This window comes from Pseudomonas sp. NCCP-436 (assembly GCF_019656335.1).
Classification (GTDB): domain Bacteria; phylum Pseudomonadota; class Gammaproteobacteria; order Pseudomonadales; family Pseudomonadaceae; genus Aquipseudomonas.
The window spans coordinates 54,580-103,913 of the sequence record NZ_BPLZ01000013.1; the positions used below are offsets into that span (position 1 = coordinate 54,580).

Sequence of the window (49,334 nt, forward strand, 5' to 3'; positions counted from 1 at the left end):
TTCGCTCTGCCAGCTGAGCTTGCAGGGCGGAAACTGCCGACCTTTGTGCAGCAGGCCCTTTTTCACCCGCTCAAGCATGGCGGGTGGCAGTTCTCCGCGTACTTCCATCAGATATTCCTGCTCCAGGCGAGTGGCGTCTTCACGTAGCTTGCGCTGGGTGCGCCAGTCCTGACTTAGGATCAGCAGACCACTGGCACCCTGTTGCAGAGGCAGGCTTTCCTGCTGGCGCTGGAAGTGACTGTAGAGGATGCGTCGGGTGTGCGGATCCTCACTCCAGTGGCTGTCGGGGCCAAGACTGCGCCGTGTTTCGCCGGCTACTGCATGGAGCAGCAGGGTGACCGGCTCCTGCGGTTCGAGTCTGGCATTTGGGTCGAGTTCGATAGATTCGTCACGGACCTTGTACTGCGGCGCTTCGATCACCTGACCAGCGACCCGCACCCAGCCGCCGGTGATGTACAGCTCGGCCTCGCGACGAGAGCAGCCGAATAGTTCGATCACGCGTTTGGACAGACGGACAGGCTCGCTCATAAGAACGCTCGCAGCAAAAGAGGCATTGTAGCGCCGTGTCGGTGGCGACTGGCAAAGAAAAAGCCCCGCACGGGGCGGGGCTTGAACGGGTATCGGTGGCTCAGGCCAGTTCGCCCCACAGGTCGTATTCGTCGGCATCGACGATGCGCACGCGTACCTTGTCGCCCGGCTTGACTGCAGTGGAGTCGATAAACACGCTGCCGTCGATTTCCGGAGCGTCGGCCCAGGAGCGGGCCACCGCGCCTTCACTGTCCACCTCGTCGACCAGTACTTCCAGTACCTGGCCGATCTTGCGCTGCAGACGGGCGGCGCTGATGGCCTGCTGGTGAGCCATGAAACGCTCCCAGCGTTCTTGCCTGATCTCGTCTGGCACCGGCTCCAGGCCCAGGTCATTGGCAGGTGCACCTTCTACCGGCGAGTACTGGAAGCAGCCGACGCGGTCGAGCTGGGCTTCGGTCAGCCAGTCGAGCAGGTACTGGAAGTCTTCTTCGGTTTCGCCCGGGAAGCCGACGATAAAGGTCGAGCGGATGGTCAGTTCGGGGCAGATCTCGCGCCATTTCTTGATGCGCGCCAGAGTCTTGTCCTCGAAGGCCGGGCGTTTCATGGCCTTGAGAACCCTCGGGCTGGCGTGCTGGAAGGGGATGTCCAGGTAGGGCAGCAGTTTGCCGGCGGCCATCAGCGGAATCACGTCATCCACGTTCGGATACGGATAGACGTAATGCAGGCGCACCCACACGCCCATGCTCGACAACGCTTCGCACAGTTCCAGCATGCGGGTTTTAACTGGCTGGCCGTTCCAGAAATCCAGCTTGTACTTCAGATCCACGCCATAGGCGCTGGTATCCTGGCTGATTACCAGCAGTTCCTTGACGCCGGCCTTGACCAGGCGCTCGGCTTCGGAGAGTACGTCGCCCACCGGACGGCTGACCAGTTTGCCGCGCATTGACGGGATGATGCAGAAGGAGCAGCTGTGGTTGCAGCCTTCGGAAATCTTCAGATACGCATAGTGACGGGGGGTCAGTTTGATGCCTTGTGGAGGCACCAGGTCGATCAGGGGGTTGTGCTCGACCTTTGGCGGAATCACCTCGTGTACGGCGCTGACTACCTGCTCATACTGCTGTGGGCCGGTTACCGCCAATACGCTGGGATGCACGTCACGGATGCTGTCTTCGGCCACGCCCATGCAGCCGGTAACGATGACTTTGCCGTTTTCCGCAATGGCTTCACCGATGGCGTCCAGTGACTCGGCCTTGGCGCTATCGATAAAGCCGCAGGTGTTGACCACTACCACGTCGGCGTCGTGATAGGTCGGCACAATTTCGTAACCCTCCATGCGCAGTTGAGTGAGGATGCGCTCGGAGTCGACTGTGGCTTTCGGGCAGCCCAAGGAAATAAACCCGACGCTTGGGGCCTTTTTGGTTTCAGTAGTAGTCATCGCTGATCACGGGGCGGGAGCAAAATAAGCGCACGATTATACAGGCATCTGCGTGCCGCTTCGACGTTTGCCATGGCCTTCGGTCTACAGCTCGATGATCTGTGCCGGGCCGATTACAAGTGGGCGCAGCAGGATGTGGTAGGTGTCGATATCAAACCCTGCCGGTGGGCGTTTTTTCGCTTGTTTTGCTTCGGTCAAGGTCGGATAGGTGCCCAGGTAGTGCCATTGGTCCAGCACGTGGTAATCGGCAAGCTCGCCGAACTGTTCAAATAGCGCCACGGGGCCGGTGTACGGCCAGCCATGCACCGTCCATTGGGCCAGTGCCTGTTGCGTGCGTTGACGGTGCGACTCAAGAGATTCCAGGCCGCAGCAGGCGCCGGCGCACTTGCCGATTTGCTGGCGAAAGCAGCGCTGGCTGTGAGGTGTTTCCAGTCCAAGTACGCTTAGGCATAGGCGATGTTCGTCGGCCAGTTTCTGGATGGCAGCGAGTCCCGCGCGGCGGCTGCGAAACAGGCCATAGAGCGTGCCGTCTGATGGTGCTCCAGTGGTATCGACCCACTCCAGCTGGTTGCCGGCGAGATGCAGCGAGCACAAGCGTTTGGCGCGGCGCAGACGCTTGTTGGTCAGCGGCTGCAGGGTTTTGATCAGTTGAGATTCAAGCTGCAGCGCGCCAATTTCCCCAGCGGTGAGGCGACAGTCGATGCGCCGGGTTTGTTGCAGCAGTCTGGCCTCATCCTCTGTGCGCAGATGCGCGAGCAGGCGGGCGCGGATATTGACGCTTTTGCCGATGTAAAGCGGCCATTGCTCGTTTTCGCCGTAAAACAGGTAAACGCCGGGTGAGCGAGGGGCCGCGGCCACCTGCTCGCGTAGATGCTCGGGGTATTGATAAAGCGCCTTGGGCCGGACGGGGCGGAGGATAGCCATAACCGCTATATGGCGGTTGGCGGTCGGCTTTACGAGCGCCGTTGGTCGAGTCATGCCCAAGGGCGCCTGACAGCGCCCTGACCAAAGTGCCTTTGTCTCAGTTGCGCTACGGCAGCATGCGTGTGAGTGTGTTGTCGCGTGCGACGTGGTGATGGTACAGGGCGGCCAGCGCATGCAGACCGATCAGCCAATAGCCCGCGGTGCCGGCCAACTCGTGCAACTCTTTGATCTGCCCGGCCAGTTGTTTATCCGGGGCGATTAGGGCAGGCAGTTCAAGGCCAAAGAACGGTATGGGCTTGCCTACAGCGCTAAGGATCAGCCAGCCGGCCAGAGGGGTGCCGATCATCAGGGCGTAGAGTGCCAGGTGCATAAGTTTGGCTAGGAGATTTTGCCAGGTTGGTGGTGCCGGTTCGATGGCGGGGGCAGGCTTCACTATACGAACCAGCAGGCGCAGCCAGGCCAGTGCGAAAACAGTCAGTCCCAGCATGAAGTGCCATTGCTTGAGCAACTCGCGGGTATCACTACCCTTGGGAAAGTTGCCCTTGAGTTCGATGCAGGCATAGACAGCTGCAATCAGGAGCAGCATCAGCCAGTGCAGGCTGATGGACAGGCTTGCATAGCGCGTTGAGGTGGGAATGTGATTCATACGGGCTTCCTCGGTGGTGCCCCGCATCTGCGGCGGGTATTTCAGCATAGGCGTGGCCGGCTTAAACAAAGCTGAGGAAGATCAATGCCCAGAAACAAAAAAAGGCCACTCGATTGAGTGACCTTTTCGTAAAGCTGGTTGCGGGAGCAGGATTTGAACCTACGACCTTCGGGTTATGAGCCCGACGAGCTACCAGACTGCTCCATCCCGCGTCTGAGGGCGTGGATTCTACGCTGAAATTAAATGTTGTCAATCAAATTGTTGGATTTGATCTAAAACTTTAATTGTCCGGAAACGAAAAAGGCCACTCAATCGAGTGGCCTCTTCGTAAAACTGGTTGCGGGAGCAGGATTTGAACCTACGACCTTCGGGTTATGAGCCCGACGAGCTACCAGACTGCTCCATCCCGCGTCTGTGGGCGGAATTCTACAGTCAGATAAGTGATTGTCAACCGTTGTTTGAAAGAAAAGTGTTTTCAACTCAGATGCTTAGAGGTAAACAAGTGTTAGACTGAAGCGCTCCAGGCCAGGCAGGGCAAGGCTTCCGAGGATGTTGTGCGCAAGATAATTCATGTCGACTGTGACTGCTTTTACGCCGCCATCGAGATGCGTGACGACCCGAGCCTGGCCAGCCGTCCGTTGGCCGTTGGCGGTTCGGCCGATCGCCGCGGAGTGATTGCTACCTGTAACTATGAGGCGCGCGCCTATGGCGTACGTTCGGCAATGTCCTCGCGGCATGCGCTGAAACTGTGTCCGAATTTGCTGATCGTCAAACCACGTTTCGAGGTGTACCGCAGTGTGTCGCGGGAAATCCACAGCATTTTCCGCCAGTTCACGGATCTGATCGAGCCGCTGTCGCTGGACGAGGCCTATCTGGATGTCAGCGAATCGCCCCATTTTTCCGGCAGCGCCACGCGCATTGCTCAGGAAATTCGCCGCCGTGTGGCACAAGAGCTGCACATCACCGTATCAGCAGGAGTTGCGCCCAATAAATTCCTGGCCAAGATCGCCAGTGACTGGCGCAAGCCTGACGGGCTGTTCATTATCACACCGGATCAGGTCGATGATTTCGTTGCCGAGTTACCGGTGAGTAAGTTGCATGGGGTGGGCAAGGTCACCGCCGACAAGCTGACGCGCCTGGGCATTCGCACTTGCCGGGATTTGCGTGAGTACAACAAGCTGGCGCTGATCCGCGATTTCGGCAGCTTCGGCGAGCGGCTGTGGCAACTGGCTCACGGCATCGACGAGCGCAGGATTCAGGTGGAGACTCGACGCCAGTCACTGAGCGTTGAACATACTTACGAACAGGATCTGCCGGATCTTTCCAGTTGTCTGGAAAAGCTGCCGAAGCTGCTGGAAGAGATGAGCGGGCGCCTGCAGCGGCTGGACGCCAGCTATCGGCCGGACAAGCCCTTCGTCAAGGTGAAGTTTCACGACTTTACCCAGACTACCCTAGAGCAGGCTGGTGCCAGTCGCGATCTGGAAAGTTACCGATTGCTGCTGAGCACCGCCTTTGCACGTGGCAACAAGCCTGTGCGCTTACTGGGCGTCGGGGTGCGCCTACAGGATCTGCGGGCTACCCGAGAACAGTTGCGCTTGTTTGACTGAACCGGTGCAGGCTCAATCGGCCCACAGTCGAATCGGTTTGCCGCTGACCGGCCACAGTTGCAACTGGCCGATGGAGTTGAAGTCCCAGCGCTCGACTTTCTCCAGAGCCGCCAGGAAACGCTGTTCCTGCTCCATGAGTGCGGGAGCGCACATCCGGCGGGTGCTGCCAGGGGATTCAAAGCGCAGACGTTCGCCGTCGAGCTGGTAGCTGGCGAACCAATGGTTGCAGCCGGCATTGCCGTGGGCTCGACCGTCGGCGGCGAAGGTGATGCTCAGGTGGCTACGGTCAATCAGCGGGCGTTCGCCGATCCACTCGACACGATAGGCGTGTTCCGTCTGCAGTTGCGGTGCAGTGCCGGCACAGCCGGTCAGGGCGCTGGCAAGCAGGACTAAGGGCAGGTTACGGGACATGTTCAGGCCTCCTGGCAGTGATCGCAGAGATGGTGGCCGGCGTCCTTGCGCCAGCCAAGTTCGGCAATGCGGGCTTCGGCGGCCGGCTCGTGTGCAGTGTTGCCCAGGCTCGCGTCGACGGCAAATTCGAAATCCAGTTGGCGTCCGCAGTCGTCGCAGTGCACCTGCCAGTTGTGGATGGCCAGCTCGCGGAACTGCGGCCCCTTGCAGACGGCCAGCCACTGACCCGGTGGATTGATCAGGTGGCGTACCTTTTCCACCAGCAGGCGCATGTGCAGGTCGCGACTGCCCTTGAGGGTGACTAGTAGGGTGTCGCCACTCTGGATGGAGCCGCCATTGCCCGTAACCTGATAGCGCCCGGGAGCCAGGGCCCTGCATTCGGTGAGGGTGTGTTGGGGGTTGAGCAGGGTGTAGCGAAAATCGTGTTCGGCCATGTGTCCTCCGGATACGCCGGCATGCTAGCACGCTGCAGGTGCTCTGCGCTGAGCCGGCAGAGCGTTTCAGGCATTGCGGGCAGTGGCCTCGAGCAGGCGTTCAATGGCCGCGTCCAGCTCATCAAGGGCCCGCAGGGCCTCCGGATCTTCCTGTTTAAGCAGGGTTTCACTGCGCTGGCAGGCTGCACGCAACTGCGGTACACCGCAGTAGCGAGTCGCACCGTGCAGGCGGTGTACACGCTCGATCAGAGTCGTACGCTCGCCGGTGTCGCGGGCCTGGCGGATGGCCTGACGGTCGCCGGGTAGACCGTCCAGCAGCATGCTCAGCATGTCCTTGGCCAGATCAGCCTTGCCGGCGGCCAGTCGCAGACCTTCTTCCGGATCCAGGATCTGTGACTGCGGAGGAGGCGTTGCTGAAGCGCTCAGTCCGTGGGCAGGCTGCTGGCGCAGGTTCAGGCCCGTCCATTTGAGGATGACTTGAGCCAACTGACGTTCGCTGATTGGTTTGGTCAGGTAATCGTCCATGCCGCTCTGCAGCAAAGCACGTTTTTCGTTGGCCAGCGCGTGAGCGGTCAGGGCGATGATGGGGGTGGCGCTGCGGGCCTGCTCGTCTTCCCACTGACGGATCGCCTCAGTGGCCTCGCGGCCGTCCATGCCGGGCATTTGCACATCCATGAATATCAGGTCGAAATTGTCCTGATGGATCGCTTCGAGCGCCGCGTAGCCACTATCGACAGCCTTGACCTGGGCTCCCATGTCGTCGAGCAGGGTCTGCACCAGCAGCAGGTTGGCCGGATTGTCGTCGACACAAAGGATCTTTGGCCTGTGTATATCGCCAAGAGTGGGCGTCTCGACAAGGTTGCGTGGTGGGCAGACCAGGTCGACCAGCGCTTTGTGCAGCTTGCGTGTACAAGGGGGTTTCGCCAGCAGTTGAGTGTGGGCATCGGGCAGTGATTCGTGGAACAGTCCAAGCTCAGTGGTGGGGCAGAGCACCAGGGCCTTGCAGCCCAGGCGATCCAGCTCCCAGGTGTGTTGTCCAAGTGCCTCTGGCGTCAGTTGGGTGGCGTTTATGCCGAGTACGGCCAGGCTCAGGGCCTGCTCGGTGTTCTGCTGGCGGGCAACGCCCTCAAGCAGTTGCTCCGGCTCGGCAAAGGCCTGTACCTGCAGGCCGCAGTCCTCCAGTTGGTGGGTCAGCGCCTGGCGGGCCAGTTCGTGCTTTTCCAGAACGGCGACGCGGCGTCCCTGCAGCAGTGTGCGGGGTAGATCCTCAGCATCATCGCGGGCCTTGGGAAGGGTCAGACTGATCCAGAACTCGGAGCCTTCACCTGGAGTGCTTTCAACGCCAATCTCGCCGCCCATCTGCTCGATCAGACGTTTGGAAATCACCAGACCAAGGCCGGTACCGCCGGCCTGTCGGCTGAGAGAGTTATCCACCTGACTGAAGGTCTGGAACAGCGCGCGCAGATCTTCGTCGGACAGGCCGATGCCGGTGTCCTCCACGCTGATGCGCAGTTGTGCGCTGTCGGCGGTTTCGTCCTCGACCATTGCGCGCATGACGATGGTGCCTTCGCGAGTGAACTTGATGGCGTTGCTCACCAGGTTGGTCAGTACCTGCTTCAGGCGCTGTGGGTCGCCGCGCAGGGCTAGCGGTGTGTCGCGGTAGACCAGGCTGATCAGCTCCAGTTGCTTTTCGTGGGCGGTTGGCGCAAGGATGGTGAGGGTGTCCTGCAGCAGGTCACGCAGGTTGAAGGGAATCGATTCGAGTACAAGCTTGCCGGCTTCGATCTTGGAAAAGTCCAGTACCTCATTGATGATTCCGAGCAGGCTGTCGGCGGATTTTTCGATAGTGGCCAGATAGTCGCGCTGGCGCGGGCTGAGCTCGCTCTTCTGCAGCAGGTTGGTGAAGCCGAGAATGCCGTTGAGCGGGGTGCGGATCTCGTGGCTCATGTTGGCCAGGAACTCGGACTTGATGCGGCTGGCCTCCAGTGCCTCCTTGCGTGCGAAGTCCAGTTCGATGTTCTGGATTTCGATGGTTTCGAGATTCTGGCGGACGTCTTCGGTGGCCTGCTCGATGCTGTGCTGCAGCTCCTCCTGGGCGTTTTGCAGGGCTTCGGCCATACGGTTGATACCAGCGGCCAGTTCATCCAGTTCATGGCTGCCCAGTGATGGCAGGCGGGTCTCCAGGTGTCCGTCCTTGAGCTGGCTGACACTGGCCTTGATCTTGTCCAGGGGGGCGTTGATGCTGCGGCTCATACGCAGGGCCAGCAGGGCGGTGACGATCAGCCCGCCAGCGATCAGCAGCAAGCTGGTAAACAGGCTGCGGTATCCGCTCAGCAGGGTTCCCTGATGCGAAAGTTCCAGTTCGATCCAGCCGAGCGGATTGTCGTCGCCGGATTGCGGAGTGCTCTCCTCGAACATCAGGTGCAGGTTGTGCACGGGTAGCAGAAAACGCGTTGCGTCCTGGCCGCTATGGCGGCTGAGACCGGTCTGGCTGGCAGGTGCGGGGTTGTGCATGCGTGGTCCGGCGTAGGCAAGTGGCCGCTGTTGCTGGTCGAGAAAGCTCACCGCGCGTACATCCGGGTGTTCCAGAGCCTGCCGAGCAATGCGTTCGAGTACCTGGCGATCCGCTTGCAAAAGGGCTGGTGCTGACAGTGGTGCGAGGTGTTCAACCAGCAACTCGCCGCGCTGCAATAGCTGCGTTTGTAGCTCGGAAAGTTGCAGACAGGTGAAATAGCTGCCCAGCACCAGGGCCAGCAAGCTGGTGGGCAGCAGGCTCAGCAATAGCACGCGGCCCTTGATGCCAAGGCTCTTGAACACGCAGTTTCTCCTCAAGGCGATGCAGCGAATGCCCCTATCCGTGCAGGGCGTTAGCGCAGTTTAGCGTTTTGAGGGTGCGGAATCTGTAGGTGAGAGCCTTCGAGTTAATCGTTAGAATTGTTCTCATTCTGGTTTTTGAGTTAAGCACCATGACGCCCCGTGTTTCCACTCAGCCCCGCATCCTCGCCGTAGAGGATGATCCCCTATTGGCCAGCCATTTACAGGCTCACTTGAACAGCTGCGGTTTTGACGTGACCCTCAGTCAGGATGGCAGTGAGGGCCTGCAGCTGGCCGAGAGTGAAAATTTTGACCTGATTCTGATGGATATCCTGCTGCCCGGAATCAGCGGTCTTGAGGCCTTGCAGCGCCTGCGGCGACAGCGCAGTGTGCCAGTGCTGCTGATGTCGGCGCTGGGAGACGAGCAGAACCGTATCGCCGGTTTCAGCGGTGGGGCCGATGACTACCTACCCAAGCCCTTCAGCCTGAATGAACTGAGTGTGCGGGTGGAAGCGATTCTGCGACGTGTTGCTTACGAGCGTCGGGCTCATCAGCCCAGTGGCAACAGTGACTTGCGCTTTGACGAGGGACGTAACGACGTGGCCTTTGCCGGGCAATGGCTGGGACTGACCCCGAGTGAATTCCGTGTACTGGAATTGCTCTGGCGACATCAGGATGAGGCGCTGAGCAAGCCGTTTCTCTATCAACAGGCCTTGCGCCGTGCCTATGCGCCGCACGATCGTAGCCTGGACATGCACGTCAGCCATATCCGCCGCAAGCTGCAGGCCGTCGGTTACGAGGCGATGCGGGTCGACACGGTCTGGGGCAAGGGCTACATCATGGCTCAGGCTGGCGCATGAGTCTGCCAAGCCGGCATTCGCTGCTCTGGCCTCTGTCCGGCGCTATGGCGCTGTTCTGCCTGCTGCTGGTGAGTCTGCATGTGGACATGGGGCGCCTGCTGACCGATGCGACCTCCTATTTGCCGGAGTCGACCCGCAAGTTGCTGCGTGATTACGCCCGCGAGGCTGAAACAGCATGGCAGGAGAACGGTGCAATTGGGGTGGATGCCTTCCTGCGGCAACTGCAGGAGCGGGAGCAGGTCTGGGCGGTAGTAGTAGATGAGCATAAGCAGTCGCTTTCAACGCGATCGTTGACGGCTGGGGAGGTTGCTCGGCTGGACTTTCTGCGCAAGCTGGAATTTCCGGTAGGGCGGCGTGGCAGTACGCCCACCTTTTATGTGCCTTTCGAGGATGGTCCTCGGCGCCTGGTCATGGAGTTGCCCGAGCGCCTGGATCCACGGCGTTACAACGAATTCTGGGAGATACTGCTGCAGTTTGTGCTGCCTGCGGTGCTGGCGATTGTCGTTGCATTTTTGCTGTACCGCTTGCTGATTGTGCCGCTGGCCCAGCTCAGACGCCAAGCGGCTGCGTTGAGTGCCGGTGATCTGTCCGTGCGTCTGGGAACGACAGTGACCAGGCGCAAGGATGAATTGGGGCATTTGGCTCGCACTTTCAATAACATGGCCGAGCGTTTGGAGGGCACGGTGGGCTTTCAGCGGCAGTTGCTGCGTGATCTTTCCCATGAGTTGCGCACGCCATTGGGTCGTCTGCGAGTGGCAGGCGAGGGAGAGCAGGATGCCGATGCCTTGCGTCAGCGCCTGGTCCGCGAAGTGGAAGAGATGGAAAAGCTGGTGGCCGATGCCCTGGAGCTGGTCTGGCTTGATACGGAACGGCCCAGTCTTCCCTTGGAAGAGGTGGACATTGTCCGGCTTTGGGATGTACTGCGTGAAAACGCCGGATTCGAAACCGGCTGGACGCTTGAACGCATGCCTTGTGAGCTGCCGCCAGACTGCCGGGTGTTGGGGCATCTCAATGGTCTGGCCCGTGCGCTGGAGAACATCCTGCGCAATGCCATTCGGCACTCGCCGGAAGGCGGTATCGTGCGTCTGTCCGGGCGTTATGAGGACGGATATTGGCTGCTTTGCATTGATGACCAGGGGCCAGGTGTTGCCGAGCAGGAGCTGGAGCGGATCTTCCTGCCCTTTACCCGGCTTAGCGCTGCCCGTCCCGGTGGTGATGGCTTTGGCCTGGGACTGGCGATCGCACGCAGCATGATTAGCCTGCAGGGGGGGGCGCTCTGGGCTGAAGCCCTGAAACCGGGGCTACGGCTGCAGATGCGGCTGAAAAGTGTATAGGTTGTAAATGAAATTTCCTCTCATTGGCGTTTTGCTTATATTGCGCCAGCATTTTGTCGGGCCTGTTGCAGGCTGAAGGTTTGCCAACGCTTCTTCCGATGAATTGCTCCTTTCACTGAGCACTTGGCTTCGGGATGGTCTTGCGCAGTTCTCAGCGCATGCTGAGGGCGGACTCACCGCTAAAGGCTGGCCGAGCGCAATCAATCGAACCTGTGCATGCAAACTGGAGATGCTGATGAGAGTGCTAAGAATCTGGCTCGGTCGAATGGCGCTTCTGGGCGCTGCCTGGCTGGGCGCATCCCTGGCCTATGCGGCCTTCCCCCTTGAGGTGCAGCAGGGTAACAACCGGTTGACCTTCACCGAAACGCCCAAGCGTGTGGCAGTGCTCGATCTGGGAGTGCTGGATACGCTCGATGCGCTGGGTGTTGAGGTGGTCGGCATGCCGCAAATTACCGGCCCGCATTACCTGAAACAGGCCTATAGGGGGCGTGAAGGTGTGGTAGTCGGCACTCTGTTCGAGCCCGACTATGCCGCGCTTGAGGCGCTACAGCCGGATCTGATCATCGTGGGGCGGCGCTCGGCCCCCGCGCAGGAGAAACTGTCGGAACTGGCTCCGACCTTGAATCTGTACGCTGCGCCGGATCGTTTCCTGGAGCAGACCTACGAGCATCTGCAACTGCTGGGCAAGCTGTTCGACCGCCAGGAGCAGGCGGCGCGTCTTGAGCGTGAGCTTAAGCAGGCTGTTGCCGAGGTGCACGGCAAGACTGCCGGCGCCAGCGCGCTGACCTTGTTCACCATCAACCAGCACCTGATCGTACAGGCACCGGGAGATCGCCACGGCATGCTTTACCAGGTGCTCGGACTGGAGCCAGTGGTGGCGTCGGTAAAACCGGAGGCAGAGGAGAAACCGCGTCCTGCGCCGGACTCCAAGGAGGCGCAGGAAATGCGCGAGCAGCAACAGGCGCTTCTGCAGGGAGCGCTTGAGCGGCAGCCGGACTGGTTGATCGTGCTCGATCGTGGTGCGGCCACTGGCGGCGAAGGCAAGGGTGAGGAAACCCTGGGCGCTCATCCGCTTGTCTCTGCCGGCGCCGCCTGGCAGGCGGAGCGAGTGTTCTATCTGGAGCCGGCTACCTGGTATATCGCCACTGGTGGTTATCAGGGCTTGATGAGCACGCTGCAGGCATTCGCTGCCCGGTTCTGAGTCGTTGTGAGTGGGGCGTCGATCATGGCGTGATGCCGTCGCAGGTTCGGCGTATTATGTCGCTCCTTCGCGTCAGTCTGGATTCGAGCGCCCCATGACCCTGCAATTTCCTACCATCGCCGACAGCATCGGCAATACCCCTCTGGTACGTCTGCAACGCTTGGGCGGCGACACCAGCAATACTCTCCTGGTAAAGCTTGAGGGCAACAACCCGGCCGGTTCGGTCAAGGATCGGCCGGCGTTGTCGATGATCAACCGGGCTGAGCTGCGTGGCGATATTCGCCCGGGCGATACTCTGATTGAAGCGACCAGCGGCAATACCGGCATCGCTCTGGCCATGGCCGCTGCGATCAAGGGTTACAAGATGATCCTGATCATGCCGGACAATTCCACCGATGAGCGCAAGTGGGCCATGACTGCCTATGGCGCCGAGCTGATTCTGGTCAGCAAGGAAGAGGGGATGGAGGGAGCGCGCGATCTGGCAGAGAAGCTGCAGGCCGAAGGGCGCGGCAAGGTGCTCGATCAGTTCGCCAATGGCGACAACCCGCAAGCTCATTATGTTGGCACCGGGCCGGAAATCTGGCAGCAGACCGGTGGCCGTATCACCCACTTCATCAGCTCAATGGGAACCACTGGCACCATCATGGGTACCTCGCGCTACCTCAAGGAGCAGAACCCGGACATCCGCATCGTCGGCCTGCAGCCTCAGGACGGCTCTGCCATTCCCGGCATCCGTCGCTGGCCACAGGAGTACCTGCCGAAGATCTACCGACCCGAGCAGGTCGATCAGGTCATGGATATGAGTCAGGCCGAGGCCGAGCATGTCATGCGCCGCCTTGCGCGTGAGGAGGGCATCTTCTGCGGGGTCTCCTCCGGTGGCGCGGTGGCAGGCATGCTGCGTCTTTCTCAAGAGGTAGAGAACGCCGTGATGGTGGCGATCATCTGCGACCGTGGCGACCGCTACCTGTCCACCGGCATCTATGAAGAACCGGCGCAGGAATGAGCAGGCGTAGTTCCGGCCTGCGTTTTCAGGCTGGTGGTGGCAGTCGTGCCGCGCAGCTTCCAGTTGGCAAGAAGCAGCGCCTGACAATCGAGCGGCAGGCCGGTGATGGCCGTGGTATCGCCTTCGAGGGAGGGCGCACCTGGTTCGTCAGTGGTGCGCTGGCCGGCGAGCAGGTCGAGGCAAGGGTGCTTGGCGCTCGTAGCCAGACCGTCGATGCGCGCACCGAACGCATTATCGTGGCCAGCTCTGGACGACGTACCGCATCCTGCATACATGCCGGCCAGTGCGGTGGCTGCAACCTGCAACATATGCAGCATGCTGACCAGCTTGCCCTGAAACAGCGCACTCTGGCGGAGCAACTGAGCCGGCTGGGCGGCATTCAGCCGGACGAATGGGCTGTGCCGCTGAGCGGAGCCGAGTTCGGTTACCGGCGTCGTGCGCGCATCGCCGTGCGCTGGGATGCCAGGAGTCGACAGCTGCAGGTGGGCTTTCGCGCCGAAGCCAGTCAGGCGATCGTTGCCATTGACCGGTGCCCGGTGCTGGTACAGCCCTTGCAGCCGATTTTCCAGGCATTGCCAGCCTTGCTGCGCAAACTCGAGAAACCTCAGGCGCTGGGTCATGTCGAGCTGTTCAGCGGTAGCGCCGAGGCCATGTTGCTGCGCCATACTGCAGCGCTGAGTCAGGGCGATCTGAACCTTCTCAGGGCATTCTGTTCGCAGTACGACGTACAGCTGTGGCTGCAGGGAGAAGGCCAGGCACAAGCCGATGATGCGCAGGCCGAGTTGGCCTTCCGCTTGCCCTCTTGGGATTTGCAACTGGCCTGTCGGCCCGGAGACTTTGTCCAGGTTAACGAATCGGTCAACGAGTCGATGATTGCCCAGGCTCTAGACTGGCTCGGCGTAGAACCGGGCGAGCGGGTGCTCGATCTGTTTTGTGGGCTGGGCAATTTCGCTCTGCCGCTGGCTCGGCAGCGGGCCGAGGTGGTGGCTGTCGAAGGCGTCGAAGGCATGGTCAGACGCGCCGCTGCCAATGCCCGAGACAATGGACTGGAGAATGCGCACTTTTTCCGGGCCGATCTGTCCAAGCCGCTGGCTGGTCAGAACTGGGCGCAGGGAGGCTTTGCCGCCGTGCTGCTCGATCCGCCGCGTGATGGAGCGCTGGAGGTGGTGCGCGGGATGAGCGGGTTGGGCGCCAAGCGTCTGGTCTATGTATCCTGCAATCCGACGACTTTGGCGCGTGATGCCGCCGAGCTGATTCGTCAGGGCTACCGCCTGCGCCGCGCCGGAATCCTGGATATGTTTCCGCAGACTGCGCATGTCGAGGCCATGGCACTGTTTGAACGATCCGGGGCCTAGCCCGCGAAACAAGGGCGGTACGCTGAGTACCGCACGGACGAGCAGGAAGCGTCCGTCATGTTAATCCGACCGGCTCATAGAAGGCCGGCGACTTTTCGGTGTGCTGTATCCGCACCGTAGGGAAGGTAAGACAATGGTTCAGGTTAGAGCGCATCAGCCAGTCAACGACGATGGCAGCATTAATCTCGAGGCCTGGCTGGATCATGTCGCCAGCGTTGTCCCGGCGCTGGATCGCCAGGGACTGCAGGAAGCCTGCGAGTTTGCCCGGGAGGTTGAGCAGCAGGCTCACTCCACGAAGAACCACTGGAGCGAGGGGGCCTCGACTTTTCGTGCCGGCCTCGATATCGCCGAGATTCTCGCAGATCTCAAGCTTGATCAGGATTCACTGGTGGCAGCGGTCATCTACCGCGGCGTGCGTGAAGGGCAGGTGAGTCTGGCAACGGTTCATCAGCGCTTCGGTGCGGTGGTGGCCAAGCTGATCGAGGGTGTGCTGCGCATGGCGGCGATCAGCGCCAGTATCAACCCGCGCGAATCGGTGGTGGTCGGCTCTCAGACTCAGGTGGAAAACCTGCGCAAGATGCTGGTGGCCATGGTCGACGACGTTCGCGTGGCGTTGATCAAGCTGGCCGAGCGTACCTGCGCTATCCGCGCGGTCAAGGAAGCCGACGAGGAAAAGCGCCAGCGCGTAGCGCGCGAGGTGTTCGACATCTATGCCCCGCTGGCTCACCGTCTTGGCATTGGCCATATCAAGTGGGAGCTGGAAGACCTGTCGTTCCGCTATCTGGAGCCTGAGCAGTACAAGCAGATCGCAAGGCTGCTGCATGAGCGGCGACTCGATCGTGAGCAATATATCAACGATGCCATGGCCCACCTGCGCCTGGAGCTTGAGAGTGCCGGGATCAAGGCCGACATCAGTGGCCGGGCCAAGCACATCTATTCGATCTGGCGGAAGATGCAGCGCAAGGGCCTGCAGTTCAGCCAGATCTACGACGTGCGCGCAGTGCGCGTGCTGGTGCCGGAGGTGCGCGACTGTTACACCACCCTGGGCATAGTGCATACCCTGTGGCGGCATATCCCCAAGGAGTTCGACGACTACATCGCCAACCCCAAGGAAAATGGCTACCGCTCGCTGCACACGGCCGTGCTCGGTCCCGAGGGCAAGGTGCTGGAGGTGCAGATCCGTACTCATGCCATGCATGAGGAGGCCGAACTGGGTGTTTGCGCGCACTGGCGCTACAAGGGTACCGACGTCAAGTCCGGCTCCAATCACTATGAAGAGAAAATCTCCTGGCTGCGTCAGGTGATCGAGTGGCACGAGGAGCTGGGCGACATCGGCGGCCTGGCCGAGCAGTTGCGTGTCGACATCGAGCCGGACCGGGTCTACGTATTTACCCCGGACGGTCATGCCATCGACCTGCCCAAGGGGGCCACACCGCTGGATTTCGCCTATCGCGTGCACACCGAAATCGGTCATGCCTGCCGGGGCGCCAAGATCAACGGGCGCATCGTGCCGCTGACCTATAGCCTGCAAACCGGTGAACAGGTGGAAATCATCACCAGCAAGCAAGGGGCGCCGAGCCGCGACTGGCTCAACCCAAACCTGGGCTATGTCACCACCAGTCGTGCCCGGGCGAAGATCGTGCACTGGTTCAAGCTGCAGGATCGCGACCAGAACGTTGCTGCCGGCCGTCAGTTGCTTGAACGTGAGCTGGCGCGTCTGGCACTCAGCGGCGTGGATTTCGACAAACTGGCGGAAAAGGCCAACCTCAAGAGCTCTGAGGATATGTACGCCGCCTTGGGGGCTGGCGATCTGCGCCTGGCTCATGTTGTCGGCCTAGCCCAGCAACTGGTGGAGCCGGAGCGTGGCAACGAGCAGCTTGAACTGATCCCGCGCAAGGCTCAGGGATTCAGACCGGGCAAGCGTGGTGACATCCAGATTCAGGGGGTCGGCAACCTGCTGACGCAGATGGCCGGCTGCTGCCAGCCACTGCCGGGCGACCCGATCGTCGGTTACATCACCCTTGGCCGTGGCGTCACCATCCATCGCCAGGACTGTCCGACTGCGCTGCAGCAGTCTGGCCGCGAGCCGGAGCGAATGATCCAGGTCAGTTGGGGGCCGGTGCCGGTGCAGACCTACCCGGTGGAAATCGCCATCAAGGCCTACGACCGCTCCGGTCTGCTGCGCGACGTGACCCAGGTACTGCTCAACGAGAAACTCAACGTGCTGGCGGTCAATACCCGCTCCAACAAGGAGGACAACACCGCCTCCATGTCGATCACCGTGGAGATTCCCGGACTGGATGCGCTGGGGCGTCTGCTGGCCCGTATCAGCCAGTTGCCCAACATCATCGAGGCACGTCGCCAGCGTGCCAACTGAGTGACGCCCAAAGTCCGAGGTTGTTGATCCGACATGTACCAATTAGACGACTTGCTGCACCTGATGGCTCGCCTGCGTGATCCGCAACACGGCTGCCCCTGGGATCTCAAGCAGGATTACGCCAGCATCGTGCCCTATACCCTCGAAGAGGCCTATGAGGTGGCAGATGCCATCGAGCGTGGCGATTTCGACCACCTTCCGGGTGAGTTGGGCGACCTGCTGTTTCAGGTGGTCTACTACAGCCAGCTGGCAAGGGAGGAGGGGCGTTTCGACTTTGCCCGGGTGGTCGATGGCATCACCCGCAAGCTGATCCGCCGCCATCCACATGTATTCCCGGACGGCGATCTGTACGGCGCTCCGGATGCGACGCGGCTGGAGGAAGCTGCGGTGAAACAGCGCTGGGAGGAACTCAAGGCCGAGGAACGCGCCGAGAAAGCCGCCGAGCCTGAGCAGCTCTCGCTGCTTGACGATGTGCCGGTCGCGCTGCCGGCATTGTCACGAGCTGCCAAGCTGCAGAAGCGTGCCGCGCAGGTGGGGTTCGACTGGCCCGAAGCGCTGCCGGTGGTGGACAAGGTGCGCGAGGAGCTGGACGAAGTTCTTGAGGCCATGAGTGAAAATGACGCCGAGGCCGTGGCCGAGGAAATCGGTGACCTGCTGTTCGTCGTGACCAATCTGGCCCGCCATCTCAAGGTAGATCCGGAGGCGGCACTGCGGGCGGCCAATGGCAAGTTCGAGCGGCGTTTTCGCTTTATCGAGCAGCGTGTGCGAGCCACCGGCCGCCGCCTTGACGGCTGCACCCTGGAAGAACTGGACGCTCTCTGGGGCGAGGCCAAGAAGTTGGAGAAACAGTCGCCGGGCTGCTGAGAGGCTGGAGCGAGACTGGCAGAGCCCTTATGCTGGGCAACTTGAAACGGGCGCTGGCAGAGTCTGCCGCCGCCGCAACGGAATCATCTTCGGGATCGTGAGATTATGGGTCTTTCCCTGCGCGACCAGCTGCTCAAAGCCGGCCTGGTCAACGAGAAACAGGCCAAACAGGTTGGCAAGCAGCAGCAGAAGCAGAAGCGTCTGGCCCACAAGGGCCAGGCCCAGCTGGATGACAGCGCCCGTCAGGCAGCGCTGCAGGCTCAGGCCGAGAAGGCGGCCCGGGATCAGGAGCTCAATCGTCAGCAGCAGGAAAAGGCCGAGCGTAAGGCACGTGCTGCGCAGATCAAGCAACTGATAGAACGTTCCCGCCTGCCCAAGCTGGAGGGCGACGACTACTACAACTTCGTCGATGACAAGAAGGTCAAGCGTCTGGCGGTCAATGCCATGATGCGCAACAAGCTGTCCAACGGCTGGCTGGCCATCGTCCGCCATGGCGGTGGCTACGAGGTCATCCCGCGTGAGGCAGCGTTGAAGATCCAGGAACGTGATCCTTCCCGTATCGTCCTGCTCAACACCCATGTCGAGGAACCGGACGCCGACGACCCCTACGCCGCCTACAAGATTCCGGACGATCTGATGTGGTAGTCCGGCACCTGCCGCAAGCTCATGAATGACTGGTGGCAGGCTCACCGGGCAGGTCTGCCGTGGGGCAATCCCGCGGCAGTTGCCTGAACGGCTATAGCAGCGGGATGGTATAGCTGACGATCAGGCGGTTCTCGTCCAGATCGCCGGTGCTGGCGTTGGAGCGCACCATGGCATTGCGCCAGCGCACGCCGAGGTTCTTCAGCGGGCCTTCCTGCACCACGTAGCTGATGTCGATATCGCGTTCCCACTCCCGGCCGTTGACGCCGCCGACGCCGTCGAAGCCATCACCCTTGACGTAGCGGACAAAAGCGCTCAGTCCAGGGATGCCATAGCTGGCGAAGTTGATGTCGTAGCGGGCCTGCCAGGATTTCTCGTCCTTGCGGGTGAAGTCGAGAATCTGTAGGTAGTTGACGATGTACGGATCGGTCTCGCTGAGGAAGGGGAAGGCATTGTCGCCGTCGACCTTCTGATAGCCGAGGCGGAAGGTATGCGCACCGATGCCGGCCCAGAGGTTGAGCGAGGTCAGCTCGTTGTCCAGTTTTCCGCCCAGCCGGCGGCCGTTATCTGCGGAATCGAAATAGGCGAGGTTGGCGCCCAGCTTCCAGTCACCGACTGGCTGAACATGGATCAGGTTGTACAGCTTCTGGTCGTAGATGTCTTCCAGCTCGCCATACCACAGCCCTACGGTGGTGTTGCCACCGTTGAACTTGTAGTCGCCGCCGGCGAAGTTGTAGCGGTCGCTCTTGCCGCCGACGTTGCTGGCTGTGAGGTCGACTCGATCGGTGGAGGCGCGGTGGTTCACCTCGCGCAACTGGCCGCCGTTAAGGGTCAGGCCGTCGATTTCCTGAGAGGTGATCTGCGCACCACTGAACACCTGTGGTAGCAGGCGCGAGTCGCCAGCGGAGACGATCGGCAGCTTCGGCATCAGCCCGCCGACGCGCAGGGTGGTCTTCGACAGGCGTGCCTTGGCCGCGCCGCTGAACTCGGAGTATTTATCCGGTCCCTCGTCGCCGAAGGCATTGGGCAGCAGGCCGGTGCCGGCACGCTGATCCGAGGAGTCCAGCTTCAGCCCGAGCCCGGCGTAGGCATCCAGACCGAAGCCCACGGTACCTTCGGTAAAACCCGACTCCAGCTTGAAGATGAAGCCCTGAGCCCATTCCTCCCGCTTGGACTGGGCGACGCCCGGATCTCGCAGGTCGCGGTTCATGTAGAAATTGCGCAGTTCCAGGGTGGCCTTGCTGTCGTCGATCAGATTGGCCTGTGCCAGGCCCGGCAAGGTGAGGCAAGTGCCGAGGGTGGCGCAGGCCACGGCTCGGGCGAGGGGAGTCTTGCTCATTATTGTTGTCTCCTCGTGTGGTTTACGGCCGAACCACGGCGTGACCGGCCGGTTGCGGCGCGGAGAAAATAACCACTTTGGTCGCAGAGAGACTGTAAGACTTTAGTCTGGCGAAAGCGGGAACCCTGCCGGTGCGGGGCGCGCTTGGCAGCAATGGACATGTGATGACCGTTGGTCGGGCGAGGTTAAAGTCCTCCTGCCGGTGGCCGCTAAGGTTGCAGATGACCATCCACCCGAGGCCTTGTCATGAACCCGCTCAATTCCCTCCCTGCTGCTGCCCGTACCGTCCAGGCCGGTACTGCCGGTGCCGCCCGCCAAGAGGTGGTCGATCCTCATGAGATTCTGGCCAACCGCCTGGCCAAGCGACTCGGGCTGCAGCCGGGGGCACTGAGCGGCAAGCGCGATGACTACACTCCGGAGAAGGTGGCCGAACGGGTGCTGGGCTTTATTGAGCAGCGCCTGCAGAGCGAGGCCGCCGCCGGGGCCGACCCGAAACGTCTGGAAGCGCTCATGGCCCAGGCCCGCGACGGAGTTGAAAAGGGCTTTGCCGAAGCGCGCAAGATTCTCGACGGCATGGGAGTACTGAGCGGGCAGATAGCCACTGACATTGATGACACCTATTCGCGTATCCAGGATGGCCTGAATGCTCTGGATCGGCGTTTTGCCGGTGCTGCCGACGAGGCTCGGCAGGTGTCGCTCAGCGCGCAGCGTGAACAGGTCAGTGCACTGGCCGAGTCCTTTGAACTGTCGGTTACTACCCGTGACGGCGACCGCCTGCGCATTTCCGTGGCGCAGGCATCGGCCAGTTGGTCGCAGAGCCGGATGGATGCGGGGGCGGACGGCAATTCCATCCAGGCGAGTGCGAGCAGTCAGTCCGGCAGCTTGCGTATCGGCGCCTGGCAGGTGGAAATCGAGGGCGAGCTGGACGACGGCGAGGTGAAGGCGCTGGAGAAGCTCTTCAGTCAGGTGCAGGCACTCTCCGACCGCTTCTACGCTGGGGACTCAGTAGGTGCCTTCGACCGCGCCATGGCGCTGGAGATGGATGGTGAGCAGCTAGCCTCGCTGTCGCTGCGGCTGACCCAGAGCAGCGTGCGTCAGGTCAGCGACAGCTATGGCGCGTTGGCCGGGCAGGGTGCCAGCGCGATCAATACCAGTCTGCAGGAATACGCGCGCGGCCTGCTCGAGGCGCTGCGCAGCGCCAGCGAAATGAGCGAGGATGCCGGTAACCTGCTCGGTCAGCTGCTGCGTGGCGGCATGTCGCTGGACGAGCGCTACGACCAGCAGCGTCTGGACAAGGCCGAGCAGCTCAGCCGCAGTTTGCTCGACGGTCTGCAGACACTGCTTGCCAGAGACGCTGCGCAGTCTGAAGCGTAGTGCGGTGCTAAACTGCGCGCCCTGCCGATAGTGAGGTGCGCTCATGACGCCTGAATGCCAACTTTTCGGAACCCTCGGCTGCCACCTGTGCGAGCTGGCCGAGGCATTGCTGATGCCCTTTGTCGAGAATGGTCTGCTGGTCGAGCTGATCGACATTGCCGAGCATGAGGGCCTAGTCGAGCGTTACGGCCTGTGCATTCCCGTGCTGCGTCGCTGTGACAATGGCCAGGAACTGAACTGGCCATTCGATGCCGAGCAGGTGGTGGCCTTTCTTGGTTGATGCCTCGTCCGGTGGCCGGGCGAGCATGGCAGGGCTTAGCGCACCAGGTTAAGGAATTCGCCGCGGGTTGCCGGATTGTTGCGGAATTCGCCGAGCATTACCGAGGTGACCATGGACGAGTTCTGCTTTTCCACACCGCGCATCATCATGCACATGTGCTGCGCTTCGATCACCACGGCCACGCCCAGTGCGCCGGTGACCTGCTCGACTGCTTCGGCGATCTGGCGGGTGAGGTTTTCCTGGATCTGCAGGCGGCGGGCATACATGTCGACAATGCGTGCCACCTTCGACAGGCCGAGTACCTTGCCGCTGGGGATGTAGGCGACATGGGCCTTGCCGATAAAGGGCAGCAGGTGGTGTTCACACAGAGAGTACAGTTCGATGTTCTTCACCAGTACCATCTCGCTGTTGTCGGAGCTGAACAGTGCACCATTGGTGACTTCCTCCAGCGTCTGCTGGTAGCCGCGGCAGAGGTACTGCATGGCCTTGGCGGCGCGCTTGGGCGTGTCGAGCAGGCCTTCGCGGGAAACGTCCTCGCCAAGCTGGCCAAGGATTGCGGTGTAATGTTGTTCCAGGGACATGGAAAATCCTGTTGGGATATCGAAGGGCGCAGAGTAGGGCGTCGGTATAGGGCTGGCAAGCATGAGCCGGCGAGCTAGTCGTCGCGGCCGTCCATCATGGTGCGCTTGAGGATGATGTAAACCGCGCCGGTACCACCGTGCTTGGGCAGGCAGGAGGTGAAACCGAGCACCTGAGGATGCTGGCGCAGCCAGGTGTTAACATGGCTCTTGATCATCGGCTTGCGTCCGTCCATGCGTGCCGCCTTGCCGTGAGTCACGCGTACGCAGCGGATCTCCCGACGGATAGCCTCGGCGAGGAAGTCCCAGAGTGTGTCGCGCGCCACGTCCACCTTCATGCCGTGCAGGTCGAGGCTGCCCTCGAAGGGAATCTGGCCGAGCTTTAGCTTGCGCATCTGGCCTTCCTGAACGCCGTTGCCTGCCCAGTACAGGGCATCTTCGGCACCGACGTCGATGACGAACTGATCCGACAGTCCGTCTACCTTGATTTCGTCCTGACGAACGGTCGCTGCCTGGCGCAGCGTGCTGAACCGCAGGCGGTCGGTTTTAGGTTTGCCGGTGTCGGCACGGTCGTCTCTGAGTGGCTTGACGCCACGCAGTTCAGCCCGGAACAGGGAAAAGTCGTCGTCTTGCATCGGTCGCTCCGCGAAACAGGCGGGCATTTTACCTCTGCTGGAGCTGAATCAGTCGCGCTTTTTCAGCAGGTGTGGTGCCATGCTCAGATCGCTTGGGCGACGCAGCCGGCGGCGGCAGCGTCGCCAGACAGCAATGCCGAGCCAGAGCAGCACCAGGCTTAGGCCGAAAACGGCAATGGCTTCTGCATTGCTATTCAGGGGCGTCAGGCGTGGCGCACGACCGGCCAATGTGGCGACACCGGCCATCAGCAACAGAATGCCCAGGGCGGTCAGCAGTGCGCCAAGCACCACCCCCAGACGCAGGCGCCAGTTGCCGGGCTGGCGTGGCCGCAGGCGGCGGGCATCGAAATCGTCCGAAAGCTTCATGTCGATTTCCTTTGTGGCTATCGGCGCTATGACCGGGGGAGCCCGGTTGGGTTCCCCTGGTGTCGACGGCCGCCGTGAGATTGGCTCAGCTCAGCGAGCTGGCGTCTGGCACCAGAGTAGCGAAGTTGTCTGCCAGGGCAATCATCTCGATACGGTGCATGTCCGCCGCGCTGATGACGCTGCCGTCCGGAGCTGGCAGGTCGCGTGTGGCGCAGGCGCCTGCCACCAGGGTGCAGCGGTAACCGTAGTCCTTGGCGGCGCGCACGGTGGTGCTGATGCTGGAGTGGGTCATAAAGCCGCAGACGATCAGGTCGAGGTGGCCAAGTGCCTGTAGGCGATCATGCAGTTCTGTGCCGGCGAAGGCGTTGGGCAGACGCTTCTCCACCACCACTTCGCCGGGCAGTGGGGCAACTTCCGGCAGATGCTGGCCACGCGGACCGCTGGGGTCGAGAAGGCCACCGGGAATTCCCAGGTGCTTGACGTGGACGATTGAGCTGCCGGCGCTGCGGGCGGCGTCAAGCAGACTGGCGATCTGCTGCAGCGCCGCATCCAGCCCCGGGAGGGCTAGCACACCGCTGCGATATTCTTCCTGGGCGTCGATGATCAGCAGGGTCGCATTGCTCAGGCTGGCCGGTGCGTGACCACGACCGGTGAGCTGGAACATGGTTTGCGGAAGGGACATCTCGGGCTCCTGGCTGATGGTGATAATTTGCCATTGTCCGCTGGTCGGGGCAGTCTGTGAACCTCTATTGCGCCACATCTTGCTCGTGGCCGGTTGCGAGCGTAGTGCACATGCTCAAATGAGAACGCCCGATGTTGTTGTGCGCAAGGAGTTCTCTTTGGGTTTTGGCTGTTGTTTTCCTGGGAGTGGCCGGTGTCGCCCTGCTTGCTCATGCGCTGCAGGCCGCACTGGGATAGACTGACCACTTTTCATCCGGAGACTTCCCGTGACTGCTCCCATCACCCGTTTACGCACCCTGCGCGACTATATCCGCTGGGCAGTCAGCCGTTTTCAGTCCGAGCAGCTGTTTTTCGGTCACGGCACCGACAACGCGTGGGATGAGGCTCGGCAACTGGTGCTTGGCGCGTTGCACCTGCCTTGGGAAATGGCCGATGCCTACCTCGACTGCCGTCTGGAGGATGATGAGCATGTGCTGCTTCATGCTCTGCTGCAGCGCCGCATCGAAGAGCGGGTGCCGGTCGCCTACCTGTTGGGCGAAGCCTGGTTCTGCGGTCTGCCTTTCTGGGTCGACGAGCGGGTGCTGGTGCCGCGTTCGCCAATCGCCGAACTGATCGAACGGCAGTTCGCCCCCTGGCTGCCGGCCGCGCCGGCGCGGATTCTTGATCTGTGCAGTGGCTCCGGTTGTATCGGCATTGCCTGTGCCTATGAGTTCCCTGAGGCGGAGGTGGTGCTGTCGGACCTTTCCTTTGACGCACTGGAAGTGGCGAATCGCAATATCGAACGACACGGGTTGGAGGATCGCGTCTACTGCGTTCAGGGTGATACCTTCGGCGGGTTGCCGGGGCAGCGTTTCGACCTGATTGTCTCCAATCCGCCGTACGTGGATGCCGAGGACTTCGCCGACATGCCTGCCGAGTACCGACACGAGCCGGAAATTGGCCTGGCCTGCGGTGAGGATGGCTTGGATCTGGTGCGACGGATGCTTGCCGAGGCTGCCGATCACCTGACCGATCACGGGCTGCTGATCGTTGAGGTAGGCAATAGCCAGGTGCATGTACAGGAGCTGTATCCGGAGGTGGATTTCACCTGGCTGGAGTTCGAGCGAGGCGGCCACGGCGTATTCCTGCTGGCAGCCAGCCAGTGTCGCGAGCACCAGGCACTATTCCGCTCGCGTTGCAGCGTCTGAGGCCAGGCAGCCTTTTCAGCGGGTGGCGATCCAGATCAACAGGCCGGCCTGGAACAGGCAGAAAGCCACCAGGCAGGCGATGGTAAAGCGCAGGCCGCTGTCCTCGCGCTTGAGGCGCTCAAGCCGTTCTTCCAGTTTGCTCAACTGGGTGCTTTGCTCCTGCAGAGTTTGATCGGCCTGCTGCAGCATGGCGGCAGCATCCAGTAGTTCGATGAACTGTACTTTTTCGCTATTCCAGTCCGGCAGCAGCGCGTTGACTCGTGGTGCGCTGTAGGCCGGCTTGAGCTGCAGCGGGTCGCTGTACTCGATGGTGAAGCCTTGCGCCCTCAGCGCATGGTCGCGGCGTGCGCGGGAAAGCTCGTTGAAACTGTCCTTGGCCGGCAGGGCTGCGCCCTCTACCTGGTAGTGGGCGTACTGCCGGCGCGCCCAGGCAATGCCCTGAGCCATCAGAAAACGACCTAGGCCGCGGTTGGGCGGCTCCACGTTCAGGCCCTTGTCGGGGCCGAAGCGTACTTCCTTGCGCCGGTGATCGGCCCAGACCTCCAACTGATTCTGTTGGCGGTGCAGTTGCTGGCCCGGCAGTTGGATATTCAGGCGCAGCAGGCTCAAATCCTTGCTGTGGCGTTCGGTTTGGCCGAGCAGGACGAAGCGCAGCGGCCTGGGGCCGGTTTCCCGGTCAACTGGAAGTGGCGTCAGGCGCAGCAGGCGAAATTGCTCCGGGGGGAGATCGGACCAGGGGTGAGAGGCGGCCGGAGCCTCGCCAGTGGCAGCGTCTTTCTCGGGGGCTTGCGGCTCCGGGATGGATTGTTCGCTCATGAGCGTCCTATGCGCGTGATCCGTGGATTTGGCAGGTTATCGGCCATTGCGCTCCGAACTGGAGCGGATGAAGTCAACGATATGCTCGCCCAGTGCGCGTGCCAAGGGTAGCTGGGGATCATCGTAGGAGCCTCGCTGTGCATTCCAGTCGGCTGGCGTGATACGCAGGACGTGGTTCATGCCCGGGATCAGGACCAGTTCGGCGTCCGGGCGGGCCTGTTGCAGGCGTCTGGCATTTTCCTGGCTGACCTGGGCGTCATGGCTGCCCTGGATGATAAGTGCGGGGATGCGCAGTGCGGCGAAGGCCTGTGCCGGATCCTGGCGTAGCAGGCTGATCAGGTAGGGCTGTACGCTGGGCCGATAGATCACCTGCAGGGGCTCAGGCACTTGCGGCTGCAACTGGCCGTGAATCAGTCCCGCAAGGATCCGCCGGCTCTCGGCCAGCAGTGCTGGTGGCAGGCGCATGGCCAGTTGCATATCTAGCACCTGGCCGATGGGATAGCCAGGGCCGGCGATTGAGACCAGGGCGTCGGCCTGACTGCCAGCTGCGGCCAGGTTGGCAATCAGGGCCCCTTCGCTGTGGCCGATGAGAATCAACTGGTCGAAGCGAGGGTCGTCCCGCAGCCAGGCCGCCCAGGCTTCAACGTCGGCTACGTAGCGCTCGACGCTGAGCTGGCGCTCGTCTGCCGCAGCGGCTCGGCTGGCGGCCACGCCGCGTTTGTCGTAGCGCAGGCTGGCGATGCCGTGGCGGGCCAGCAGTTGTGCCAGTTTCCTAAGCGCGTCGTTATGGCCGCCTTCCGGGTTGTTACCGTCGCGATCCGTGGGGCCCGAGCCGGCAATCAGCAGTGCCAGTGGTATCGGATGCTCGCTTTGTGGCAGCAGCAGACTGCCGTATAGCGTGCCCTGATCCGTATCGAGCTGTACCGGAAATTGCCGGCTGCTGCTTGGGGCGGCCTGAGCCAGGCCGGTGATCAGGAGAAGAGACAAAAGCAGGACTCGCAGCATGATGGGGGCAGAATAGTGGCACACCGGTATTGGACGTTGCCGGGCGCGCAAGGTTCGGGGTGAACTGCAGAAGGGGCGCAGGTATACTCGCCCACCTCGTAAACGGGCCTGCATGTGTCAGGCTAGGGCTGAATCTCGCGGAGCGTCTTTCCATGTCCGGCAATACCTACGGCAAGCTGTTCACCGTCACCACCGCAGGCGAAAGCCATGGCCCGGCACTGGTTGCCATCGTCGACGGTTGCCCGCCCGGCCTGGAGATTGCCACCGAGGATCTGCAGCGTGATCTGGATCGCCGTAAGCCAGGCACCAGCCGCCACACCACTCAGCGTCAGGAGGCGGACGAAGTGGAAATCCTCTCCGGCGTTTTCGAGGGGCGTACCACCGGATGTCCGATCGGCCTGTTGATCCGCAACACCGATCAGAAATCCAAGGACTATTCGGCGATCAAGGATCTGTTCCGCCCGGCCCACGCCGACTACACCTACCACCACAAGTACGGTCTGCGCGACTACCGCGGCGGCGGCCGCAGCTCGGCCCGCGAGACCGCCATGCGCGTAGCCGCCGGAGCCATCGCCAAGAAGTACCTGGCCAGCCAGGGGGTCGTCGTGCGCGGCTACATGAGCCAGCTCGGTCCCATCGAGATTCCCTTCAAGAACTGGGACAGCGTCGAGCAAAACGCCTTCTTTAGCCCCGACCCGGACAAGGTGGCGGAGCTGGAGGCCTACATGGATCAACTGCGCCGTGACCAGGACTCGGTCGGCGCGAAGATCACCGTGGTTGCCGAAGGCGTCATGCCGGGCCTGGGTGAGCCGATCTTTGATCGCCTGGATGCCGATCTGGCCCATGCACTGATGAGCATCAATGCAGTCAAGGGGGTGGAAATCGGCGCCGGCTTCGCCTGCGTGGCTCAGCGCGGCACCGAACACCGCGATGAGCTGACCCCGGAAGGTTTCCTGTCGAACAATGCCGGTGGCATTCTCGGCGGTATTTCCAGCGGCCAGCCAATTGTCGCCCACCTGGCCCTCAAGCCCACTTCCAGTATCACCACGCCTGGACGCTCCATCGACACCCATGGCAATCCGGTGGAAGTGATTACCAAGGGGCGTCACGATCCCTGTGTGGGCATCCGCGCCACGCCGATCGCCGAGGCGATGATGGCCATCGTGCTGATGGATCATCTGCTGCGTCATCGCGCGCAGAACGCCGATGTACGCGTATCCACGCCGGTACTGCCGCAGCTGTGACGGCCAACCTGCCGTACTGGCGGCTGTCCGGCTTCTACTTTTTCTACTTTGCCCTGCTTGGAGGTACGGCGCCGTTTCTGGCGTTGTACTTCGATTATCTGGGCTTTTCTCCCGCACGCATCGGCGAACTGGTGGCCATCCCCATGCTGATGCGCTGCATGGCGCCGAACCTGTGGGGCTGGCTGGGTGACCGTAGCGGTCAGCGTTTGTTGATCGTACGTCTCGGCGCGCTGTGCACACTGGCCTGCTTCGCCGGCATCTTCCTCGACCAGAGTTATGCCTGGCTGGCGCTGGTTATGGCTGCCCATGCTTTCTTCTGGCACGCGGTATTGCCGCAGTTCGAGGTCATCACCCTGGCCCATCTGCGTGAGCAGGCGGCCCGCTACAGCCAGATTCGCTTGTGGGGCAGCATTGGTTTCATCTTCGCGGTGATCGGCCTTGGTCTGCTGTTCGAGCAACTGAGCCTGGATGTTTATCCGGTGGCGCTGGTGCTGATCATGACCGGCATTGTCGCCGGTAGTTTCTGGGTGCCCAATGCCCAGCCGCAGCAGCGCCCGGAGCTAGCGGGGCAGGGGGGCTTTCTGCGCCAGCTGCGGCGCCCCGGCATGTTGGCCTTCTATGTCTGCGTCGGCCTGATGCAGCTGAGTAATGGCCCGTACTACACCTTTCTGACTTTGCACCTGGAGAGTGTCGGTTATAGCCGTGGGGCCATCGGCATGCTCTGGGCGCTGGGAGTGGTCGCGGAAATTCTGTTGTTCATGTGTATGGCGCGCCTGTTGCAGCGCCATACGCTGCGCACGGTGCTGCTGGCCAGCTTCCTGATTACGGCGTTGCGCTGGCTGCTGCTGGGCAGCCTCGCAGCTTATCTGCCGGTTCTGCTGCTGGCGCAGTGCATGCATGCTGCGACTTTCGGCGCATTTCATGCCGCCAGTATCCATTTTGTCCAGCGCAGCTTCGGTGACCGCCAGCAGGGGCAGGGACAGGCGTTGTATGCCAGTTTGTCCGGAATCGGCGGCGCGCTCGGCGCGCTTTACGCCGGCTACAGTTGGAAGGGCCTGGGGCCGGCCTGGACTTTTGCCCTGGCCAGTCTGGTAGCCTTGCTGGCTGCCCTGGTCATCGCCACCCGCCTGCCGCCCGAGCGGCACCGAACCGAGTGATTTTTCATGAGTAGCCTCAGCGTCTATTCGCACACCGTCTCCGAACTGCCCCACAAGGTGCTCAACCATGCCGAGGACATCACCAGCACACTGGCCGCAGCCGGCATCGGCTATCAACGCCTGGAGCTGCCCGCTACCCTGCATCCGGGTTGCGCGCAGGAGGCGTTCGACGCCGCCTGCGGCCCCTGGCTGCAGGCGCTGATGGCGCGCGAAGGCTATGTACGGCAGGAACTGTTCAACCTGCAGCGGCGCGATCCGCAGCGGCTAGAACTGCGTGCGCGCTACCTGGACGAGCAACTGCAGGAGGCAGCCAGTGCCTGGCTGTTCGTTGGCGGTTTTGCCCAGCTCGGCCTGCATGTGGGCGAGCAGGTCTTTCTGCTGCTGGGCGAGCGCGGCGATCTGCTGAGCCTGCCTGCCGGCACTCGTCATTGGTTCGATCTCGGTGAAGAACCCCATGCGTTGGTGCTGCGGCTGAGTGCAGGGGAGCAGGCGCCTACGCCCAGCGGTGACGACATTGCCGGGCGCTTCCCGCGACTGGGCGACTGACCAGTCGTTTTCTTGCATCAGGCGTTTACTGCGCCTGCTTCTAGCCGGCTAAGGTGTGACTTACCTACCAATGCCAGCGAAATTTCCTCCCAAAGTACCATTTGGTGCTGTTGCGGGCGGGGGCTTAATGGAGCGGCCGGAATGTTCCGGTCCAATAACAAGAGGATCGCTCCATGTGGACTAAACCCGCCTTTACCGACCTGCGCATCGGCTTCGAAGTTACCCTGTACTTCGCTAACCGCTGATCGTTCCGGCCCCGGTTCGTCCGGGGCATCCCTCCGGTGACCTGTCATGCATATCCAGATTCTCGGCTCTGCCGCGGGCGGCGGCTTTCCCCAATGGAACTGCAACTGCCGTAACTGTCGCGGTGTGCGTGCCGGCACCCTGCGGGCGCAGCCGCGCACCCAGTCGTCGATTGCCATTTCCGATGACGGTGTGCAGTGGATTCTGTGCAACGCCTCTCCGGATATCCGTAGTCAGATCGAAGCCTTTCCTGCGTTACAGCCTGCGCGCCAGCTACGTGATACGGCGATTGCCGGGATCATTCTGCTGGACAGCCAGATTGACCACTGCACCGGCCTTTTGACCCTGCGCGAGGGTTGTCCACACGAGGTCTGGTGTACCGAGATGGTGCATCAGGACCTGACCACGGGTTTTCCGCTGTTCAACATGCTTCAGCACTGGAACGGAGGTCTGCATCACCGGTTGATCGGGCTGGATGAAGAGCCCTTCGCAATTCCTGCCTGCCCGGCGCTGAGCATCATCGCGGTGGCCTTGCGCAGCAGTGCGCCGCCGTACTCTCCGCACCGAGGCAATCCGCATCCGGGCGACAACATAGGTCTGTTTATCGAGGATCGGCGCAGTGGCAGTAGTCTGTTCTACGCACCGGGGTTGGGGCAGGTGGACGAACACTTGCTCGGCTGGATGCGCCGCGCCGACTGCCTGCTGGTAGACGGAACACTGTGGCGTGACGACGAGATGCGCGTGTGTGAAGTGGGCGACAAGCTCGGTAGCGAGATGGGCCACCTGTGCCAGAGCGGTCCGGGCGGCATGATCGAGGTACTGGAAGGCCTGCCGGCGTCACGCAGGATTCTTATCCACATCAACAACACCAACCCGATTCTTGATCTGGATTCTCCCGAACGGGCTGAACTGGATCAGCGTGGCATCGAGGTCGCCTACGACGGCATGAGTATTCGCCTGTAGCGGGCCTTCAGCAGAAACGGAGAACCGATGAGCCAGACTGCCATGAGTCCTGCCGAATTCGAGCAGGCTCTGCGTGCCAAAGGCGCGCTCTACCATATCCATCACCCGTTCCATCAGGCCATGTACGAAGGTCGCGCCACCCGTGAGCAGATTCAGGGTTGGGTGGCCAACCGTTTCTACTATCAGGTCAACATCCCGCTGAAGGATGCGGCGATTCTCGCCAACTGCCCGGATCGCGAAACGCGGCGCGAGTGGATCCAGCGTATTCTCGATCACGATGGTGCACCTGGTGAGGAGGGCGGTATCGAGGCCTGGCTGCGCCTGGCCGAGGCGGTTGGTCTTGAGCGTGAGCAGCTGCGTTCGCAGGAGTTGGTGCTGCCGGGTGTGCGTTTTGCCGTTGATGCGTACGTCAACTTCGCCCGCCGTGCCAATTGGCAGGAGGCGGCCAGCAGTTCGCTCACCGAACTGTTCGCCCCGCAGATCCACCAGTCGCGTCTGGAGGCCTGGCCACAGCATTACCCTTGGATTGACCCGGCCGGCTACGACTACTTCCGCAAACGTCTGAAGGAAGCACGTCGTGATGTCGAGCATGGCCTGCGTATCACCCTTGAGCATTACCGCACCCGTGAATCACAGGAGCGCATGCTGCAGATCCTGCAGTTCAAGCTGGATGTGTTGTGGAGCATGCTCGACGCCATGAGCATGGCCTATGAACTGCAGCGTCCGCCTTATCACACGGTGACGGCAGAGCGTGTCTGGCACAGGGGGATCACGCTATGAATGCCCGGGTCGATATCGATGCGCCGGCGGATCTGCTGTCGCGCATTCCCACCATTCGTCGCGGCTTTCGCCTGCAGTTTGAGCCGGCGCAGGGCTGCCATGTGCTGCTTTATCCAGAGGGCATGATCAAACTCAACGAGAGTGCCAGCGAAATCCTCCAACTGGTCGATGGCAAGCGTTCGGTTGCACGGATCGTCGAAGAGCTGCAGAGGCGCTTCCCGGATGTGCCCGGCATCGACGAAGACATCCTCGCCTTTATGGAGGTAGCTCATGCACAGTTCTGGATCGAACTCCGTTGAGAGAGGATCGCCGCAAGGCGTAAGAGAGGCAGCCTTGCAGCGATCTGTAGAAGTCGGGCCACCGCTTTGGTTGTTGGCGGAACTAACCTATCGCTGTCCGTTGCAGTGTCCGTACTGTTCCAACCCGCTGGATTTCGCCCAGCAGGGCGGCGAACTGTCGACCGCTGAATGGGTTGAGGTATTCCGCCAGGCGCGCGAGCTGGGAGCGGCGCAGCTGGGCTTTTCCGGTGGGGAGCCGTTGGTACGTCAGGATCTGGCCGAGCTGATCCGGGGAGCGCGTGAGCTGGGCTATTACACCAATCTGATTACCTCCGGCATTGGCCTGACCGAAGCGCGTATCGCCGAATTCTCCGAGGCCGGTCTGGATCACATCCAGATCAGCTTCCAGGCCGCTGACGAAGAGGTGAACAACCTGTTGGCAGGTTCGAAGAAGGCCTTTGCGCAGAAACTGGCCATGGCCCGGGCAGTCAAGGCCCATGGCTATCCGATGGTGCTCAACTTCGTCACCCACCGGCACAACATCGACAATATCGAGCGCATCATCGAGCTGTGCCTGGAGCTGGAGGCGGACTTCGTCGAACTCGCCACCTGCCAGTTTTATGGTTGGGCCGAGCTTAATCGGGCGGGGTTGTTGCCTACCAGGGCGCAGCTCGAACGTGCCGAGCGCATCACCAATCAATGGCGCGCCAAGCTGGCGGCCGAGAATCATCCGTGCAAACTGATCTTCGTCACCCCGGATTACTACGAGGAGCGCCCCAAGGCCTGCATGAACGGTTGGGGCAATCTGTTCCTCGACATCACTCCGGACGGCACAGCGCTGCCCTGCCACAGTGCGCGGCAGTTGCCGGTGCAGTTTCCCAACGTGCGCGAGCACAGTATCGAGCACATATGGCGCGAGTCGTTCGGCTTCAACCGCTTCCGTGGTGATGACTGGATGCCTGAGCCGTGTCGCTCCTGTGATGAGAAGGACAAGGACTTCGGCGGCTGTCGCTGCCAGGCGTTCATGCTCACTGGTGATGCCGGCAACGCCGACCCGGTGTGCAGCAAGTCGGCGCACCATGGTGTGATTCTAGCTGCGCGGCAGCAGGCCGATCAGGCGCCGCTGGGGCTGGACGCGCTGCAATACCGCAACGAGAAAGCGTCGCGGATCATATGCAGGGTGTGAACGACCCCGAGGTAATCTGGAGCGCTGAACAGGCCGCAGCCGCCAGTGTTGATTTTGCCGAGCTGCACGCGGCTCATGGCGGTGTGCTGTGGGTGGCCTATGATCCGCTAAGGGCGCGCTGCGGGCTGTTTTTCTGGCGTGACGGTGTTGTGCGCGAGTTGACCCCTGAGGGGGTTTCCGTGCGCAGCCGGGTTTACGAGTATGGTGGTGGTGCCTGCTGTGCCACGGAACAGGGCGTGGCGTTTGTCAACGAGTGCGATCAGCAGGTCTATTGCCTCCATATAGGCCCCGATGGCAGTGTTCAGGGCTCTCCCGTGGGGATCACCAGTCAGCCCAACTGCCGTTATGGTGACCTGTCCTTTGTTCCAGCCTGGCAGGCGCTGCTGGCGGTCGAGGAAAGTCATGAAAGTGGCAGGGTGGTGCATCGGCTGGTGCGTATCGACCTCAACGGCAGGCGCGATGTACTGGTTGAGGGCGCCGATTTCTATGCGGCGCCGGTAGTCGATCCTGGCGGTCTGCGACTGGCCTGGATCGAGTGGGATCGCCCGAACCTGCCCTGGGTTGCCACGCGTCTTTGTCAGAGCACGGCTGGCGAACGCATTCGCGTGCTGGCAGGTGAGGCGAATGATCAGGCCCTGCAGCAGCCTCGTTTCGATGCGCAGGGCCGACTTTGGGTATTGAGCGACCGATCCGGCTGGTGGCAGCCCGAGTGTATCGATGCCCAGGAAGTCCTGTGGCAGGCCGCGCCCTGCGATCACGCGCCGGCCCCCTGGCAGTTGGGTGGTCGCACCTACTTGCCGTTTGGGCAGGATGGGCTGTTACTGACGCGCTTCGAAGAGGGGGTTGGCCTTCTCTGTACAGCTCGCACCAGTGAGTCGAGCACCGAGCATAGCGCCAAATCCACAGGACAGCGTCTAGCCGAAGGTTTCACCCGTTTCCGCTCCCTGGCCGCCGATGACAAGCATTTCTACAGCATCGCTGCTGCGCCGGAGCGCTTGCCGGCGGTGCTGGCGATCAATCGAGATGACGGTGTTGTGCAGACGCTGTCTGGCGGTGAGCAGCCGCTGGCGGAGCAACACTTGTCTCGCCCCCGGCCATTTTGCTGTGCAGTAGCCGATGCCGAGCATTGTCATGGTTTTTTCTACCCGCCGGTTGCGGGTGGGGAGACTCCGCCGCTGGTGATTTTCCTCCACGGCGGCCCGACTTCGGCCTGCTATCCGGTATTCGATCCGCGCATCGCCTTCTGGACGCTGCGCGGCTTTGCCGTGCTGGATCTCAACTATCGCGGTAGCAGTGGCTATGGGCGAGCCTATCGACTGCGCCTGGCGGGCAATTGGGGGGAGCTGGAGGTGGAGGATGTTGGCGCCGCTATCAAGGCGCTGGTTGAGGAGGGGCGTATCGATCCGCAGCGGGTGTTCGTGCGTGGAGGGAGTGCTGGCGGTTTCAGTGCATTGCGGGCGCTTGCCGAATTGCCCCAGCTCTGTGGGGGCGCCAGCCTGTACGGGGTGAGTGACCCGCTGGCACTGCGCCGGCTGACGCACAAGTTCGAAGCCGATTACCTGGACTGGCTGATCGGCGATCCGGATCAGCATGCACGCCGCTATCTCAGTCGCACGCCGCTATGGCAGGCTGAGCGTATCCGGGCGCCGGTGATCTTCTTCCAGGGTGAGCTGGATGCAGTGGTGGTAGCCAGTCAGACCGAACAAATGGTCAAGGCCATGCAGCAACATGGCGTGCGGGTCGAGTACCATCTGTTCGCCGGAGAGCGGCACGGTTTCCGTCAGGCCGGCAATATTGCCCGGGCGCTACAGGCTGAGTACACCTTCTACCGTAAGCAGGACTGAGCAACGAGCGCATTGCATTAACTTTGCAATGCAGTAGGCTGGGCGCCATTCGATAACAATAACTACCAGATCACAGTAATGAGCCACGATTTGAGTCAGTTGCGTAAGTTCGTTACACCCGAAATCATCTTTGGTGCCGGCTCTCGGCACAATGTTGGCAACTACGCTAAGACCTTTGGTGCCCGCAAGGTACTGGTAGTGTCCGATCCCGGAGTGGTGGCCGCCGGCTGGACCGGGGACGTGGAGGCCAGTCTGCAGAGGCTGGGCATCGAGCACTGCTTGTATACCGGCGTATCGCCCAATCCTCGGGTGGAGGAGGTCATGGAAGGCGCCGAGCTGTATCGCAGCGAAGGTTGCAACGTGATCGTCGCGGTTGGCGGTGGTAGCCCGATGGACTGCGCCAAGGGCATCGGCATCGTGGTCGCACACGGACGCAACATTCTTGAGTTCGAGGGTGTGGATACCATTCACGTGCCCAGTCCGCCGCTTATCCTGATACCTACCACTGCCGGCACTTCGGCCGACGTTTCACAGTTCGTGATCATCTCCAACCAGCAGGAGCGGATGAAGTTTTCCATCGTCAGCAAGGCGGTGGTGCCGGATGTATCGCTGATAGACCCGGAAACCACCTTAAGCATGGATCCGTTCCTCTCGGCCTGTACCGGTATCGACGCGCTGGTTCACGCCATCGAGGCCTTCGTCTCCACCGGCCACGGCCCGCTGACCGACCCACACGCGTTGGAGGCCATGCGTCTGATCAACGGCAACCTGGTGCAGATGATCGCCAACCCCGGCGACATCGCCCTGCGCGAGAAGATCATGCTCGGCAGCATGCAGGCCGGCCTGGCCTTTTCCAACGCGATTCTCGGCGCGGTGCACGCCATGAGCCACAGTCTAGGGGGGTTCCTCGACCTGCCGCATGGGTTGTGCAATGCAGTACTGGTCGAACACGTGGTGGCCTTCAACTACAGCGCGGCGCCGGAGCGTTTCAAGGTGATCGCTGAAACGCTTGGTATCGATTGCCGAGGGTTGACTCACGGACAGATTCGCCAGCGCCTGGTCGAGCACCTGATTGCTTTCAAGCATGCTGTCGGTTTTCGCGAAACATTGGGCCTGCATGGGGTCGGCATTTCCGATATTCCATTCCTCTCCAGTCATGCCATGGACGACCCGTGCATCCTTACCAACCCGCGTCAGTCGACTCAGCGTGATGTCGAGGTAGTCTATGGCGAGGCGCTCTGACGAGGCTCTGGTCGGGCTGCTGGGGCTGAGCAGCCAGTCGGCGCGCAAGAGTCACTACCCTGAACTGCTGGCACGCCTGGAGGAGCTGGAGGCCGAGCGCAATCGCTACAAGTGGCTGTTCGAGCACGCGGTACACGGCATCATCCAGGCCAGTCTGCAGGATGGTGTGCTGGCGGCTAATCCGGCGATGGCGCGGATGCTCGGCTATGAAAATCCACAGGAAGTGCTCTGGTCGCTTGGCGATCTGGCTCGGCATCTGTTCGTCGGTGGTTTCGATGAATTGATGTTGATCCGCGATCAGTTGAATCAGGGGCAGGCCCTGCTCGGCTATGAGACGCGTTTGCGCCGGCGCGACGGCACTACCATCGACGTGCTGATGAATCTGCTGCTCAAGCCGGAGAGCGAAGGGGTCTTCGAGGGTTTCGTCGCCGATATCACCGAACGCAAGCAGGCCCAGCAGCGACTGCAGCAACTCAACGATGAACTGGAGCGACGAGTTGCGGCACGCACCTTCGAGTTGCTCGAATCCAACCGCAATCTGCAGCGGCAGATCGAGGAACGTGAGCGCATTGAACTGGCCTTGCGTGAGGCACGCGACGCCGCCGAGGCCGCCAACCGCAGCAAGGATAAGTACCTGGCAGCGGCCAGTCACGATCTGTTGCAACCGCTCAACGCTGCCCGCCTGCTGATTTCCACCTTGCGCGAGCGCGAGTTGCCGGAGGCCGAACACAACCTGGTCGAGCGCAGCCATCTGGCGCTGGAAGGCGCCGAGGATTTACTGACGGATCTGCTGGATATTTCCAAGTTGGATCAGGCAGCGATCAAGCCGGACATTGATGTCTATCGCCTGGAGGAACTGCTGAGACCGCTGGCTTCGGAGTTCGAGGGCGTAGCGGCGGCCAGTGGCCTGGAGCTGCGTGTGCGTATCGCCGATTGTGCGGTGCGTACCGACTTCCGTCTGCTCACGCGCATATTGCGCAACTTTCTCAGCAATGCCTGCCGCTATACCGAGCAGGGCAGGGTACTGCTCGGCTGTCGGCGCCGTGGCGATTTCGTCGAGTTGCAGGTTTGGGATACCGGCCGTGGCATCGCTGCCAATCAGATGGACAAGATATTCCTCGAATTCAATCAGCTCGACGTACCTCGTGCAGCCGAACGTAAGGGCGTCGGGCTGGGGCTGGCCATTGTCGAACGCATCGCGCGAATGCTCGGCTATCCCCTGCAGGTGCGCTCCCAGCCGGGCCGTGGCTCGCTATTCGGCATCAGCGTGCCACTGGCTGCCGAGCGTCCGCGACACCAGACTCAGCCGCCTCCCCAGGCCGGGCTCGGTAATCCGTTGCCTGGGCGCCGCCTGCTGGTGATCGACAACGAGACAGACATCCTCCACAGCATGGCGGCCCTGCTCGGGCAGTGGGGCTGCGAGGTGGTCACCGCTCTGGATCTTGCCGAAGCACTGCAACGTCTGCAGGGACAGGCGCCAGACGTGATTCTGGCTGACTATCACCTCGATCATGCGGTGCTCGGGCATCAGGTCATCCGGCAACTGCGCAGTGTTTTTGACAGGCCGATCCCAGCGCTGATCATCAGTGCCGATCGCAGCGACGAGTGTCGACGGGAACTGCAGGCGCTGGGTGTGCCGCTGCTGAATAAGCCGGTCAAGCCGGGCAAGTTGCGCGCTGTGCTCAGTCAGCTGCTGCAGGACTGCTAAACGGTAGTCCCTCACTGAACCTGGGGGATCGGGGTGCTGTCTACAGGCGACCTCAAGCCCTAGGAGATAATCACAATGACAATGTCCATGAATCCCTTCATGCGCCGCCTGGCATCCGTCACCGCACTGTTTCATCTGCTGTTGGTAGTGCAGGTTCCTGTCGCGAATGCGGCGATGATCGGTACCCACGAGGTGATCGCCGAGCAGCAGCACAAGGTAGATCAAGAGCAACTGTTGGCCATGCTCGACGATCAGTCGGTCAAGGAAAAGCTGATGTCCATGGGAGTCGAGCGCGAGCAGGTGGAGGCGCGCATCGCCAGCCTGACTCCGGCCGAGCTGGCGCAGTTCAATCAGGAACTGGAGCAGGCTCCTGCAGGGGCCGGGGTGGTTGGCATCATCGTGTTGTTTCTGGTGATCTTCATCATCACTGATATGCTGTGCGCCACCAACATCTTCAGCTTCGTCAAATGCATCAATCGCTGATTCGTCTCTGCTGTCTCGTCTCACTTGTTCTGCTCACCGCATGCGCAAGGTCTCCGGTGCTGTCGCCGGAGGCCGAGCGTCTGCCTGAGCGAGTTGAACTGAGCGATGTACCCTTCTTTCCCCAGCAGGCCTATCAGTGTGGTCCGGCAGCCCTGGCCACCATGCTTACCCAGCGCGACGTGGCGACAACACCGGGTGCGCTCAGAGACAAGGTTTACCTTCCGGGTCGGGAAGGCAGCTTGCAGGTGGAGATGGTTGCAGCGGCGCGCAGTCACGACATGCTTGTTTATCCACTGCAGCCGAAGCTTGAGACGCTGCTGATCGAGGTTGCCGCTGGTAATCCGGTACTGGTACTGCAGAACCTTGCCTTCGACTGGTATCCGCAATGGCATTTTGCTGTGGTAGTCGGCTATGACCGACGGGCGCGTACGTTAACCCTGCGCTCCGGAACTACGCGGCGGCTGGTGGACGACTTCGCCAGTTTTGAGCGGAGCTGGGCGCGCGGGCAGCGTTGGGCGGTGCTGACGCTACCACCGGAGCAGTTGCCGGCTCAGGCCGACATGCACCGCTGGCTCGCTGCCGCGAGTGACCTGGAGCAGACCGGTCGGGTGCAGGCGGCGCAGCGCGCCTACCGGCGTGCCAGCGAGGCCTGGCCGGAGCAGGCGCTGCCCTGGTTTGCCCTGGGTAACAGGCGCTATGTGGCCGGAGATCAGCAGGGGGCAGAGCAGGCCTTGCGTGCCTCTGTCGAGAAGGAGCCGGACTTTGCCGCCGGCTGGTACAACCTGTCTCAACTGCTGGGTGAGCGCGGATGTGCGAGGGAGGCTCGGCAAGCCCAGGCTTGCGCCCAAAAGTTGGCGCCGGATGATACACGTTTTGCCATGCCGCCAGCGGATCGCGGCGATGGGCAATGTCAGGCCTTGCCGGTCTGTCCATGATGCTCAATGAAAACGGCGCCCGAAGGCGCCGTTCTTGGCTGCAGCTCCGGCTTAGATACCGAGTTTGTCGCGCAGGGTGTAGTACCAGGCGCCGATGGCGCTGAACGGCACCTGGAACAGGCGCCCGCCCGGGAAGGGATAGTGCGGCAGCTCGGCGAAGGCATCGAAGCGCTCGGCCTGGCCGCGTAGCGCCTCAGCCAGCACCTTGCCCGCCAGGTGTGTATAGGTCACGCCGTGGCCGCTGCAGCCCTGCGAGTAGTAGATGTTGTCGCCGAGGCGACCAACCTGCGGCAGACGCGACAGCGTCAGTAGGAAGTTGCCGGTCCAGGCGTAGTCGATCCTGACGTTCTTCAATTGCGGGAAGGTCTTGAGCATCTTCGGCCGGATGATCGCTTCGATATTGGCTGGGTCGCGGGCGCCATAGACCACGCCGCCGCCGTAGATCAGGCGCTTGTCGCCGGAGAGGCGGTAATAGTCGAGCAGGTAGTTGCAGTCCTCGACGCAGTAATCCTGCGGCAGCAGACTGGCGGCCACTTCGTCCGACAACGGCTCGGTGGTTATTACCTGGGTACCGCAGGGCATCGATTTGGCGGCCAGCTCCGGAATCAGGTTGCCCAGGTAGGCGTTGCCAGCCACCACCACGAACTTGGCTTTGACCCGGCCTTCGGGGGTGTGTACCACCGGATTGGCGCCACGCTCCACGCGGATAGCGGGCGACTGTTCATAGATCACCCCGCCCAGTGACTCCACCGCAGCTGCTTCGCCCAATGCCAGGTTCAGCGGATGGATGTGTCCGCCACTCATGTCCAGCATGCCGCCGACATAGTTCTCGGTGGCCACCACTTCGCGGATGCGTTTGGCATCGAGCAGTTCAAGCTGGGTGTGGCCGAAACGCTCCCAGAGTTTCTTCTGCGACTCCAGGTGGCCCATTTGCTTGGCGGTGAAGGCGGCGAATACGCCGCCGTCCTTCAGGTCGCACTGGATGTTGTACTTGGCGATGCGATCACGAATGATCCGACCACCCTCGAAGGCCATCTGGCCAAGCAGTTGCGCCTGCTTCGGGCCGACGGTACGCTCGATCACATCGATATCGCGGCTATAGCTGTTGACGATTTGCCCGCCATTGCGCCCGGAAGCACCGAAGCCAACCTTGGCCGCTTCGACGATGCTGACCCGGAAGCCGTTCTCCAGCAGAAACAGAGCAGTGGACAGGCCTGTATAGCCTGCGCCAACGATACAGACATCGGTTTCCACCTCGCCCTGCAGAGCTGGGCGTTGCGGGGCAGGGTTGGCTGAGGCGGCGTAATAGGATTGAGGGTATGCCGTGTGCGCCATCTTGAACCTCTGTTCTTTATTTTTTACGAGTAGCTCGATCCTACCCGAGTTGAAAATGCCCGGCTAGTGGTTGTGCAAAATATTCAACGTTGCCGGCATGAGTAAAAAATCTCGCCTATTTCAGTGGCTTAGCGAAAAAGTTGTTGACGGGGAAAAACTTCTGCGTAGAATGCGCACCCATCGAAGGCACATAGCTCAGTTGGTTAGAGCACCACCTTGACATGGTGGGGGTCGTTGGTTCGAGTCCAATTGTGCCTACCAGATCGATAAAAAAGGGGTCGTCAATGCGACCCCTTTTTTATTGTCCGGCTTTCAGGGTTGCCAGGCGGCGCTCCGGGCAATATTGCAGCGGCTGCTTGTCAGGGCTGAAGCTTTCTGAAAGCATCCACATCTTTACTTCCAGTGACTCTGGTTCGGTTCGGTTGGCCCTAGGGCTCCTGCCATTGTTGGGCGGGTATACCGCCGGATCGCTTCCTGGCTCATCCCAACCCACGTGACCTTTGGTAGGGGTCACCACTAGGAGAGGAGGCGCCATGCCCACCATTACTCTTCCCGACGGCAGTCAGCGTTCGTTCGATCATCCGGTATCCGTACTGGAGGTCGCTCAGTCCATTGGTGCGGGCCTGGCCAAGGCCACGCTTGCTGGCAGGGTAAACGGCAGGCAGGTCGATGCCTGTGACGTAATCGATACCGATGCCACTCTGCAGATCATCACACCGAAGGATGAAGAGGGGCTGGAAATCATCCGTCACTCCTGTGCGCATCTGGTGGGGCATGCGGTCAAGCAGCTGTACCCGAATGCCAAGATGGTGATCGGGCCGGTGATTGACGAGGGGTTCTACTACGACATCGCCATTGATCGTCCCTTTACTCCTGAGGATCTGGCTGCCATCGAGAAGCGTATGGCTGAGTTGATCGCCAAGGATTATGACGTCATCAAGAAGATGACGCCGCGAGAGGAAGTCATCGAGGTGTTCAAGGCGCGTGGCGAGGATTACAAGCTGCGTCTGATCGACGATATGCCTGATGAAAAGGCCATGGGGTTGTACTACCACGAGGAGTACGTGGATATGTGCCGCGGCCCGCACGTGCCCAATACCCGCTTCCTCAAGGCGTTCAAGCTGACTCGTATTTCCGGTGCCTACTGGCGTGGTGATTCCAAGAACGAGCAGTTGCAGCGTATTTATGGCACTGCCTGGGCGGACAAGAAACAGCTGGCGGCCTATATCCAGCGCATCGAGGAAGCCGAGAAGCGCGATCATCGGCGTATTGGCAAGCAGCTGGATCTTTTCCATGTGCAGGAAGAAGCACCGGGCATGGTCTTTTGGCATCCCAACGGCTGGACTGTCTATCAGGTGCTGGAACAGTACATGCGTCAGGTGCAGCGTGATCACGGCTACGTGGAGGTGCGTACACCGCAGGTGGTCGACCGCATTCTCTGGGAGCGTTCCGGGCACTGGTCCAACTATGCCGAGAACATGTTTACCACGGCTTCGGAAAACCGCGACTACGCGGTCAAACCGATGAACTGCCCGTGTCATGTGCAGATTTTCAATCAGGGGCTGAAGTCCTACCGCGACCTGCCGCTGCGCCTGGCCGAGTTCGGTGCCTGTCATCGCAACGAGCCGTCGGGTGCGTTGCACGGGATCATGCGTGTGCGCGGCTTTACTCAGGACGATGCACACATCTTCTGTACCGAGGATCAGGTGAAGAAGGAGGCGGCCGACTTCATCAAGCTGACCTTGCAGGTATACGCTGACTTCGGCTTCAGCGACATTGCCATGAAGTTGTCGACTCGCCCGGCCAAGCGCGTAGGTTCGGAGGAGTTGTGGGATCGCGCCGAGAGTGCGCTGGCTGATGCGTTGAACGAATCCGGCCTGGCTTGGGAATACCAGCCGGGTGAGGGCGCCTTCTATGGCCCGAAGATCGAATTCACCCTGCGTGACTGCCTGGGGCGTAGCTGGCAGTGTGGAACCCTGCAGTACGACCCGAACCTGCCGGAGCGACTGGATGCCAGTTATATCGCCGAGGACAACAGTCGCAAGCGCCCCGTGATGCTGCATCGCGCGATCCTTGGTTCCTTCGAGCGTTTCATCGGCATGCTGATCGAGCATTACGCCGGAGCCTTCCCGGCTTGGCTGGCTCCTACCCAGGCGGTGATCATGAATATCACCGACAAGCAAGCCGACTTTGCCCGTGAGGCGGAGAAAATTCTCAATCAAAGCGGCTTTCGTGCCAAGGTTGACTTGAGAAACGAGAAGATCGGCTTTAAAATTCGCGAGCATACTTTGCTCAAGGTTCCCTATCTCTTGGTTGTCGGAGATCGGGAAGTCGAGACTCGTTCCGTTGCTGTTCGTACCCGTGAAGGCGTCGACCTGGGCTCCATGCCCCTCGAGCAGTTCGCCTCGCAGTTGCAGCAAGCGGTTTCCCGGCGTGGTCGCCAAGATTTGGAGTAAGAGCTATTAAGCGAGATATGAGACAGGACAAGCGGGCCGCCCCCAGGCCGCCGATCAATGAGAACATCACTGCCCGTGAGGTTCGCCTGATTGGCCCGGACGGCCAGCAGATTGGTGTGGTTTCCATCGATGAAGCGTTGAACGCTGCCGAAGAAGCCAAGCTGGATCTGGTGGAAATTTCTGCAGATGCAGTGCCGCCGGTTTGCCGCATCATGGATTACGGCAAGCACCTGTTCGAGAAGAAAAAGCAGGCTGCTCTGGCGAAGAAGAACCAGCACCAGCAGCAGATCAAAGAAGTGAAGTTTCGTCCAGGGACGGAAGAAGGGGATTACCAGGTAAAACTACGCAACCTGGTACGTTTCCTTGAAGATGGGGACAAGGCCAAGGTGTCGCTTCGATTCCGTGGTCGTGAGATGGCCCACCAGGAGCTGGGTATGGAACTGCTCAAGCGAGTCGAAGCTGATCTCGCCGAGCTTGGTACCGTCGAACAGCATCCTAAGCTGGAAGGACGCCAGCTGATGATGGTCATCGCTCCCAAGAAGCGTAAATAACCTCCCGGGCACTGGCAGGCCTGATGGTTATCAGTTGTTAATGAATGCGGAGTACCAAACATGCCAAAGATGAAAACCAAGAGCGGTGCTGCAAAGCGCTTCCTGAAGACTGCTTCGGGTTACAAGCACAAGCACGCTTTCAAGAGCCACATCCTGACCAAGATGTCCACCAAGCGTAAGCGTCAACTGCGCGGTAGCGAGCTGATGCATCCGTCGGACAAGGCAAAAGTCGAGCGCATGCTGCGCGTTCGTTAATCGGTCAAGATATCTAGAGGTTATTACTCATGGCTCGTGTTAAGCGTGGCGTTATCGCTCGTGCTCGTCACAAGAAAATTCTGAAGCTCGCCAAGGGCTACTACGGTGCGCGTTCGCGCGTATTCCGTGTTGCCAAGCAAGCGGTCATCAAGGCTGGCCAATATGCCTACCGTGACCGTCGTCAGCGCAAGCGTCAGTTCCGTGCTCTGTGGATCGCGCGTATCAACGCCGGTGCCCGCGTCAACGGTCTGTCCTACAGCCGTCTGATCGCTGGCCTGAAGAAGGCGTCGATCGAAATCGACCGCAAGGTTCTGGCTGATCTGGCAGTGAACGAAAAAGCGGCGTTTGCTGCGATTGTCGAGAAGGCCAAGGCCGTTCTGGCTTAAGTCCCCCCCGACAATCACCGGGCTTGCCCGGTGGCAACGTCATCGATAGGGGAAGAGCCTTAACAGCTCTTCCCCTATTTCGTATCTGGAGTCTGTAAATGGAAAATCTGGATGCATTGGTCGCCCAGGCGCTGGAGGCCGTGCAACAAAGCGAAGATGTCAACGCCCTGGAGCAGCTCCGGGTTCATTACCTTGGCAAGAAAGGTGAGCTGACCACTCTGATGCAGACTCTGGGCAAGCTGTCGCCCGAGGAGCGGCCGAAAGCCGGTGCGCTGATCAATGCCGCCAAAAGCCAGGTTCAGGATGCCCTGAATGCCCGTAAAACCGTGCTTGAGCAGGCTCTGCTCGCCGAAAGACTGGCATCCGAGCGTATCGATGTAACCCTGCCGGGCCGTGGCCAGGCCACTGGTGGCCTGCATCCGGTCACCCGTACTCTCGAGCGGGTCGAGCAGTTCTTCACTCGTATCGGTTACAGCGTGGCCGAAGGGCCGGAAGTCGAAGACGATTATCACAACTTCGAAGCCCTCAATATTCCCGGCCACCATCCGGCGCGGGCGATGCATGACACTTTCTATTTCAATGCGAACATGTTGCTGCGCACCCATACCTCGCCGGTGCAGGTACGCACCATGGAATCGCAGCAGCCGCCGATCCGCATTGTCTGCCCTGGCCGTGTCTATCGCTGCGACTCGGATATCACTCACTCGCCGATGTTCCATCAGGTCGAAGGGCTGTTGGTCGACGAGGACATCAGCTTCGCCGACCTCAAGGGCACCATCGAGGAATTCCTCCGGGTGTTCTTCGAAAAACCATTGGGCGTGCGTTTCCGCCCGTCCTTCTTCCCCTTCACCGAGCCTTCGGCTGAAGTCGACATGCAGTGCGTCATGTGTTCCGGCAAGGGCTGTCGTGTGTGCAAGCAGACCGGCTGGCTGGAAGTGATGGGCTGCGGCATGGTGCACCCGAATGTGCTGCGCATGAGCGGTATCGACCCGGAGAAGTATTCCGGTTTCGCCTTCGGTATGGGCGTCGAGCGCCTGGCCATGCTGCGTTATGGCGTCAATGACTTGCGCCTGTTCTTCGATAACGACCTGCGGTTCCTGGCGCAATTTCGCTAGCCGCCTCTCGTAATCGAATTCGTTTAAGGAGAGCAGACAACATGAAATTCAGTGAACAGTGGCTGCGCAGCTGGGTGAATCCCGACGTATCCCATGAGGATCTGGTCGCCCGCCTATCCATGGTTGGCCTTGAGGTCGATGCCGTGCAGCCGGTAGCTGGTGCCTTCAGTGGCGTGGTAGTGGGCGAGATTCTCAGTGCCGAACAGCATCCGGACGCGGACAAACTGCGCGTCTGTCAGGTTAGCAATGGCCGCGAGACCTTCCAGGTGGTCTGTGGTGCGCCCAATGCGCGCGCCGGTATCAAAGTGCCTTTCGCCATGATTGGTGCCGAGCTGCCGGGCAATTTCAAGATCAAGAAGGCCAAGCTGCGTGGCGTGGAGTCCCAGGGCATGCTCTGCTCTGCCTCCGAGTTGCAGGTCAGCGATAATCACAGCGGCCTGATGGAGCTGGCCGCCGATGCTCCGGTGGGCAGCGATATCCGCAGCTACCTGCAACTGGACGATGCCAGTATCGAACTGGGCCTGACGCCGAATCGCGGCGACTGCCTGTCGCTGGCGGGGCTGGCCCGCGAAGTCGGCGCCATGTACAACGCCAAGGTTTCGCCGGTGGCTGTCGAACCAGTGCCTCCGGTACATGATGAGGTTCGTCCAATCGAGGTACTGGCGCCCCAAGCCTGTCCGCGCTACTTGGGCCGTGTCATCCGCAACGTCGACTTGTCGCGCCCGACACCGTTGTGGATGGTCGAGCGCCTGCGTCGTTCCGATATCCGCAGCATCGATGCGGCGGTAGACATCACCAACTATGTGATGATGGAACTGGGCCAGCCGATGCACGCCTTCGACCTCGCCGAAATCAACGGGGGTATCCGCGTGCGCATGGCCGAGGAGGGCGAAAAACTCGTTCTGCTCGATGGGCAGGAGGTCAGCCTGCGCGGCGATACCCTGGTTATTGCTGACCACAACCGCGCCCTGGCCATCGCCGGTGTGATGGGGGGAGAGCACAGTGGTGTTGGTAGCCAGACCCGTGACCTGTTCTTGGAAAGCGCCTTCTTCGACAATATTGCCATCGCCGGCAAGGCCCGCTCCTACGGGCTGCACACCGACGCTTCGCATCGCTACGAGCGGGGTGTCGATTCGCAACTGGCACGCCAGGCCATGGAGCGCGCCACGGCGCTGCTGCTGGAAATCGTTGGTGGCGAGCCGGGACCGGTCGTTGAGGTCAGCAGTGAAGCCGATCTTCCCCAGGTTGCGCCGATTACCCTGCGTGCCGAGCGTATCCGCCAGATGCTGGGCATGGAAATGGATGGCGCCGAAGTCGAACGACTGCTGAGCGCACTGGGGCTCGGGGTAACTGCCTCTGCCGAAGGCCAGTGGCTGGTCAGCGTGCCGAGTCATCGCTTCGATATCAGCCTCGAAGTGGATCTGATCGAGGAGCTGGGGCGCCTCTATGGTTACAATCGCCTGCCGGTGCGTTATCCGCAGGCCCGCCTGGCACCGCAGGCGCGGGCTGAAGCGCGAGCCGAGCTGCCGGCATTGCGTCGTCTGCTGGTTGCCCGTGGCTATCAGGAAGCGATCACCTATAGTTTTATTGATCCGAAACTGTTCGAGTTGTTCGCCCCTGGCGTCGAGCCGCTGCAACTGGCCAATCCGATTTCTGCCGATATGGCCGCCATGCGTTCATCTCTATGGCCGGGGCTGATCAAGGCGCTGCAGCACAACCTAAATCGTCAGCAGAGCCGTGTGCGTCTGTTTGAGAGCGGTTTGCGTTTTGTCGGCCAGCTTGATGGCCTGAAGCAGGAAGCCATGCTGGCTGGTGTCATCACTGGCAGTCGCCTGCCCGAGGGCTGGGCCAACGCCCGCGAGAGTGTGGACTTCTATGATCTGAAGGCCGATGTTGAAGCGCTGCTCGGTTATGCGGGCGCAGCGGATGCATTCCGCTTCGTGCCAGGCGAACACCCAGCCCTGCATCCGGGGCAGACCGCCCGGATCGAGCGGGAGGGGCGTCTGGTCGGTTACATGGGAGCTTTGCATCCTGAGATGGCCAAAGCGCTGGATCTGGATCAGCCGGTATTCGTCTTCGAACTAGTGCTGGCCGAAGTCGCTGCCGGCCGCATGCCCGCCTTCCGCGAGCTGTCGCGCTTCCCCGAAGTGCGCCGCGACCTGGCGCTGCTGGTGGATCGTGAGCAGCCGGCAGAAGCCGTGTTGGAAGCGATTCGCGAAGCGGCCGGGGAATGGCTGACAGACCTCAGGCTATTTGATGTCTATCAGGGTAAAGGTATTGATCCGCATAGAAAAAGCCTTGCCGTTGGCTTGACCTGGCAACATCCATCGCGCACTCTTAACGACGATGAGGTGAGCACATCTACGCAGAATATCCTCACCTGCCTCGAACAAAGGTTCAACGCCACGTTAAGGAAGTAGCGTATGGGGGCTCTGACGAAAGCAGAAATGGCAGAACGTCTGTACGAAGAGCTGGGCCTGAACAAGCGCGAAGCCAAGGAACTGGTGGAACTGTTTTTCGAAGAGATCCGCCAGGCTCTTGAGCTGAACGAACAGGTCAAGCTTTCGGGGTTCGGTAATTTTGATTTGCGCGACAAGCGCCAGCGACCGGGTCGCAACCCTAAGACGGGGGAGGAGATTCCGATCACGGCGCGGCGCGTGGTCACCTTTCGTCCAGGGCAAAAACTGAAAGCCAGGGTCGAGGCCTATGCTGGAACCAAGTCATAACGACGAACTACCGGCAATTCCCGGCAAGCGCTATTTCACTATCGGCGAAGTTAGCGAGCTCTGCGCGGTCAAGCCTCACGTTCTGCGTTACTGGGAGCAGGAGTTTCCGCAGCTCAATCCGGTAAAGCGGCGAGGCAATCGCCGCTATTACCAGCGTCAGGACGTGCTGATGATCCGGCAGATTCGCGCGCTGCTTTACGATCAGGGTTTCACCATCGGTGGGGCGCGTCTGCGTTTGTCTGGTGACGAAGCCAGGGACGACACGACCCAGTATCGCCAACTGATCCGCCAGATGATCGTCGAGCTTGAGGAAGTACTGTTGGTGCTGAAGAAGTAAGACGAAGAAAAAGTTGCCTTATATCAAATGCTTAATGTATAGTTTCAGCGCTTTCGGTGATCCGGAAGCATCGTCGGGGCGTAGCGCAGCCCGGTAGCGCACTTGCATGGGGTGCAAGGGGTCGAGTGTTCGAATCACTCCGTCCCGACCAAAAAACCCTAGAAAATCCAGTCACTTAGCGGTGGCTGGATTTTTTTATGGGCGCTTCACACGTAGAAGCGTAGGGACTTTTGCGGGACTTTTTTTCATCCTGCCATTCTCCTCAAAATTGTCAGGGCCGGACCGCGCGAGTCGGTGGCCGAAATCCTGTTGGCTTCATCGATCAGTTTGCCCAACTCGGCGGCTGAGTAGTGACTGGTGATGCTACCGTTCTTGTGCCCCAGCAGAGCCTTCCTGTCTTCCTCCGTTACCCCGGCTGCCCGAAGTCTTCGGCCGAAAGTGTGCTTCAGATCGTGAACGCGGATCGAAGCAAATCCAGCTGGGGCAGGGCGCATAAAACGCTCCTGGAACTTCTTCGCTGCTCTGACCCTGGCTTTCTTCCATGCCGAGTCGTTCATCCGGTGAACCGGGGTGGCCTTGCCGTTTCGATCGGGTTGTCCGTAAGGAAATACCCAAACCGGATCAAGCCCACGCTGTCCGGTAATCCCCCCGGAAATCAGTACCGGTCAGAAGTAGAATTTTCTCCTACTCAGATCGAGGAAGTTTTGCGTGAAGACATCGCGTTTTTCGGACAGCCAAATCCGGCGATTTTCAAGGTAGTTGTCGCGTGAGCGTATCACGCTGCCTTTGATGTTTGCTGCAGTACCGCTTCCCGCTCCGGGTTCAGGCACACGATTGGTGCCAGCACCCAGTTCCTGATGTTGCCGCT

General features: G+C 61.0%; 49 protein-coding genes, 4 tRNA genes and 1 pseudogene (1 of these 54 running past the window's edge). 35 read left to right on the forward strand and 19 right to left on the reverse strand.

Annotation, left to right across the window (positions count from 1 at the left end):
• From NCCP436_RS13680 to NCCP436_RS13705, 6 genes are all read right to left on the reverse strand, one after another.
• A protein-coding gene (locus tag NCCP436_RS13680) for an RNA pseudouridine synthase (protein ID WP_220804550.1) crosses the window boundary here: on the reverse strand, positions 1-528 show its 5' portion. It extends 171 nt beyond the left edge of the window; only the first 528 of its 699 coding nucleotides appear in the window; its start codon is at positions 526-528; its stop codon lies beyond the left edge, outside the window.
• A 100-nt stretch (positions 529-628) separates the two neighbouring features.
• Complete coding sequence (gene rimO, locus NCCP436_RS13685; RefSeq protein WP_220804551.1) at positions 629-1,963, reverse strand: 30S ribosomal protein S12 methylthiotransferase RimO; 1,335 nt, start codon at positions 1,961-1,963, stop codon at positions 629-631.
• A gap of 84 nt (positions 1,964-2,047) precedes the next feature.
• Positions 2,048-2,887: an endonuclease gene (locus tag NCCP436_RS13690; RefSeq protein ID WP_220804552.1), complete on the reverse strand. Its 840-nt coding sequence runs from the start codon at positions 2,885-2,887 to the stop codon at positions 2,048-2,050.
• A gap of 106 nt (positions 2,888-2,993) precedes the next feature.
• Positions 2,994-3,533, reverse strand: a complete 540-nt coding sequence (locus tag NCCP436_RS13695) for a cytochrome b (RefSeq protein ID WP_220804553.1) — start codon at positions 3,531-3,533, stop codon at positions 2,994-2,996.
• Between the two features lie 135 nt (positions 3,534-3,668).
• A tRNA-Met gene (locus NCCP436_RS13700) sits at positions 3,669-3,745 on the reverse strand.
• Positions 3,746-3,867: 122 nt separating this feature from the next.
• Positions 3,868-3,944: transfer RNA gene (locus NCCP436_RS13705), tRNA-Met, on the reverse strand.
• A gap of 143 nt (positions 3,945-4,087) precedes the next feature.
• Between NCCP436_RS13705 and dinB the strand changes: the two genes are divergently transcribed.
• On the forward strand, positions 4,088-5,140 hold the full coding sequence (gene dinB, locus NCCP436_RS13710) for a DNA polymerase IV (protein ID WP_220804554.1): 1,053 nt from the start codon (positions 4,088-4,090) through the stop codon (positions 5,138-5,140).
• A 12-nt stretch (positions 5,141-5,152) separates the two neighbouring features.
• On the opposite strand, the gene NCCP436_RS13715 is transcribed toward dinB, so the two are convergent.
• The 3 genes from NCCP436_RS13715 to NCCP436_RS13725 all read right to left on the reverse strand — a co-directional run bounded on the left by NCCP436_RS13715 (position 5,153) and on the right by NCCP436_RS13725 (position 8,802).
• Positions 5,153-5,551 carry an META domain-containing protein gene (locus NCCP436_RS13715; protein WP_220804555.1) on the reverse strand — a complete coding sequence of 133 codons (399 nt, stop codon included), beginning with the start codon at positions 5,549-5,551 and terminating at the stop codon, positions 5,153-5,155.
• 2 nt (positions 5,552-5,553) lie between these two features.
• Entirely contained in the window at positions 5,554-5,985 is a 432-nt protein-coding gene (locus NCCP436_RS13720) for a hypothetical protein (RefSeq protein ID WP_220804556.1), read from the reverse strand.
• Positions 5,986-6,051: 66 nt separating this feature from the next.
• On the reverse strand, positions 6,052-8,802 hold the full coding sequence (locus tag NCCP436_RS13725; protein ID WP_220804557.1) for a response regulator: 2,751 nt from the start codon (positions 8,800-8,802) through the stop codon (positions 6,052-6,054).
• Positions 8,803-8,951: 149 nt separating this feature from the next.
• Here NCCP436_RS13725 and NCCP436_RS13730 point away from each other — a divergent pair, with 149 nt between their 5' ends.
• From NCCP436_RS13730 to NCCP436_RS13765, 8 genes are all read left to right on the forward strand, one after another.
• Complete coding sequence (locus NCCP436_RS13730; RefSeq protein ID WP_220804558.1) at positions 8,952-9,659, forward strand: response regulator transcription factor; 708 nt, start codon at positions 8,952-8,954, stop codon at positions 9,657-9,659.
• A complete protein-coding gene (locus NCCP436_RS13735) occupies positions 9,656-10,993 on the forward strand; it encodes a cell wall metabolism sensor histidine kinase WalK (RefSeq protein ID WP_220804559.1) in 1,338 nt (445 codons plus the stop codon). The genes NCCP436_RS13730 and NCCP436_RS13735 overlap by 4 nt, the downstream gene beginning before the upstream one ends.
• A gap of 235 nt (positions 10,994-11,228) precedes the next feature.
• Positions 11,229-12,194, forward strand: a complete 966-nt coding sequence (locus tag NCCP436_RS13740; protein WP_220804560.1) for a siderophore ABC transporter substrate-binding protein — start codon at positions 11,229-11,231, stop codon at positions 12,192-12,194.
• 94 nt (positions 12,195-12,288) lie between these two features.
• On the forward strand, positions 12,289-13,197 hold the full coding sequence (gene cysM, locus NCCP436_RS13745; RefSeq protein ID WP_220804561.1) for a cysteine synthase CysM: 909 nt from the start codon (positions 12,289-12,291) through the stop codon (positions 13,195-13,197).
• The gene (gene rlmD, locus NCCP436_RS13750) at positions 13,194-14,552 is read left to right on the forward strand and encodes a 23S rRNA (uracil(1939)-C(5))-methyltransferase RlmD (RefSeq protein ID WP_220804562.1); all 1,359 of its coding nucleotides are present in this window, start codon (positions 13,194-13,196) and stop codon (positions 14,550-14,552) included. Before cysM ends, rlmD begins: the two co-directional genes overlap by 4 nt.
• A gap of 133 nt (positions 14,553-14,685) precedes the next feature.
• Complete coding sequence (relA, locus tag NCCP436_RS13755) at positions 14,686-16,929, forward strand: GTP diphosphokinase (protein ID WP_220804563.1); 2,244 nt, start codon at positions 14,686-14,688, stop codon at positions 16,927-16,929.
• Between the two features lie 33 nt (positions 16,930-16,962).
• Positions 16,963-17,793, forward strand: coding sequence for a nucleoside triphosphate pyrophosphohydrolase (gene mazG, locus NCCP436_RS13760; protein WP_220804564.1), 831 nt, complete (start codon positions 16,963-16,965; stop codon positions 17,791-17,793).
• A gap of 105 nt (positions 17,794-17,898) precedes the next feature.
• Entirely contained in the window at positions 17,899-18,438 is a 540-nt protein-coding gene (locus tag NCCP436_RS13765; protein WP_220804565.1) for a DUF2058 domain-containing protein, read from the forward strand.
• A gap of 91 nt (positions 18,439-18,529) precedes the next feature.
• Here the strand turns inward: NCCP436_RS13765 and NCCP436_RS13770 are convergent, their stop codons facing one another.
• Entirely contained in the window at positions 18,530-19,774 is a 1,245-nt protein-coding gene (locus NCCP436_RS13770; protein WP_220804566.1) for an OprD family porin, read from the reverse strand.
• A gap of 246 nt (positions 19,775-20,020) precedes the next feature.
• Here NCCP436_RS13770 and NCCP436_RS13775 point away from each other — a divergent pair, with 246 nt between their 5' ends.
• Positions 20,021-21,148 (forward strand): DUF5610 domain-containing protein, encoded by a 1,128-nt coding sequence (locus NCCP436_RS13775; protein ID WP_220804567.1) that lies wholly within the window; start codon positions 20,021-20,023, stop codon positions 21,146-21,148.
• A 43-nt stretch (positions 21,149-21,191) separates the two neighbouring features.
• On the forward strand, positions 21,192-21,428 hold the full coding sequence (locus tag NCCP436_RS13780) for a glutaredoxin family protein (protein ID WP_220804568.1): 237 nt from the start codon (positions 21,192-21,194) through the stop codon (positions 21,426-21,428).
• Between the two features lie 35 nt (positions 21,429-21,463).
• Here NCCP436_RS13780 and folE read toward each other — a convergent pair whose 3' ends face one another.
• The 4 genes from folE to NCCP436_RS13800 form a co-directional block, all read right to left on the reverse strand.
• Complete coding sequence (gene folE / locus NCCP436_RS13785; protein WP_220804569.1) at positions 21,464-22,009, reverse strand: GTP cyclohydrolase I FolE; 546 nt, start codon at positions 22,007-22,009, stop codon at positions 21,464-21,466.
• A 74-nt stretch (positions 22,010-22,083) separates the two neighbouring features.
• Positions 22,084-22,641, reverse strand: a complete 558-nt coding sequence (locus tag NCCP436_RS13790) for a Smr/MutS family protein (RefSeq protein WP_220804570.1) — start codon at positions 22,639-22,641, stop codon at positions 22,084-22,086.
• Positions 22,642-22,689: 48 nt separating this feature from the next.
• On the reverse strand, positions 22,690-23,007 hold the full coding sequence (locus NCCP436_RS13795) for a hypothetical protein (RefSeq protein ID WP_220804571.1): 318 nt from the start codon (positions 23,005-23,007) through the stop codon (positions 22,690-22,692).
• An 85-nt stretch (positions 23,008-23,092) separates the two neighbouring features.
• Positions 23,093-23,689 (reverse strand): cysteine hydrolase family protein, encoded by a 597-nt coding sequence (locus tag NCCP436_RS13800; RefSeq protein ID WP_220804572.1) that lies wholly within the window; start codon positions 23,687-23,689, stop codon positions 23,093-23,095.
• Positions 23,690-23,954: 265 nt separating this feature from the next.
• Between NCCP436_RS13800 and prmB the strand changes: the two genes are divergently transcribed.
• Positions 23,955-24,875, forward strand: coding sequence for a 50S ribosomal protein L3 N(5)-glutamine methyltransferase (prmB, locus tag NCCP436_RS13805; protein ID WP_220804573.1), 921 nt, complete (start codon positions 23,955-23,957; stop codon positions 24,873-24,875).
• A 15-nt stretch (positions 24,876-24,890) separates the two neighbouring features.
• Here prmB and NCCP436_RS13810 read toward each other — a convergent pair whose 3' ends face one another.
• Positions 24,891-25,691, reverse strand: a complete 801-nt coding sequence (locus NCCP436_RS13810) for a hypothetical protein (RefSeq protein WP_220804574.1) — start codon at positions 25,689-25,691, stop codon at positions 24,891-24,893.
• A 36-nt stretch (positions 25,692-25,727) separates the two neighbouring features.
• A complete protein-coding gene (locus NCCP436_RS13815) occupies positions 25,728-26,696 on the reverse strand; it encodes a S9 family peptidase (protein ID WP_220804575.1) in 969 nt (322 codons plus the stop codon).
• A 152-nt stretch (positions 26,697-26,848) separates the two neighbouring features.
• Here NCCP436_RS13815 and aroC point away from each other — a divergent pair, with 152 nt between their 5' ends.
• The 13 genes from aroC (at position 26,849) to NCCP436_RS13880 (ending at position 39,305) form a co-directional block, all read left to right on the forward strand.
• Entirely contained in the window at positions 26,849-27,940 is a 1,092-nt protein-coding gene (gene aroC / locus NCCP436_RS13820) for a chorismate synthase (protein ID WP_220804576.1), read from the forward strand.
• Positions 27,937-29,097, forward strand: a complete 1,161-nt coding sequence (locus NCCP436_RS13825) for an MFS transporter (RefSeq protein ID WP_220804577.1) — start codon at positions 27,937-27,939, stop codon at positions 29,095-29,097. The genes aroC and NCCP436_RS13825 overlap by 4 nt, the downstream gene beginning before the upstream one ends.
• Before the next feature lie 6 nt (positions 29,098-29,103).
• The gene (locus NCCP436_RS13830) at positions 29,104-29,643 is read left to right on the forward strand and encodes an acireductone dioxygenase (RefSeq protein WP_220804578.1); all 540 of its coding nucleotides are present in this window, start codon (positions 29,104-29,106) and stop codon (positions 29,641-29,643) included.
• A 173-nt stretch (positions 29,644-29,816) separates the two neighbouring features.
• Positions 29,817-29,888, forward strand: coding sequence for a pyrroloquinoline quinone precursor peptide PqqA (gene pqqA / locus NCCP436_RS13835; RefSeq protein ID WP_072432761.1), 72 nt, complete (start codon positions 29,817-29,819; stop codon positions 29,886-29,888).
• A gap of 46 nt (positions 29,889-29,934) precedes the next feature.
• Positions 29,935-30,849, forward strand: coding sequence for a pyrroloquinoline quinone biosynthesis protein PqqB (pqqB, locus tag NCCP436_RS13840; protein ID WP_220804579.1), 915 nt, complete (start codon positions 29,935-29,937; stop codon positions 30,847-30,849).
• Positions 30,850-30,876: 27 nt separating this feature from the next.
• On the forward strand, positions 30,877-31,629 hold the full coding sequence (gene pqqC, locus NCCP436_RS13845) for a pyrroloquinoline-quinone synthase PqqC (RefSeq protein WP_220804580.1): 753 nt from the start codon (positions 30,877-30,879) through the stop codon (positions 31,627-31,629).
• A complete protein-coding gene (pqqD, locus tag NCCP436_RS13850; protein ID WP_220804581.1) occupies positions 31,626-31,928 on the forward strand; it encodes a pyrroloquinoline quinone biosynthesis peptide chaperone PqqD in 303 nt (100 codons plus the stop codon). The genes pqqC and pqqD overlap by 4 nt, the downstream gene beginning before the upstream one ends.
• Positions 31,900-33,093, forward strand: a complete 1,194-nt coding sequence (pqqE, locus tag NCCP436_RS13855) for a pyrroloquinoline quinone biosynthesis protein PqqE (RefSeq protein WP_259651497.1) — start codon at positions 31,900-31,902, stop codon at positions 33,091-33,093. The genes pqqD and pqqE overlap by 29 nt, the downstream gene beginning before the upstream one ends.
• A complete protein-coding gene (locus NCCP436_RS13860) occupies positions 33,081-34,937 on the forward strand; it encodes a S9 family peptidase (protein WP_220804583.1) in 1,857 nt (618 codons plus the stop codon). Before pqqE ends, NCCP436_RS13860 begins: the two co-directional genes overlap by 13 nt.
• 78 nt (positions 34,938-35,015) lie before the next feature.
• Positions 35,016-36,179 carry an alcohol dehydrogenase-like regulatory protein ErcA gene (ercA, locus tag NCCP436_RS13865; RefSeq protein WP_220804584.1) on the forward strand — a complete coding sequence of 388 codons (1,164 nt, stop codon included), beginning with the start codon at positions 35,016-35,018 and terminating at the stop codon, positions 36,177-36,179.
• Positions 36,163-37,887, forward strand: coding sequence for a NahK/ErcS family hybrid sensor histidine kinase/response regulator (locus NCCP436_RS13870; RefSeq protein WP_220804585.1), 1,725 nt, complete (start codon positions 36,163-36,165; stop codon positions 37,885-37,887). The genes ercA and NCCP436_RS13870 overlap by 17 nt, the downstream gene beginning before the upstream one ends.
• 75 nt (positions 37,888-37,962) lie before the next feature.
• Complete coding sequence (locus NCCP436_RS13875; RefSeq protein ID WP_220804586.1) at positions 37,963-38,370, forward strand: PA2779 family protein; 408 nt, start codon at positions 37,963-37,965, stop codon at positions 38,368-38,370.
• The gene (locus NCCP436_RS13880) at positions 38,355-39,305 is read left to right on the forward strand and encodes a PA2778 family cysteine peptidase (protein ID WP_220804587.1); all 951 of its coding nucleotides are present in this window, start codon (positions 38,355-38,357) and stop codon (positions 39,303-39,305) included. Before NCCP436_RS13875 ends, NCCP436_RS13880 begins: the two co-directional genes overlap by 16 nt.
• Before the next feature lie 51 nt (positions 39,306-39,356).
• Here NCCP436_RS13880 and NCCP436_RS13885 read toward each other — a convergent pair whose 3' ends face one another.
• Positions 39,357-40,640, reverse strand: a complete 1,284-nt coding sequence (locus tag NCCP436_RS13885) for an FAD-binding oxidoreductase (RefSeq protein WP_220804588.1) — start codon at positions 40,638-40,640, stop codon at positions 39,357-39,359.
• Positions 40,641-40,824: 184 nt separating this feature from the next.
• On the opposite strand from NCCP436_RS13885, the gene NCCP436_RS13890 reads away from it, so the two are divergent.
• The 10 genes from NCCP436_RS13890 to NCCP436_RS13935 all read left to right on the forward strand — a co-directional run bounded on the left by NCCP436_RS13890 (position 40,825) and on the right by NCCP436_RS13935 (position 48,617).
• Positions 40,825-40,901 (forward strand) — tRNA-Val (locus NCCP436_RS13890).
• Positions 40,902-41,173: 272 nt separating this feature from the next.
• A complete protein-coding gene (gene thrS, locus NCCP436_RS13895; protein ID WP_220804589.1) occupies positions 41,174-43,096 on the forward strand; it encodes a threonine--tRNA ligase in 1,923 nt (640 codons plus the stop codon).
• Between the two features lie 17 nt (positions 43,097-43,113).
• Positions 43,114-43,647, forward strand: coding sequence for a translation initiation factor IF-3 (gene infC, locus NCCP436_RS13900; RefSeq protein WP_220804590.1), 534 nt, complete (start codon positions 43,114-43,116; stop codon positions 43,645-43,647).
• Positions 43,648-43,707: 60 nt separating this feature from the next.
• Entirely contained in the window at positions 43,708-43,902 is a 195-nt protein-coding gene (gene rpmI, locus NCCP436_RS13905; RefSeq protein ID WP_044401775.1) for a 50S ribosomal protein L35, read from the forward strand.
• Positions 43,903-43,931: 29 nt separating this feature from the next.
• A complete protein-coding gene (gene rplT, locus NCCP436_RS13910) occupies positions 43,932-44,288 on the forward strand; it encodes a 50S ribosomal protein L20 (RefSeq protein WP_003243409.1) in 357 nt (118 codons plus the stop codon).
• 98 nt (positions 44,289-44,386) lie between these two features.
• The gene (gene pheS, locus NCCP436_RS13915) at positions 44,387-45,403 is read left to right on the forward strand and encodes a phenylalanine--tRNA ligase subunit alpha (RefSeq protein ID WP_220804591.1); all 1,017 of its coding nucleotides are present in this window, start codon (positions 44,387-44,389) and stop codon (positions 45,401-45,403) included.
• 41 nt (positions 45,404-45,444) lie between these two features.
• On the forward strand, positions 45,445-47,823 hold the full coding sequence (gene pheT, locus NCCP436_RS13920; RefSeq protein ID WP_220804592.1) for a phenylalanine--tRNA ligase subunit beta: 2,379 nt from the start codon (positions 45,445-45,447) through the stop codon (positions 47,821-47,823).
• Between the two features lie 3 nt (positions 47,824-47,826).
• Positions 47,827-48,129: an integration host factor subunit alpha gene (gene ihfA / locus NCCP436_RS13925; protein ID WP_003243414.1), complete on the forward strand. Its 303-nt coding sequence runs from the start codon at positions 47,827-47,829 to the stop codon at positions 48,127-48,129.
• On the forward strand, positions 48,110-48,466 hold the full coding sequence (locus NCCP436_RS13930) for a MerR family transcriptional regulator (protein ID WP_220804593.1): 357 nt from the start codon (positions 48,110-48,112) through the stop codon (positions 48,464-48,466). The genes ihfA and NCCP436_RS13930 overlap by 20 nt, the downstream gene beginning before the upstream one ends.
• A 74-nt stretch (positions 48,467-48,540) precedes the next feature.
• Positions 48,541-48,617: transfer RNA gene (locus NCCP436_RS13935), tRNA-Pro, on the forward strand.
• A 94-nt stretch (positions 48,618-48,711) separates the two neighbouring features.
• Here the strand turns inward: NCCP436_RS13935 and NCCP436_RS13940 are convergent.
• Positions 48,712-49,110, reverse strand: a pseudogene (locus tag NCCP436_RS13940) (tyrosine-type recombinase/integrase); the annotation flags it as partial.
• A gap of 21 nt (positions 49,111-49,131) precedes the next feature.
• A partial coding sequence (locus NCCP436_RS13945; RefSeq protein ID WP_220804594.1) for a hypothetical protein occupies positions 49,132-49,334 on the reverse strand: 203 nt, incomplete at its 5' end.

Excerpts from the sequence above, each read along its gene's own strand:
- pheT (WP_220804592.1), top strand. The coding sequence starts at position 45,445 with ATGAAATTCAGTGAACAGTGGCTGCGCAGCTGGGTGAATCCCGACGTA.
- NCCP436_RS13930 (WP_220804593.1), top strand. The coding sequence starts at position 48,110 with ATGCTGGAACCAAGTCATAACGACGAACTACCGGCAATTCCCGGCAAG.
- aroC (WP_220804576.1), top strand. The coding sequence starts at position 26,849 with ATGTCCGGCAATACCTACGGCAAGCTGTTCACCGTCACCACCGCAGGC.
- pqqC (WP_220804580.1), top strand. The coding sequence starts at position 30,877 with ATGAGCCAGACTGCCATGAGTCCTGCCGAATTCGAGCAGGCTCTGCGT.
- ercA (WP_220804584.1), top strand. The coding sequence starts at position 35,016 with ATGAGCCACGATTTGAGTCAGTTGCGTAAGTTCGTTACACCCGAAATC.
- rlmD (WP_220804562.1), top strand. The coding sequence starts at position 13,194 with ATGAGCAGGCGTAGTTCCGGCCTGCGTTTTCAGGCTGGTGGTGGCAGT.
- NCCP436_RS13795 (WP_220804571.1), bottom strand. The coding sequence starts at position 23,007 with ATGAAGCTTTCGGACGATTTCGATGCCCGCCGCCTGCGGCCACGCCAG.
- NCCP436_RS13800 (WP_220804572.1), bottom strand. The coding sequence starts at position 23,689 with ATGTCCCTTCCGCAAACCATGTTCCAGCTCACCGGTCGTGGTCACGCA.
- mazG (WP_220804564.1), top strand. The coding sequence starts at position 16,963 with ATGTACCAATTAGACGACTTGCTGCACCTGATGGCTCGCCTGCGTGAT.
- NCCP436_RS13880 (WP_220804587.1), top strand. The coding sequence starts at position 38,355 with ATGCATCAATCGCTGATTCGTCTCTGCTGTCTCGTCTCACTTGTTCTG.
- rimO (WP_220804551.1), bottom strand. The coding sequence starts at position 1,963 with ATGACTACTACTGAAACCAAAAAGGCCCCAAGCGTCGGGTTTATTTCC.
- NCCP436_RS13730 (WP_220804558.1), top strand. The coding sequence starts at position 8,952 with ATGACGCCCCGTGTTTCCACTCAGCCCCGCATCCTCGCCGTAGAGGAT.
- NCCP436_RS13810 (WP_220804574.1), bottom strand. The coding sequence starts at position 25,691 with ATGAGCGAACAATCCATCCCGGAGCCGCAAGCCCCCGAGAAAGACGCT.
- NCCP436_RS13860 (WP_220804583.1), top strand. The coding sequence starts at position 33,081 with ATGCAGGGTGTGAACGACCCCGAGGTAATCTGGAGCGCTGAACAGGCC.
- NCCP436_RS13720 (WP_220804556.1), bottom strand. The coding sequence starts at position 5,985 with ATGGCCGAACACGATTTTCGCTACACCCTGCTCAACCCCCAACACACC.
- NCCP436_RS13830 (WP_220804578.1), top strand. The coding sequence starts at position 29,104 with ATGAGTAGCCTCAGCGTCTATTCGCACACCGTCTCCGAACTGCCCCAC.
- thrS (WP_220804589.1), top strand. The coding sequence starts at position 41,174 with ATGCCCACCATTACTCTTCCCGACGGCAGTCAGCGTTCGTTCGATCAT.
- NCCP436_RS13740 (WP_220804560.1), top strand. The coding sequence starts at position 11,229 with ATGAGAGTGCTAAGAATCTGGCTCGGTCGAATGGCGCTTCTGGGCGCT.
- NCCP436_RS13735 (WP_220804559.1), top strand. The coding sequence starts at position 9,656 with ATGAGTCTGCCAAGCCGGCATTCGCTGCTCTGGCCTCTGTCCGGCGCT.
- relA (WP_220804563.1), top strand. The coding sequence starts at position 14,686 with ATGGTTCAGGTTAGAGCGCATCAGCCAGTCAACGACGATGGCAGCATT.
- NCCP436_RS13790 (WP_220804570.1), bottom strand. The coding sequence starts at position 22,641 with ATGCAAGACGACGACTTTTCCCTGTTCCGGGCTGAACTGCGTGGCGTC.
- NCCP436_RS13815 (WP_220804575.1), bottom strand. The coding sequence starts at position 26,696 with ATGCTGCGAGTCCTGCTTTTGTCTCTTCTCCTGATCACCGGCCTGGCT.
- cysM (WP_220804561.1), top strand. The coding sequence starts at position 12,289 with ATGACCCTGCAATTTCCTACCATCGCCGACAGCATCGGCAATACCCCT.
- NCCP436_RS13715 (WP_220804555.1), bottom strand. The coding sequence starts at position 5,551 with ATGTCCCGTAACCTGCCCTTAGTCCTGCTTGCCAGCGCCCTGACCGGC.
- infC (WP_220804590.1), top strand. The coding sequence starts at position 43,114 with ATGAGACAGGACAAGCGGGCCGCCCCCAGGCCGCCGATCAATGAGAAC.
- folE (WP_220804569.1), bottom strand. The coding sequence starts at position 22,009 with ATGTCCCTGGAACAACATTACACCGCAATCCTTGGCCAGCTTGGCGAG.
- NCCP436_RS13875 (WP_220804586.1), top strand. The coding sequence starts at position 37,963 with ATGACAATGTCCATGAATCCCTTCATGCGCCGCCTGGCATCCGTCACC.
- rpmI (WP_044401775.1), top strand. The coding sequence starts at position 43,708 with ATGCCAAAGATGAAAACCAAGAGCGGTGCTGCAAAGCGCTTCCTGAAG.
- NCCP436_RS13885 (WP_220804588.1), bottom strand. The coding sequence starts at position 40,640 with ATGGCGCACACGGCATACCCTCAATCCTATTACGCCGCCTCAGCCAAC.
- pqqD (WP_220804581.1), top strand. The coding sequence starts at position 31,626 with ATGAATGCCCGGGTCGATATCGATGCGCCGGCGGATCTGCTGTCGCGC.
- pqqE (WP_259651497.1), top strand. The coding sequence starts at position 31,900 with ATGCACAGTTCTGGATCGAACTCCGTTGAGAGAGGATCGCCGCAAGGC.
- NCCP436_RS13770 (WP_220804566.1), bottom strand. The coding sequence starts at position 19,774 with ATGAGCAAGACTCCCCTCGCCCGAGCCGTGGCCTGCGCCACCCTCGGC.
- NCCP436_RS13775 (WP_220804567.1), top strand. The coding sequence starts at position 20,021 with ATGAACCCGCTCAATTCCCTCCCTGCTGCTGCCCGTACCGTCCAGGCC.
- NCCP436_RS13780 (WP_220804568.1), top strand. The coding sequence starts at position 21,192 with ATGACGCCTGAATGCCAACTTTTCGGAACCCTCGGCTGCCACCTGTGC.
- NCCP436_RS13870 (WP_220804585.1), top strand. The coding sequence starts at position 36,163 with ATGGCGAGGCGCTCTGACGAGGCTCTGGTCGGGCTGCTGGGGCTGAGC.
- ihfA (WP_003243414.1), top strand. The coding sequence starts at position 47,827 with ATGGGGGCTCTGACGAAAGCAGAAATGGCAGAACGTCTGTACGAAGAG.
- NCCP436_RS13765 (WP_220804565.1), top strand. The coding sequence starts at position 17,899 with ATGGGTCTTTCCCTGCGCGACCAGCTGCTCAAAGCCGGCCTGGTCAAC.
- NCCP436_RS13695 (WP_220804553.1), bottom strand. The coding sequence starts at position 3,533 with ATGAATCACATTCCCACCTCAACGCGCTATGCAAGCCTGTCCATCAGC.
- pheS (WP_220804591.1), top strand. The coding sequence starts at position 44,387 with ATGGAAAATCTGGATGCATTGGTCGCCCAGGCGCTGGAGGCCGTGCAA.
- NCCP436_RS13690 (WP_220804552.1), bottom strand. The coding sequence starts at position 2,887 with ATGGCTATCCTCCGCCCCGTCCGGCCCAAGGCGCTTTATCAATACCCC.
- rplT (WP_003243409.1), top strand. The coding sequence starts at position 43,932 with ATGGCTCGTGTTAAGCGTGGCGTTATCGCTCGTGCTCGTCACAAGAAA.
- pqqB (WP_220804579.1), top strand. The coding sequence starts at position 29,935 with ATGCATATCCAGATTCTCGGCTCTGCCGCGGGCGGCGGCTTTCCCCAA.